Annotated in this window: 50 protein-coding genes and 2 tRNA genes (2 of these 52 cut by a window edge); 29 read left to right on the forward strand and 23 right to left on the reverse strand. The window is 67.3% G+C overall.

The window, feature by feature from the left end; genetic code table 11:
* Both xseA and queG read right to left on the reverse strand, forming a co-directional pair.
* On the reverse strand, positions 1–1,252 hold the 5' portion of the coding sequence (gene xseA, locus AC5P6X_RS09150; RefSeq protein ID WP_108270392.1) for an exodeoxyribonuclease VII large subunit. Its footprint begins 80 nt before the window's first position; only the first 1,252 of its 1,332 coding nucleotides appear in the window; it begins with the start codon at positions 1,250–1,252; its stop codon lies beyond the left edge, outside the window.
* A gap of 44 nt (positions 1,253–1,296) precedes the next feature.
* The gene (gene queG / locus AC5P6X_RS09155) at positions 1,297–2,367 is read right to left on the reverse strand and encodes a tRNA epoxyqueuosine(34) reductase QueG (protein WP_108270391.1); all 1,071 of its coding nucleotides are present in this window, start codon (positions 2,365–2,367) and stop codon (positions 1,297–1,299) included.
* 23 nt (positions 2,368–2,390) lie between these two features.
* Between queG and AC5P6X_RS09160 the strand changes: the two genes are divergently transcribed.
* From AC5P6X_RS09160 to AC5P6X_RS09185, 6 genes are all read left to right on the forward strand, one after another.
* Positions 2,391–3,875 (forward strand): NAD(P)H-hydrate dehydratase, encoded by a 1,485-nt coding sequence (locus AC5P6X_RS09160; RefSeq protein ID WP_108270390.1) that lies wholly within the window; start codon positions 2,391–2,393, stop codon positions 3,873–3,875.
* Positions 3,872–4,354, forward strand: coding sequence for a tRNA (adenosine(37)-N6)-threonylcarbamoyltransferase complex ATPase subunit type 1 TsaE (gene tsaE, locus AC5P6X_RS09165; protein WP_088435934.1), 483 nt, complete (start codon positions 3,872–3,874; stop codon positions 4,352–4,354). Before AC5P6X_RS09160 ends, tsaE begins: the two co-directional genes overlap by 4 nt.
* An 82-nt stretch (positions 4,355–4,436) precedes the next feature.
* Positions 4,437–5,999 (forward strand): N-acetylmuramoyl-L-alanine amidase, encoded by a 1,563-nt coding sequence (locus tag AC5P6X_RS09170; RefSeq protein WP_099606064.1) that lies wholly within the window; start codon positions 4,437–4,439, stop codon positions 5,997–5,999.
* 165 nt (positions 6,000–6,164) lie between these two features.
* Positions 6,165–8,069: a DNA mismatch repair endonuclease MutL gene (gene mutL, locus AC5P6X_RS09175; protein ID WP_024958297.1), complete on the forward strand. Its 1,905-nt coding sequence runs from the start codon at positions 6,165–6,167 to the stop codon at positions 8,067–8,069.
* 11 nt (positions 8,070–8,080) lie between these two features.
* On the forward strand, positions 8,081–9,010 hold the full coding sequence (locus tag AC5P6X_RS09180; RefSeq protein WP_005410393.1) for a DUF1684 domain-containing protein: 930 nt from the start codon (positions 8,081–8,083) through the stop codon (positions 9,008–9,010).
* Between the two features lies 1 nt (position 9,011).
* The gene (locus AC5P6X_RS09185) at positions 9,012–9,968 is read left to right on the forward strand and encodes a TraB/GumN family protein (protein WP_108270388.1); all 957 of its coding nucleotides are present in this window, start codon (positions 9,012–9,014) and stop codon (positions 9,966–9,968) included.
* 72 nt (positions 9,969–10,040) lie between these two features.
* Here the strand turns inward: AC5P6X_RS09185 and phaR are convergent, their stop codons facing one another.
* The 3 genes from phaR to gluQRS all read right to left on the reverse strand — a co-directional run bounded on the left by phaR (position 10,041) and on the right by gluQRS (position 12,438).
* Positions 10,041–10,574, reverse strand: a complete 534-nt coding sequence (gene phaR, locus AC5P6X_RS09190; protein ID WP_049451648.1) for a polyhydroxyalkanoate synthesis repressor PhaR — start codon at positions 10,572–10,574, stop codon at positions 10,041–10,043.
* A 185-nt stretch (positions 10,575–10,759) separates the two neighbouring features.
* Positions 10,760–11,500 (reverse strand): acetoacetyl-CoA reductase, encoded by a 741-nt coding sequence (phbB, locus tag AC5P6X_RS09195; RefSeq protein ID WP_108270387.1) that lies wholly within the window; start codon positions 11,498–11,500, stop codon positions 10,760–10,762.
* A gap of 17 nt (positions 11,501–11,517) precedes the next feature.
* On the reverse strand, positions 11,518–12,438 hold the full coding sequence (gluQRS, locus tag AC5P6X_RS09200; RefSeq protein WP_108270386.1) for a tRNA glutamyl-Q(34) synthetase GluQRS: 921 nt from the start codon (positions 12,436–12,438) through the stop codon (positions 11,518–11,520).
* A gap of 93 nt (positions 12,439–12,531) precedes the next feature.
* Between gluQRS and htpX the strand changes: the two genes are divergently transcribed.
* A complete protein-coding gene (htpX, locus tag AC5P6X_RS09205; RefSeq protein WP_019336842.1) occupies positions 12,532–13,398 on the forward strand; it encodes a protease HtpX in 867 nt (288 codons plus the stop codon).
* A gap of 645 nt (positions 13,399–14,043) precedes the next feature.
* Here htpX and AC5P6X_RS09210 read toward each other — a convergent pair.
* A complete protein-coding gene (locus tag AC5P6X_RS09210; protein ID WP_005410386.1) occupies positions 14,044–14,871 on the reverse strand; it encodes an inositol monophosphatase family protein in 828 nt (275 codons plus the stop codon).
* Positions 14,872–14,991: 120 nt separating this feature from the next.
* Between AC5P6X_RS09210 and AC5P6X_RS09215 the strand changes: the two genes are divergently transcribed.
* From AC5P6X_RS09215 to AC5P6X_RS09225, 3 genes are read left to right on the forward strand one after another with little or no spacing between them, the layout of a single operon-like run.
* Positions 14,992–15,762, forward strand: coding sequence for an RNA methyltransferase (locus tag AC5P6X_RS09215; RefSeq protein ID WP_099606072.1), 771 nt, complete (start codon positions 14,992–14,994; stop codon positions 15,760–15,762).
* 47 nt (positions 15,763–15,809) lie between these two features.
* The gene (locus tag AC5P6X_RS09220; RefSeq protein ID WP_049451653.1) at positions 15,810–16,742 is read left to right on the forward strand and encodes a phosphate/phosphite/phosphonate ABC transporter substrate-binding protein; all 933 of its coding nucleotides are present in this window, start codon (positions 15,810–15,812) and stop codon (positions 16,740–16,742) included.
* Positions 16,739–18,865 carry a putative bifunctional diguanylate cyclase/phosphodiesterase gene (locus AC5P6X_RS09225; protein WP_088435930.1) on the forward strand — a complete coding sequence of 709 codons (2,127 nt, stop codon included), beginning with the start codon at positions 16,739–16,741 and terminating at the stop codon, positions 18,863–18,865. The genes AC5P6X_RS09220 and AC5P6X_RS09225 overlap by 4 nt, the downstream gene beginning before the upstream one ends.
* Positions 18,866–18,938: 73 nt before the next feature.
* On the opposite strand, the gene epmB is transcribed toward AC5P6X_RS09225, so the two are convergent.
* Positions 18,939–19,955, reverse strand: coding sequence for an EF-P beta-lysylation protein EpmB (gene epmB, locus AC5P6X_RS09230; RefSeq protein WP_171039722.1), 1,017 nt, complete (start codon positions 19,953–19,955; stop codon positions 18,939–18,941).
* A 120-nt stretch (positions 19,956–20,075) separates the two neighbouring features.
* Between epmB and efp the strand changes: the two genes are divergently transcribed.
* From efp to AC5P6X_RS09255, 5 genes are all read left to right on the forward strand, one after another.
* Entirely contained in the window at positions 20,076–20,642 is a 567-nt protein-coding gene (gene efp, locus AC5P6X_RS09235; RefSeq protein WP_005410381.1) for an elongation factor P, read from the forward strand.
* A 200-nt stretch (positions 20,643–20,842) separates the two neighbouring features.
* Positions 20,843–22,186, forward strand: coding sequence for a TRZ/ATZ family hydrolase (locus tag AC5P6X_RS09240; protein ID WP_005410380.1), 1,344 nt, complete (start codon positions 20,843–20,845; stop codon positions 22,184–22,186).
* 25 nt (positions 22,187–22,211) lie between these two features.
* Positions 22,212–22,928 (forward strand): bifunctional 2-polyprenyl-6-hydroxyphenol methylase/3-demethylubiquinol 3-O-methyltransferase UbiG, encoded by a 717-nt coding sequence (gene ubiG / locus AC5P6X_RS09245; protein WP_049451657.1) that lies wholly within the window; start codon positions 22,212–22,214, stop codon positions 22,926–22,928.
* Positions 22,925–23,620 (forward strand): phosphoglycolate phosphatase, encoded by a 696-nt coding sequence (locus AC5P6X_RS09250; protein WP_049451659.1) that lies wholly within the window; start codon positions 22,925–22,927, stop codon positions 23,618–23,620. The genes ubiG and AC5P6X_RS09250 overlap by 4 nt, the downstream gene beginning before the upstream one ends.
* Before the next feature lie 11 nt (positions 23,621–23,631).
* On the forward strand, positions 23,632–24,336 hold the full coding sequence (locus tag AC5P6X_RS09255) for a squalene/phytoene synthase family protein (RefSeq protein WP_099484821.1): 705 nt from the start codon (positions 23,632–23,634) through the stop codon (positions 24,334–24,336).
* A gap of 105 nt (positions 24,337–24,441) precedes the next feature.
* Here AC5P6X_RS09255 and AC5P6X_RS09260 read toward each other — a convergent pair whose 3' ends face one another.
* Genes AC5P6X_RS09260 through yidD form a run of 3 tightly spaced genes read right to left on the reverse strand, consistent with a single transcriptional unit; the run spans position 24,442 to position 26,892 of the window.
* Entirely contained in the window at positions 24,442–25,290 is an 849-nt protein-coding gene (locus AC5P6X_RS09260) for a M23 family metallopeptidase (RefSeq protein ID WP_164222840.1), read from the reverse strand.
* Positions 25,290–26,636 (reverse strand): dihydroorotase, encoded by a 1,347-nt coding sequence (locus AC5P6X_RS09265; protein ID WP_049451665.1) that lies wholly within the window; start codon positions 26,634–26,636, stop codon positions 25,290–25,292. The genes AC5P6X_RS09260 and AC5P6X_RS09265 overlap by 1 nt, the downstream gene beginning before the upstream one ends.
* Before the next feature lies 1 nt (position 26,637).
* Complete coding sequence (yidD, locus tag AC5P6X_RS09270; RefSeq protein WP_005414016.1) at positions 26,638–26,892, reverse strand: membrane protein insertion efficiency factor YidD; 255 nt, start codon at positions 26,890–26,892, stop codon at positions 26,638–26,640.
* Positions 26,893–27,164: 272 nt separating this feature from the next.
* Between yidD and dksA the strand changes: the two genes are divergently transcribed.
* The gene (dksA, locus tag AC5P6X_RS09275) at positions 27,165–28,394 is read left to right on the forward strand and encodes an RNA polymerase-binding protein DksA (protein WP_005410374.1); all 1,230 of its coding nucleotides are present in this window, start codon (positions 27,165–27,167) and stop codon (positions 28,392–28,394) included.
* Positions 28,395–28,765: 371 nt separating this feature from the next.
* Here the strand turns inward: dksA and AC5P6X_RS09280 are convergent, their stop codons facing one another.
* Genes AC5P6X_RS09280 through cysS form a run of 3 tightly spaced genes read right to left on the reverse strand, consistent with a single transcriptional unit; the run spans position 28,766 to position 31,893 of the window.
* Complete coding sequence (locus tag AC5P6X_RS09280) at positions 28,766–30,013, reverse strand: MFS transporter (protein WP_088435928.1); 1,248 nt, start codon at positions 30,011–30,013, stop codon at positions 28,766–28,768.
* Positions 30,010–30,462, reverse strand: a complete 453-nt coding sequence (locus AC5P6X_RS09285) for a SufE family protein (protein WP_005410372.1) — start codon at positions 30,460–30,462, stop codon at positions 30,010–30,012. Before AC5P6X_RS09285 ends, AC5P6X_RS09280 begins: the two co-directional genes overlap by 4 nt.
* A 54-nt stretch (positions 30,463–30,516) precedes the next feature.
* Positions 30,517–31,893, reverse strand: coding sequence for a cysteine--tRNA ligase (gene cysS / locus AC5P6X_RS09290; protein WP_005410371.1), 1,377 nt, complete (start codon positions 31,891–31,893; stop codon positions 30,517–30,519).
* Positions 31,894–32,080: 187 nt separating this feature from the next.
* On the opposite strand from cysS, the gene AC5P6X_RS09295 reads away from it, so the two are divergent.
* The 11 genes from AC5P6X_RS09295 to AC5P6X_RS09345 all read left to right on the forward strand — a co-directional run bounded on the left by AC5P6X_RS09295 (position 32,081) and on the right by AC5P6X_RS09345 (position 43,471).
* Positions 32,081–32,644, forward strand: coding sequence for a glycine zipper 2TM domain-containing protein (locus AC5P6X_RS09295; protein WP_171039723.1), 564 nt, complete (start codon positions 32,081–32,083; stop codon positions 32,642–32,644).
* A 334-nt stretch (positions 32,645–32,978) separates the two neighbouring features.
* Positions 32,979–33,989 (forward strand): N-acetylornithine carbamoyltransferase, encoded by a 1,011-nt coding sequence (locus tag AC5P6X_RS09300; RefSeq protein ID WP_005410369.1) that lies wholly within the window; start codon positions 32,979–32,981, stop codon positions 33,987–33,989.
* A gap of 119 nt (positions 33,990–34,108) precedes the next feature.
* Complete coding sequence (locus tag AC5P6X_RS09305) at positions 34,109–35,305, forward strand: argininosuccinate synthase (protein WP_108270383.1); 1,197 nt, start codon at positions 34,109–34,111, stop codon at positions 35,303–35,305.
* Positions 35,306–35,456: 151 nt separating this feature from the next.
* Entirely contained in the window at positions 35,457–36,545 is a 1,089-nt protein-coding gene (locus AC5P6X_RS09310) for an acetylornithine deacetylase (RefSeq protein WP_005410367.1), read from the forward strand.
* A gap of 25 nt (positions 36,546–36,570) precedes the next feature.
* Positions 36,571–37,899, forward strand: a complete 1,329-nt coding sequence (locus AC5P6X_RS09315; RefSeq protein WP_099606076.1) for an acetylglutamate kinase — start codon at positions 36,571–36,573, stop codon at positions 37,897–37,899.
* A gap of 3 nt (positions 37,900–37,902) precedes the next feature.
* Complete coding sequence (locus AC5P6X_RS09320; RefSeq protein WP_108270382.1) at positions 37,903–38,505, forward strand: GNAT family N-acetyltransferase; 603 nt, start codon at positions 37,903–37,905, stop codon at positions 38,503–38,505.
* Complete coding sequence (argC, locus tag AC5P6X_RS09325) at positions 38,502–39,455, forward strand: N-acetyl-gamma-glutamyl-phosphate reductase (RefSeq protein WP_005414005.1); 954 nt, start codon at positions 38,502–38,504, stop codon at positions 39,453–39,455. The genes AC5P6X_RS09320 and argC overlap by 4 nt, the downstream gene beginning before the upstream one ends.
* A gap of 20 nt (positions 39,456–39,475) precedes the next feature.
* Entirely contained in the window at positions 39,476–40,771 is a 1,296-nt protein-coding gene (argH, locus tag AC5P6X_RS09330; RefSeq protein WP_099606078.1) for an argininosuccinate lyase, read from the forward strand.
* Positions 40,771–41,034, forward strand: a complete 264-nt coding sequence (locus tag AC5P6X_RS09335) for a YciI family protein (RefSeq protein WP_005414003.1) — start codon at positions 40,771–40,773, stop codon at positions 41,032–41,034. Before argH ends, AC5P6X_RS09335 begins: the two co-directional genes overlap by 1 nt.
* A gap of 11 nt (positions 41,035–41,045) precedes the next feature.
* Complete coding sequence (proB, locus tag AC5P6X_RS09340) at positions 41,046–42,203, forward strand: glutamate 5-kinase (RefSeq protein WP_099606079.1); 1,158 nt, start codon at positions 41,046–41,048, stop codon at positions 42,201–42,203.
* Positions 42,200–43,471, forward strand: coding sequence for a glutamate-5-semialdehyde dehydrogenase (locus tag AC5P6X_RS09345; protein WP_043035347.1), 1,272 nt, complete (start codon positions 42,200–42,202; stop codon positions 43,469–43,471). The genes proB and AC5P6X_RS09345 overlap by 4 nt, the downstream gene beginning before the upstream one ends.
* 135 nt (positions 43,472–43,606) lie before the next feature.
* On the opposite strand, the gene pgaD is transcribed toward AC5P6X_RS09345, so the two are convergent.
* The 10 genes from pgaD to AC5P6X_RS09395 form a co-directional block, all read right to left on the reverse strand.
* Positions 43,607–44,077 (reverse strand): poly-beta-1,6-N-acetyl-D-glucosamine biosynthesis protein PgaD, encoded by a 471-nt coding sequence (gene pgaD / locus AC5P6X_RS09350; protein WP_005410359.1) that lies wholly within the window; start codon positions 44,075–44,077, stop codon positions 43,607–43,609.
* The gene (gene pgaC, locus AC5P6X_RS09355) at positions 44,074–45,330 is read right to left on the reverse strand and encodes a poly-beta-1,6-N-acetyl-D-glucosamine synthase (RefSeq protein ID WP_005414000.1); all 1,257 of its coding nucleotides are present in this window, start codon (positions 45,328–45,330) and stop codon (positions 44,074–44,076) included. Before pgaC ends, pgaD begins: the two co-directional genes overlap by 4 nt.
* A 1-nt stretch (position 45,331) precedes the next feature.
* The gene (gene pgaB / locus AC5P6X_RS09360) at positions 45,332–47,218 is read right to left on the reverse strand and encodes a poly-beta-1,6-N-acetyl-D-glucosamine N-deacetylase PgaB (protein ID WP_005413999.1); all 1,887 of its coding nucleotides are present in this window, start codon (positions 47,216–47,218) and stop codon (positions 45,332–45,334) included.
* Position 47,219: 1 nt separating this feature from the next.
* Positions 47,220–49,247, reverse strand: coding sequence for a poly-beta-1,6 N-acetyl-D-glucosamine export porin PgaA (pgaA, locus tag AC5P6X_RS09365; RefSeq protein WP_108270381.1), 2,028 nt, complete (start codon positions 49,245–49,247; stop codon positions 47,220–47,222).
* Between the two features lie 332 nt (positions 49,248–49,579).
* Positions 49,580–50,785 (reverse strand): CynX/NimT family MFS transporter, encoded by a 1,206-nt coding sequence (locus tag AC5P6X_RS09370; RefSeq protein WP_005413997.1) that lies wholly within the window; start codon positions 50,783–50,785, stop codon positions 49,580–49,582.
* A 222-nt stretch (positions 50,786–51,007) separates the two neighbouring features.
* A tRNA-Pro gene (locus AC5P6X_RS09375) sits at positions 51,008–51,084 on the reverse strand.
* A 140-nt stretch (positions 51,085–51,224) separates the two neighbouring features.
* Positions 51,225–51,301, reverse strand: a tRNA-Pro gene (locus AC5P6X_RS09380).
* Positions 51,302–51,356: 55 nt separating this feature from the next.
* Entirely contained in the window at positions 51,357–51,473 is a 117-nt protein-coding gene (cydX, locus tag AC5P6X_RS09385; protein ID WP_005410354.1) for a cytochrome bd-I oxidase subunit CydX, read from the reverse strand.
* Positions 51,474–51,531: 58 nt separating this feature from the next.
* Positions 51,532–52,683, reverse strand: a complete 1,152-nt coding sequence (gene cydB, locus AC5P6X_RS09390) for a cytochrome d ubiquinol oxidase subunit II (RefSeq protein ID WP_005410353.1) — start codon at positions 52,681–52,683, stop codon at positions 51,532–51,534.
* Between the two features lie 15 nt (positions 52,684–52,698).
* Entirely contained in the window at positions 52,699–54,288 is a 1,590-nt protein-coding gene (locus AC5P6X_RS09395) for a cytochrome ubiquinol oxidase subunit I (RefSeq protein WP_005410352.1), read from the reverse strand.
* A gap of 228 nt (positions 54,289–54,516) precedes the next feature.
* Between AC5P6X_RS09395 and cydD the strand changes: the two genes are divergently transcribed.
* Both cydD and cydC read left to right on the forward strand, forming a co-directional pair.
* Positions 54,517–56,262 (forward strand): thiol reductant ABC exporter subunit CydD, encoded by a 1,746-nt coding sequence (gene cydD, locus AC5P6X_RS09400; RefSeq protein WP_108270380.1) that lies wholly within the window; start codon positions 54,517–54,519, stop codon positions 56,260–56,262.
* Positions 56,259–56,761, forward strand: the 5' end (the start) of a protein-coding gene (gene cydC, locus AC5P6X_RS09405) for a thiol reductant ABC exporter subunit CydC (protein ID WP_099606082.1). It continues 1,171 nt past the right edge of the window; only the first 503 of its 1,674 coding nucleotides appear in the window; it begins with the start codon at positions 56,259–56,261; its stop codon lies off the right edge, out of view. Before cydD ends, cydC begins: the two co-directional genes overlap by 4 nt.

Below are 56,761 nucleotides of genomic sequence, written 5' to 3' on the forward strand. Positions count from 1 at the left end.
GTACCAGCGTGCCATCGTCAGTGCGGGTCAGGATGCTGTAGCCACGGGCCACGGTGGCCAACGGGCTCACCGCTTCCAATGAACGCGCCAGTCCGCGCAGTCGCAGTGCATCGCGCTCCTGCAGGCGCTGCATCGCTGCCTGCGGCCGCCCGCGCAGGGCGGCGAGGCGGCGCTGCATCGCGTCGAGCTGGCGTTGCGGATGGTGCCCGCGCAGTACCGCGGCCGCATGGCGCAGGCGTGCGGCACGGCGCTCCTGCTGCTGGTTGAAGACCGCATGCAGGCGCCGGCCCAGATCGAGCTGGCGGCGGCGCAATAGGTCCAGCCGCGCCTGCGGGCTCTGTGCGTTCAGGCGCAGCAGGGCGCGGTCGGCACGCTGCATCGCCTGCTGCATCGCATGCCGTTGCAGCTGCACCATGCGCGCGGCCGTGCGGCGCAGGCGCAGGGCCAGTTCGCGCTGGTCCGGTACCAGCAGCTCGGCTGCCACCGACGGCGTTGGTGCGCGCAGGTCGGCGGCAAAATCGCTGAGGCTGAAGTCGGTTTCATGGCCCACCGCCGATACCACCGGCGTGCGGCTGGCGGCGATCGCACGGGCCAGGGCTTCGTCATTGAACGCCCACAGGTCTTCCAGTGAACCGCCGCCACGGGTCAGCAGGATCACGTCGTAGCGGCCACTGGCATCGGCGGCCTGCAGCAGCCGGGTGATCTGCGCCGCGGCGCTGCTGCCCTGCACCAGGGTCGGCAGCAGGTCGACCTCCAACAGCGGGAAGCGGCGGCCGAGCACGCTCAGCACGTCGCGCACGGCGGCGCCGGTGGGCGAGGTGATCACCGCCAGGCGCTGCACGTGCGCCGGCAGCGGCCGTTTGCGTGCCGGGTCGAACAGGCCTTCGGCCTCCAGGCGTGCCTTCAGCTCTTCGAACGCGCGGCGCAGCGCGCCTTCGCCGGCTTCCTCCATGTGGTCCAGCACCATCTGGTACTCGCCACGGGCGTCGTACAGCGTCACCTTGCCGCGCACCAGCACGCGCATGCCTTCGCGCGGCACGAACTTCAGGTACTGCGCCTTCATCCGGAACATTGCCGCGCGCAGCTGCGCACGCGCATCCTTCAGGGTCAAATACAGATGCCCGGAGGCGGGACGCGCCACGCTGCCCAGTTCGGCCTCGACCCAGATCGCCGGGAAGCTGCCTTCCAGCAGGTCGCGGGCCAGGGTGTTGAGCTGGCTGGGGGTGAGGATGTCGTTGTTGCGTGGCTGCATGGGAACGGCGTGCTGCGGGCGGAACGGGGGCTCAGGATCGCACGTCAGCGCACCGTGTGCTGGCCCAGCGCCCACTGCACGTGTTCACGCACCAGCGGCGAGGGATCATCGACGCGGGTCTGCAACGCGGCCAACGCTTCGGCCGAGGACGGTGCATTGCCCAGTGCCACGGCGATGTTGCGCAGCCAGCGTTCATGGCCGCTGCGCCGGATCGGGCTGCCTTCGGTACGGCGCTGGAATTCGGCTTCGTCCCAGGCAAACAGCTGGTCCAGACGGGCAGTGTCGAGGTTGTTGCGCGCGCGGAAATCGGCTTCGTCGGTACGCTTGGCGAACTTGTTCCAGGGGCAGACCAGCTGGCAGTCGTCACAGCCGTAGATGCGGTTGCCGATCAACGGCCGCATGTCTTCGGGGATGGCACCGTCGTGCTCGATGGTCAGGTAGGAAATACAGCGCCGCGCGTCCAGCCGCTGCGGGCCGGTGATGGCCTGGGTCGGGCAGACATCGATGCAGCGCGTGCAGGTGCCGCAGTGTGCCGTGGCCGGTGCATCGATCGGCAGCGGGATATCGATGTAGATCTCGCCGATGAAGAACCAGGAGCCGCCATGGCGATCGATCAGGCAGGTGTGCTTGCCGATCCAGCCCAGGCCGGCATTGCGCGCCAGTGCGCGTTCCAGCACCGGCGCCGAATCGACGAACACGCGGTAGCCCAGCGGTGCCACTTCATCGTTGATCTGCGTGGCCAGCTTCTGCAGGCGGTTGCGCATCAGCTTGTGGTAGTCGCGGCCCAAGGCGTAACGGGCCACGTAGGCGCGGCCCGGGTCGGCCAGGGTTGCCCAGGCTTCGGTGTCGTCCTTGTGGCTGTAGTCCATGCCCACCGAGATCACCCGTACGGTGCCGGGCAGCAGCTCGGCCGGGCGCGCACGCAGGGTGCCGTGGCGCGCCATCCAGTCCATCGTGCCGTACAGGCCCTGGCCCAGCCAGTCGGCCAGGTGCGCCTCGTCCTCGCCCAGCTCGATGCCGGCGATACCGCAGCGCTGGAAGCCATGCGCACGCGCCATTTCGCGGATGCGCTGCACGGCCTGGGCCGGATCGACAGGGACGGGGGCGGGGGACATGTGCACCAGTATAAAATCCCTGCATGGCCAACCTTGCCGATCTTTTCGATTCCGCTGCCGCGCGTGCGCTTGATGCGCAGGCCTCGGCGCTGGCCGCCGAGGGTGGTTGGGGCCTGATGGCGCAGGCCGGCCAGGCCGCCTGGCAGTGCCTGTTGCAGCATTGGCCGGAGGCGCAGCGGATCGGCGTGGTGGTCGGAGCAGGCAACAACGGTGGCGACGGCCTGGTGCTGGCCCGCCATGCACGGAAGGCCGGGCGCGCGGTGACGGTGATCGCCTTGCCGGGCAAGCCACCGGCGACGTCGCTGGCACAGCGTGCAGCATCGGAATTCACGTCCGACGGCGGCACCATCACCGATTTCGACGGCGCGCTGCCCGAGGCCGATATCTGGGTGGATGCGTTGTTCGGCCTTGGTTTTGACCGCGCGCCGGAGGGTGCGGCGCAGGCACTGATTGCCGCGCTCAACGCGCAGACTGCGCCGGTGCTGGCGCTGGATGTTCCCAGTGGCGTCGATGCCGACCGTGGGGCGGTGCCGGGCGTAGCAGTGCGCGCTGCACTGACCCTGCAGTTCATCGTGGCGCATCGCGGGCTGTATTCCGGCGATGCGCTGGATCATTGCGGGCAGAAGGTCCTGGCGCCCCTGCAGTTGCCTGCCGCGGCCTGGCAGGGCGTGGTACCCGCTGCGGAGCACTGGACGCAGGTGCGGTTGCGGGCCCTGTTGCCATCGCGCCGCGCCAATACCCACAAGGGTGAATCCGGCCACGTGCTGTGCGTCGGCGGCAACCATGGCAGCGGTGGGGCCATCGCGATGGCGGCCGAAGCGGCACTGCGTGCCGGCGCGGGACTGTTGAGCCTGGCCACCCGGCGCGATCACGTCGGCCCGTTGCTGGCTCGGCTTCCCGAGGCGATGACCCATGCGCTTGAAGATGGCGATGTGCTGCCGGCGCTGCTGGACAAGGCCAGGGTGGTGGCGATCGGCCCCGGCCTGGGCCAGGACGAATGGGCACGCGCAATGTTTGCGCAGGTGCTGGACAGCGACAAACCGCTGGTGGTTGATGCCGATGCGCTGAATCTGCTGGCGCAGGATCCGCGCGCGCTGCCGGAGGCGATCCTTACGCCACATCCGGGCGAGGCCGCGCGCCTGCTCGGCTGCAGTACCGCTGACATCCAGGCTGATCGCTACCGCTGTGCGCGGGCGTTGGCCGAACGCTTCCACGCCGTGGTGGTGCTGAAGGGCGCGGGCAGCATCGTGACGGCGCCCGGGCAGGTGCCACGGCTGATTGCTGCAGGCAACCCCGGCATGGCCGTGGGGGGCATGGGCGACCTGCTCACCGGCATCATTGCCAGCCTGCGCGCGCAGGGCCTGGCCGCCTTCGACGCTGCCGCCGCTGGCGCACTGCTGCACGCGCTCGCCGGCGACGCTGCGGCCGCCGACGGCGCGCGCGGCATGCTTCCCACTGATCTGCTGGTGCCGCTGCGGCAACTGGCCAACCCGGAACGCTCTTCATGACTGAATTCTTCCTTGCCGACAGCGATGCCACCGAACTGCTCGGGCAGTGGCTGGCGGCGACCCGACCGCCGCAGGCGCTGATCGAACTGCGCGGCGACCTGGGCGCCGGCAAATCCACCACCGCACGCGCACTGCTGCGCGCGCTGGGCGTGCAGGGCGCGATCCGCAGCCCGACCTACACCCTGGTCGAGCGCTATCCGCTGGCCACCGGTGGCGAGGCCTGGCACCTGGACCTGTACCGGATCGGCCAGGCCGGCGAACTCGATTTCCTGGGCCTGGACGAGGGCAGCGCGGTGTTGTGGCTGGTGGAATGGCCGGAACGCGGCGCTGGCGCGCTGCCGCCGACCGACCTGGTGGTGGCGTTGGAGATCGAGGGGCAGGGGCGCCGCGTCCGTCTCACCGGAGCCAGCGACGTCGGACATGAGTGGCTGAAGCGGCTTCCCCAAGGGGGCGACTTGCAGGCCATTTCTGTCGGCTGACGAGAACAAAGACCGGCAGGTTACGGATTATTAAGGAAAAAGGTGTTGCATTCCGTTCAGCGCGGTGATTGAATCCTGAGCCATGCGCCCGGGGAACCGTCTCATCGCTATCTGTGCCGCCGTCGGACTGGGTCTGGCGAGCGTCAGTGCGTGGGCCGGTGAAGTCCGCCAGGTCCTGCTGAATACCGGCGCCACCGGCACCCGTGCCGAGATCTCGCTGGTCGGCAGTGGCGGCTACAAGACGCTTTCTCTGGCCGGTCCGAACCGTCTGGTGGTCGACTTCCCTGACTCCAGCGCCATACGCAACCTGAAGATGCCGGCTGCGCAGGGCGTGGTTACGGCGGTGCGTACCGGACAGCCGGTGCCGGGCACCTTCCGTGTCGTTTTCGATCTCGCTGAATCGGTGGCGCCGTTCCGCCCGCAGATGCAGCGGGAGGGCAATGAATCCAAGCTGGTGATCGAATGGCCGGGCGATGGCCCGGCCGTGGCCGCCAGCCGTCCGGCAGCGACACCGGCGGTGCAGCCGCAGGCACCGGTGGCGACGCCCGGGCCGACCCCGGCTGAAAGCGCACAGTCGCGTTCCGATGCCGCACGTGCGACCGCACTGCTGACCGCGCAGGTGCGGCAGCAGGCCAGTGCCACTGCCGCCACACCGGCCACGCCGACCCCGGCGCCGTCCACCGCGCCGGCCCAGGTTGCGGCGGCCGGTACCGTGGCCAGCAGCTCACCTTCTTCCTCGCCGGCCGCGATCCTGGCCGGCCAGCGCACCGCCGCCGTGGTGACCACGCCGCCGGCTACCGTGCCTGCACCGGCGCCGACGCCGGTGGAACCGCCGCGCCCGGCCATGCCCAGCGATGCCTCGCGCATCCGCATGCAGGCCGGCATGCGTCATCTGGTGGTCGCCATCGATCCGGGCCATGGCGGCCAGGATCCGGGCGCGATCGGCCCGACCGGCAAACGCGAAAAGGATGTCACCCTGGCGGTGGCGCGTGAGCTGGCCCGCCAGGTCAATGCGACGCCGGGCCTGAAGGCCTATCTGACCCGCGACAGCGACGTGTTCATCCCGCTGCCGATGCGTGCGCAGAAGGCACGTGCAAACAAGGCCGACATCTTCATTTCGATCCATGCCGACGCGGCCGAAAACCGTTCGGCCACTGGTTCGTCGGTATACGTGCTGTCGACCAAGGGCGCCTCTTCGCAGCGCGCCCGCTGGCTGGCGGACAAGGAAAACGCGGCCGACCTGGTGGGTGGCGTGCGCCTGCAGCAGACCGAAGGCACGCTTGCCAACGTGCTGCTGGACCTCGCCCAGAGCGGTTACATGAAGGCGTCTGAAGATGCCGCCGGCCACGTGCTGGGCGGCCTGAAGCGGATCGGCAACAACCACAAGCCGAACATCGAACGTGCGAACTTCGCCGTGCTGCGCACCTCGGACATGCCGGCGATGCTGGTGGAAACCGCGTTCATCTCCAACCCGGACGAAGAGCGCCGCCTGATCGACCCGGCCTACCAGCGCAAGATCGCCGGTGCCGTGCTCGACGGCGTGCACACCTTCTTCAGCCGCCAGCCACCGCCGGGCACGCTGTACGCAGCCCGTGCCCAGGCCGAGATCGACGCTGCCGGGACCATGGCCGGCGGCAGCAAATAACCCGCCGAAGGCAGGTTACTGCTTTCTGTAGCGTCGACTGTCAGTCGACTACGCGCGCAACGCGGGGTTTTCGGCGCCCGGCGGAGGGCAGTCGACTGACAGTCGACTCTACACGGGGCGGCTCCGCTATCATCAACCCATGAAGTCTGCTGCCCATCCTCTCCCATGAGCGCGCCCGGACCGCGCCCGATCCGGCCGTTGCCGGAAATCCTGATCAACCAGATCGCCGCCGGCGAAGTGGTCGAACGTCCTGCGTCGGTGGTCAAGGAGCTGGTCGAGAACGCGATCGATGCCGGTGCCAGCCGCGTTGATATCGATCTTGAAGAGGGTGGTGTCCGCCTGATCCGCATCCGCGACAATGGCAGTGGCATCGCGCCGGAACAGCTGCCGCTGGCGGTCTCGCGCCACGCCACCAGCAAGATCGCCGATCTGGACGACCTCGAATCGGTGGCCACGCTCGGGTTCCGTGGCGAAGCGCTGCCGTCGATCGCCTCGGTCAGCCGCTTTACCCTGTCCTCGCGTCGCGCGCATGACGAACACGGTTCGGCACTGCAGATCGAAGGCGGCAAGATCGGCGAAGTGACGCCCCGTGCGCATGCACCGGGCACCACGGTGGAAGTGCGCGAGCTGTTCTACAACGTACCGGCGCGGCGCAAGTTCCTGCGCGCCGAGCGTACCGAACTGGGCCATATCGAAGAGTGGTTGCGTTCGCTGGCGCTTGCGCGACCGGATGTCGAGCTGCGCGTGTCGCACAACGGCAAGGCCTCGCGCCGCTATAAGCCGGGCGATCTGTATTCCGATGCGCGCCTGGCCGAAACGCTGGGCGAGGATTTCGCCAACCAGGCCGTGCGCGTTGACCACAGTGGTGCCGGCCTGCGCCTGCACGGCTGGATCGCGCAGCCGCATTATTCGCGCGCCAGCGCCGACCAGCAGTACCTGTACGTCAACGGCCGCTCGGTGCGCGACCGCAGCGTCGCCCATGCGGTGAAGATGGCTTACGGCGATGTGCTGTACCACGGCCGCCAGCCAGCCTATGTGCTGTTCCTCGAGCTCGACCCGACCCGCGTTGACGTCAACGTGCACCCGGCCAAGCACGAGGTTCGCTTCCGTGATTCGCGGCTGGTGCACGATTTCGTCTACCGCACGCTGAAGGACGCGCTGGCTGATACCCGCGCCGGCATGTCGGCGCAGGAGATCGGTGCGGGTCCGGTGCATCCGGTGGACGCCGCTGCTGCACCGATGGCATCGAGCGCGGGCGCATCGGGTTTCGGGCTGGCGCGTGGACCTGCGCCCGGTGCCGGCTCGGGTGGCGGTGGTGGTGGTTTTTCCGGCTGGCGCCCGCAGCAGCCCCTTGGACTGCAGGTGGCCGATGCACCGGCGGCCTATGCCGCGCTGTATGCCGCGCCGGCCGGTGCCGAACGCGGTGCTGCGCTGCCGCCGATGCCGACCGAGAACGGACTGCCGGTGACCAGTGCCGACGCCGGCGTACCGCCGCTGGGCTACGCGATCGCGCAGCTGCACGGCATCTACATCCTGGCCGAGAACGCAGAAGGCCTGATCGTGGTCGACATGCATGCCGCGCACGAGCGCATCGGCTACGAGCGCCTGAAGAACGCGCACGACGGTATCGGCCTGCAGTCGCAGCCGCTGCTGGTGCCGATCACACTCGCCGTGGGCGAGCGCGAAGCCGACACCGCCGAAAGTGAAGCCGAAACGTTGGCGGCGCTCGGCTTCGAGGTGACCCGTGCCGGTCCCGGATCGCTGCACGTGCGCAGTATTCCAGCGCTGTTGGCGCATGCCGAACCGGAGGGGCTGCTGCGCGATGTGCTGACCGACCTGCGCGAGCACGGCCAAAGCCGCCGCGTGGCCAGCGCGCGTGACGAACTGCTGTCGACCATGGCCTGTCACGGTGCGGTGCGTGCCAACCGGCGCCTGACCGTGCCGGAAATGAACGCGCTGCTGCGCGACATGGAAATCACCGAACGGTCTGGCCAGTGCAACCACGGCCGGCCGACCTGGGCCCGTTTTTCGCTGGCGGAGATCGACCGCTGGTTCCTGCGCGGACGTTGAGGGGAGCATCGATGCGTTATCGGGGAATGGGCGGCCTGCTGGCCGCCTTGCTGTTGGCCGCGTGCAGTCCGGCAACACCGCCGGCGCCGAAGGTTACCGAAGATCCGGCCTATGCGGCCGCGCAGCAGCAATGGCGGGTGGCCCGCTACCAGGACCTGACCCGGCCCGATGGCTGGACGGCCTTGGTCGGCCTGCACTGGCTGCAGAACAAATCGCACTTCGTCGGCAGTGGTGCCACCAATGGCATCCGCCTGACGGTCGGCCCGGACAAGCTGGGCCTGCTGCGTCGCGAGGGCAGCCAGTGGTGGTTCACGCCCGAAGCCGGTGTGGATGTCAGCCATGATGGCCAGCCGGTGCGCGGCCGTATCCGCATCGACACCGACAAGGATCCGCAGCCAACCCTGTTGGCCTTCGACGGTGGCAAGGGCCAGCTCAGCATCATCCGGCGCGGGCCGCGCGATGCGCTGCGGGTCAAGCATGCCGATGCGCCGGCGCGCCGTGATTTCGCCGGGTTGGAGTACTGGCCGGGTGGCCCGGACTGGCAGGTGCAGGCACGTTTCATCCCGCATCCGGCGGGCAAGACCCTGCCCATTGTCGACATCACCGGCCTGACCACCGAGATGCCCAATGCGGGTGCGGTCGAATTCGAACGCGACGGCCGCACATGGCGGCTGGAGGCGATCGGAGCCACCGGGCAGCCGCTGTTCCTGATCTTTGCCGACCGCACCAGTGGCCGCGGCAGTTATCCGGCCGGGCGCTACCTGGATACCGATGCGCCGGCAGCCGACGGCACGCTACGCATCGATTTCAATCATGCCTACAACCCGCCGTGTGCATTCACCGCCTATGCCACGTGCCCGCTGGCGCCGCCGGAAAACCGGCTGGACCTGCGCATGGAAGCGGGCGAGAAGGCCTACCACCTGTCTGAAGGAGAGGGCTGAGATGCCGTTGAAGGGACTGTTCCGTGCAACGCTGCTGATGGCAGCGTTTGCAATCGCACCGCTGGCACCGGCGCGCAATGCACCGGCCACCGACGCCGCTGCCACGGCGGCGGCCAAGCCGCCGGTGCCGCTGCTGTGGAAGGTGACCGGCCCGGGTGATTCACGCGTATACCTGCTTGGATCATTCCATCTGTTGAAACCGCAGGACTACCCGCTGTCGCCCGATGTCGAGCAGGCCTTCGAGGCCTCGCAGCGGGTCGTGTTCGAACTGTCGCCGGAAGACATGCAGTCGCCGCAGCTGGCCAGCCGCATGGTGCAGGCTGCAGTGCGCACCGATGGCAGCGAGCTCAAGCGCGATCTTGACGCGGCCACCTGGCAGAAGCTGCAGGCGTTCGCATCCGAGAACAAGCTACCGTTGGCACAGATGCAGGGCATGAAGCCCTGGTTCGTCGGCCTGAGCATTTCGGTCGGGCAGATGCAGAAGATGGGCCTGGACCCGGCGTTGGGCCTGGACCGTCATTTCATGGAGCGCGCGCAGAAGACCGGCCGCAGGACCGCTGGGTTGGAAGACATCGATACCCAGATCGGCATGCTCGACGGCATGACCGTGCAGGAGCAGCGACAGATGCTGTCCGAGGCGCTGGATCAGGCGGGCAAGGGCGATGAGCAGGCGCGCCAGCTGCATGATGCCTGGCGGCGAGGCGATGAGCGCGTGTTGTGGACGAAGATGGCCGCGGAAATGCGCCAGCAGTATCCGCAGCTTTACCAGCGCATCAACACCGGGCGCAACGATGCGTGGATACCGAAGCTGCTGCCGTACCTGCAGGCTGGGCAGGGTGGCACGCTGGTGGTGGTCGGTACGCTGCACCTTCTGGGCGGTGACGGCGTGGTCGAGAAGCTGAAGGCGAAGGGCTACAAGGTCGAACGCGTATGCACGGGGTGCAAAGCTAAACGTTGATGCTCCCCCGGGGCACAAAACAAAGCGGCGCGCCATTGGGCGCGCCGTTTTCGTATCCGCCGGTACATCGGCTCAGCGGCGGGTCTTGCCGCCGGTGCCGGTACCGGGTTCGTTGGGCTTGTTGCCGGTACCGGTGCCGGTACCCGTGCCACCCGGTCGCGGACCACCGAAACCGGTGCCCATGCTGCGCTGGAATTCCTGCCACAGCTCCAGGTTGCGCTCGGTCAACTGGTTCATCATCGCCCACGGGGTCTGGCCCAGCAGGTTGCCCATCTGCTGGCGGAACTGCTGCTGCTGGTCGAGGAAGACCTGCATGCTGCGCTCCAGGTAGTTGCCCATGAAGCCCTGCAGGGAATCGCCGTAGAAGCGGATCAGCTGGCTCAGCAGCTGGGTGGACAGCATCGGTTCGCCGTCCTGTTCCTGGTCGGCGATGATCTGCAGCAGGACCGAACGGGTGAGGTCGTCGCCGCTCTTGGCGTCACGGACTTCGAAGTCTTCACCGTCCAGGATCAGCTGGCGCACGTCCTCGATGGTGATGTAGCTGGAGATCTCGGTGTCGTAGAGACGGCGGTTCGGATACTTCTTGATGATGCGGGTCGCAGCCATTGAAGCGGTCACTCGTCACAGTAGATGCGAAGCATGGCGCAGTGCAGCAGCCGTTGCAACCGCCTCAGCCCCCGCCAGGCTTGGCTTTCACAGGGGATCATGTTGCGCAACAAGGGTTTGCGTGCTGCGCAGCATGACCATTGGCAGGGGCGGCGGGTGTGCGCCGCCGCGGCCGCCGGCGCGGCTTACCAACCCATATGGTGGCCGCCATTGATGTCCAGGTTGCTGCCGGTGATCCACGAGGCTTCCTCCGCCACCAGGAAGGACACGCCGTAAGCGATTTCCTCCGGCTTGCCGAGGCGCCCGGTGGGAATGTCGGCGACGATCTTGGCGCGCACTTCTTCCGGCACCGCCATCACCATGTCGGTCGCGACGTAGCCGGGCGAAATGGTGTTGACGGTAATGCCGAAGCCGGCGTTCTCGCGCGCCAGCGAGATGGTGAAGCCGTGCATGCCGGCCTTGGCCGCCGCGTAGTTGGCCTGGCCGTACTGGCCCTTCAGGCCGTTGATCGAGCTGATCTGGATGACCCGGCCCCAGCCGCGGCGGCGCATGCCCTCGATGACCGGGCGGGTGACGTTGAACACCGAATTGAGGTTGGTGTTGATCACATCGTGCCACTGGTCCGCGCGCATGCGATGGAACGTGGTATCGCGGGTGATGCCGGCGTTGTTGACCAGGATCTCGACCGGGCCCAGCGCGGCTTCGACCGCCCGCACCAGCGCTTCGGCGCTGCCCGGATCGGAGACATCGCCCGGGAAGATCGACACGCTGTAGCCGCGTTCGGTCATCGCCTGCTGCCAAGCGCGGGCCTTGGCCTCGTCGCGGTAGTTGGTGGCGACCCGGTGGCCCTGGTCGGCCAGGCGTTGGCAGATGGCGGTACCGATGCCGCCGGTTCCGCCGGTGACCAGTGCGACGCGAGATGTCATGGAGTGCTGTCCGGGTATCAGGTGGGGGAAGGGTGATTCTGCAACATCGGCGCGGAAAGTGCGCCGGCTGGCAGCAGGATGTCGGTACGTGGCAGCCGCGCTGGGTCGAAGGCATTCCGAGCGGCCGCCAGCAGCGTGTCCAGATCGTGCGCAGGTTCCAGCGCTTCAGGTGCCTGGCCGAGCAGTTGCCATAGCTGGCGCAGCACGGGCAGCGGGCGCGAACTGTCCACCGGCAGCGCCGCCAGCGACTTGGACAGCTTGTGGCCCGGGGCATCGAGCAGCAGCGGCAGGTGCCAGTAGCGCGGTACCGCCAGCCCCAAGGCCTGCTGCAGCAGGATCTGCCGTGCCGTGGAGTCGAGCAGGTCGGCACCGCGCACCACTTCGGTCACCCCCTGCGCGGCGTCATCGACCACCACCGCCAGCTGGTAGGCCCAGCAGCCATCGGCGCGGCGCAGCACGAAGTCGCCGACCTCGGCATGCACGTCCTGCTGCTGCGGGCCGCGCAGGCCATCGTCGAAGTGCACGATGCTGCCCGGTGGCACGCGGAAACGGACGGCGGGGTCCGGTCGCGGTTGCCGGGTGACGCAGTGATGGTGGATGCCGCCGCTGGCGGCCAGGTCGCCGCGGCTGCAGTGGCAGACAAAGGCCTGGTCGCTGGCGAGCAGTACGTCCAGCGCAGCCTGGTAGGCCTCACCGCGCGCGCTCTGCCAGAAGATCGGGCCATCGTGGGCCAGACCGAACGCCGTCAGTGCCTGCAGTTGTGACTCGGCGGCACCGGGCACGGTGCGCGGCGGGTCGACGTCTTCGATGCGCAGCCGCCACAGGCCGCCGTGATGGCGCGCGAGCAGCCAGCTGCCGAAGGCGGCGAGCAGGGATCCGGGGTGGAGCAGGCCGGTCGGCGAGGGCGCGAAGCGGCCGCAGGGAACATTGGCGGTCATGCAGGCTGAATCGTCGGTCAGGTTGGCGCTTGAATTCAAGCTGACCACACCGCAAATTGACCGGTATCGACCCCTTCCGAGCCGGATTTTCCCATGTTTACCCGCATTGCCCTGTTCCTGGCGACCAATTTCGCGGTCCTGATCCTCGCCAGCATCGTGATGTCGCTGACGGGAACCGACCCCAGCAAGATGAGCGGCCTGCTGATCATGGCCGGCATCTTCGGTTTCGGTGGCTCCTTCATCTCGCTGCTGCTGTCCAAGTGGATGGCCAAGCGCTCCACCGGTGCGGTGGTGATCACCGAGCCGCGCAACCAGACCGAGCGCTGGCTGCTGGCCACGGTCGAGCGCCAGGCCAAGGCGGCGGGCATCGGCATGCCCGAAGTGGCCGTGTACGAAGGCCCGGAGATCAACGCCTTCGCCACCGGCGCCAACCGCAACAATGCGCTGGTGGCGGTGTCCACCGGCCTGCTGCACAACATGAGCGAAGATGAAGCCGAAGCGGTGCTGGGCCACGAGATCGCCCACGTCGCCAACGGTGACATGATCACCATGGCGCTGCTGCAGGGCGTGCTGAACACCTTCGTGATCGTGCTGGCCCGCGTGGTCGGCGGCATCATCGACAGCGCGCTGTCGGGCAACCGCGAAGGTGGCGGCCGCGGCTTCGCCTACTACATCATCGTGTTCGTGCTGGAGATGGTGTTCGGCCTGTTCGCCACGATGATCGCGATGTGGTTCTCGCGCCACCGCGAGTTCCGCGCCGATGCGGGTGGTGCCTCGCTGGCCGGTCGTCAGAAGATGATCGCCGCGCTGGAGCGCCTGCAGCTCAACCACGGCCAGAGCACGCTGCCGACCCAGATCGCGGCGTTCGGTATTGCCGGTTCGACGGCGAAGAAGCTGTTCATGAGCCACCCGCCGCTGGAAGAGCGCATCGCCGCGCTGCGGGCTTCGACGGTGGCGTAAGCTTCTGCTTTCAAGGTAGTGCAGGAACGCCTGGCCTCGCGCCGGGCGTTTTTGTATGCGCGGTGCATTGCTGACGCCGGATCGTGCCCGGCGGATCGTTTCCGCGCCTGCGGGGAGGTGTCACTTTCTTTGCTCGTGCAAAGAAAGTAACCAAAGAAACACGCCGCCGGGGCGCGAGCCGATGCTGCGCATCGGTGCCCTGCGCTCCTCGGCCCGTCGAGGGACGGTGCGGGAACTCGCTGCGCTCAGACACCCGCACCTCTCCGCCCTCGCCGGACCTGCGGTGCTCGGCTCGCTCAAGGCGGACTGGAAGGTCAAGATCAAGAGTAACAGCATCCACGCATGGCGTGGATCTACTGGGTGCAGCTGTGGCATTTGACCTTGGGTCCGCCTTGAGCGAGCCGAGCATCGCAGGGAAATCAGGGGCGAAGAGGCGCCGGTGTCTGAGCGCAGCGAGTTCGGCGCCGTCCCCTGATTTTCCGAGAAGCGCAGGGAACCGTCGCGTAGCGACGGCTCGCGCCCTGGCGGCGTGTTTCTTTGGTTACTTTCTTTGCACGAGCAAAGAAAGTGACAAGCACGATCACCGCGGATACGGAAACGGCACCTTCGCAGGTGCCGTCTCCATGAACCGCTTTACACGGAACCTCAGAACTTCGCGTCGAACTCGGCGGCGTAACCGGTGTTCACCAGCACCTTCTGCAGCGACTCGGCCACCTTCAGGTTGCCGGCAACGATCTGGTGGGTCTCCGGGCCACGGTTGTCCATCCGGCCCAGGGTCGCGCCCTTGAAGTCGCAGACCTTGCCACCCGCCTCGCGGACCAGCAGCAGGCCGGCAGCGATGTCCCACGCCTTCACGCCGGCTTCGAAATAGGCGTCGGCGCGGCCGCAGGCCACGTAGGCCAGGTCCAGCGCGGCCGAACCGGTGCGGCGGATGTCCTCAGCCTGGACCAGCAGGGTGTCGACCGACTTCAGCTGCGCGCTGGCGCGGCTGCGTTCGCGCGGGGCGAAGCCGGTGTGGATCATCGTGCCTTCCAGATCCTTGCGGTCGGCCACGCGGATGCGGCGGTCGTTCAGCACGGCGCCGGCGCCACGGCTGGCGGTGAACAGTTCATTGCGCAGCGGATCGAAGATGACGGCATCGGTCGGCTCGCCGTTCTCGACCAGGGCGATCGACACGCAGTAGTGCGGCACGCCGCGCAGGTAGTTGCTGGTGCCATCCAGCGGGTCGATGACCCACATCTGGCGGCGCTCGCCCTGCACGCCACCTTCTTCACCGAAGATGCCGTAATCCGGGTAGGCGCGCTTGAGTTCCTTGACGATGACCTTTTCCGCGTCCGCATCCACTTCGCTGGCGTAGTCCATCCGGCCCTTCTGCACCACGTTCAGTGCCTCGAGCTTGTTGATGTTGCGCAACAGGACGTTGCCGGCGAGGCGGGCGGCCTTGACCATGACGGTGACGGCGGGTTTCTGCATGGCGTGGGCTCCCGGAAAGGCAGAAGAGATGGACTGGCGGGGGAAAAGAGCGGGTCCGGCGCAGTGGCCGGCCGCACAGTTTACCATTGGTCATCGTCCAGCTCGACCTTTTCCCTGTTCATGTCCCAGTTTCCCGCCGCCACCCGCCTCCGATTCGTCCTGGTCGGTACCCAGCACCCCGGCAACATGGGGGCTGCCGCCCGCGCCCTGAAGACCATGGGCCTGGCCCGCCTGGTGCTGGTCGCCCCCGAAAAGCCGCTGGACGAGGAGGCCTTCCGCCGCTCGGCCGGTGCCGAAGACGTGCTGGGGGACGCTCCGGTGGTGGCCACCCTGGCCGAGGCCGTGGCTGACTGCCGCCTGGTACTGGGTTGCACGGCCCGTGCCCGCCGCGTCCAGCTGGAGGAATACCTGCCGGCCGACGCTGCCGCCCGTGCGGTGGCCAAGGCGAGCGAAGGTGCCGAGGTCGCACTGGTATTCGGCCGCGAGCGCACCGGCCTGACCAATGAGGAGCTGCAGCTCTGCCACGCCGCAGTGCACATCCCGTCAGACCCGGAGTTCAGCTCGCTCAACCTGGCCGCCGCCGTGCAGGTGCTGGCGTACGAAACGCGCATGCAGCTGCTGGGCGCGCAGCCGGCCGCCGACGCCGAGCCGGGCTTCCGCGAACAGGCCGCCAGCCATGAGCAGATGGAGAGCTTCTTCGCCCAGCTCGGCGACACCCTGGGCGAGATCGATTTCCACAAGGGCCGCGCGCCGGAATCGGCGATGCGCAAGCTGCGCCGCCTGTTCCTGCGCAGCGAGCCGAGCGAGCAGGAAGTGCGCCTGTTGCGCGGCATCCTCGCCGACACCCAGCGCATGGCGCGTCTGGCCCAGGCCGGCAGCAAGGACAGCTGACGACGTTCTCATTTTTTCGGGTAGTCTGTCTGGATACCCAGGGGGGGATGACGTCTGTGTCGGGTCTGCGAAAGGCAATGCAGGGGGGACTGCTGAGCCTGGCCATGGTCCTGCTGGCCGGAGCCGTGCATGCAGCACCGGATCCGGTGCTGGTGCTGGGCCGGATCAGCGATGACCCCCGGGCTCACTACGAGCAGCTGCAACCCCTGCTGGACTACGTGGTGGCGCGCATGCATGACGTCGGCATCCAGGAGGGGCGGGTACTGATGGCCCGCGACCCGCAGCAGATGGCCAGCTATCTGCGGCGGGGACGGGTCGACTGGGTCACGGAAACCTCCGGTACGGCGGTGGCACTGGGCCAGCGCAGTGGTGCGCGGCCGCTGCTGTTGACCGAGCGCAACGGGGTGCGCGAATACCAGACGGTGTTCTTCGTGCGCAGCGACAGTCCCATCCAGCGGGTGCAGGATCTGCGCGGCCATCGCCTGGCCCTGCAGAACACGGCATCCACCAGCGCCTACCTGGTACCAGTGATGACCCTGCTGGACCATGGCCTGTCGCCGCAGATCCTGGCCGGGGTCTGGGACGTGCCAGGGCGTGACAGCGTGGGGTATGTGTTCGCGCGCAGCGAGTTGAACATCGCGACGTACGTGCACAAGGGGATGGCGGATGTGGGGGCGGTGAGCAGCGTGGACTGGAACGACGAGCGGCGGGTGCCGGCTGCATTCCGGCGCGATTTCCGCGAACTGCTGCGCACCGAACCCTATCCGCGTGCGGTGGAGATGGTCCGCGCCGACCTCGATGCCCGGGTGCGCGACCGCCTGCAGGAAGTCCTGCTGCAGGCAGCCAGCGACCCGCAGGCACAGGGCGCGTTGCATCGGTTTTTTGGCACTTCCGGTTTCCACCGTGTCGATGCGCATGCGCAGCAGCGGTTGGATGAATTGAAACAAGGATTGACGCGCGTGCGGATGGAAGTGGAATGAAGTGGCTCGGCTCGGGGATGCAGGCCCGGTTCCTGCTGGCGATGGGCGGAGCGATGGTCGTGGTGGTCGCCATCCTGGCGGTGCTGCTGGGGCGCCAGACGGCGATGCAGAGCGAGGTGCGCACCCTCAGCGGTGGCGTCATCCATGAATTGTTCGACCGCAGCGTGCGCAGCCGCGGCGAGGCGATGGCACGCGAGTTGTCCGATGCGCTGGCCAACCCGCTGTATTACCGCGACCTGGACCAGGTCGGCGTGCTGGTGCGCAGCACGGCGCGACAGCCGGTGGTGCGCTATGTACTGGTGTTCGACGAGCGCGGCCGGCTGGTGCACGACGGCTCGGTCGAGGTCCCGGGATTCGGCCAGCCGATGGCCGATCCCCTGGCACCCAAGGCTGCGGCGGCGCAGACCTTGCTGGTGCAGGAATCGCCGAAGGTGCTGGACAACACGATGCCGATCATGGTTGGCAACCAGCGCATCGGCGGCGTCCGCGTCGGCATGGCGCTGGACGAAGTGCAGCAACGCGAACAGGCGGCCAACGCCACCCTTGGCGAGCGCCTGCAACTGGTCGGCAGCCGCCACCTGGGTTGGTTGCTGCTGATGCTGGGGTTGCTGGTGGTGATCGGCGTGGTGGTGATCCTGTACGTGCAGCGCACCCTGGTCGCGCCGATCCGTGATCTTGCCGTCGCTGCCCGTCGCATCGAGGCCGGTGACTACCAGACGCCCCTGGCCGAGAACACCCGTGACGACGAAGTGGGTGAGCTGGTGCGCGGCTTCGCCCGCATGCGTGATGCGATCGCCCGCCATGACCGCGAAGTGCGGCGCATGGCCTATACCGACGCGCTGACCGGGCTGACCAACCGGCTGGCATTCCGCGAGGCGCTTGATCATCGGTTGATGGCTGCCCGTGCCGCCAATCACCGGTTGGGGCTGCTGTTCGCCGATATCGACGACTTCAAGCGGGTCAATGACACCCTTGGCCATGAAGCCGGCGATGAGGCATTGCTGCAGTTCGCCCAGCGTATCGGCCGCGCGGTCACCGAGGCCGGGGGCGATGAGGCCCTGCTGGCGCGCTTCGGCGGCGACGAGTTCGTGATCCTGGTGGGCGACGGTGATGTGGCCGCCAACGCGCGGGTGCTGGCCGAAGTGCTGGTGCGCGAGCTGGGCAAGCCGCTGGTGGTGCAGGGTAGGGAACTGTTCCTGGGTACCTCGATCGGCGTGACCCTGTTCCCCGACGATGCGGCCGATGCGACCACCCTGTTGAAGAACGGCGACATCGCCATGTACCAGGCGAAGATGGCCGGCAAGAACTGCTATCGCTATTACAGCCGGGCGATGGACCATGCGGTCGAGCGTCGCGTGCATATGGAACAGGAGCTGCGCGGGGCCTGGGAGCGCGGCGAACTGCGCCTGGCCTACCAGCCGATCTTCCGCATGCGCGACCGCCGCATGGTCGGCGTCGAAGTTCTACTGCGCTGGCAGCATCCGACACTGGGCACGATCCCGCCCTCGGTGTTCATCGAAGTGGCCGAGCAGAGTGGGCTGATCGAGATCATCGGCCCGAAGGTGCTGCGCGCGGCCTGCATGGAAGCCTCGCAGTGGCCGCGCGGGGCGGCCGGGGACGACCTGTTCGTGTCGGTGAACGTGTCGCCACGGCAGTTGCGCGGCGGTGAACTGCCGGCGCTGGTCGCGCAGTGCCTGCATGAGTCCGGGCTGCCGGCGTCGCGCCTGCACCTGGAGCTGACCGAAACCGCCGTGATCGGCGACGAGATGGTTGCCGCGCAGCTGCTGGACAAGCTGCACCGCACCGGTGTGAAGGTCTGGCTGGATGATTTCGGGACCGGCTTCTCCGGGCTCAGTCATCTGCGCCAGGTGCCCGTGGACGGCGTGAAGATCGACAAGAGCTTCGTGGCCGACATGCAGCGTGATCCCGACGACCTCGCATTGACCACGGCGATCATCGCCATGGCCCACGCGCTGGGCATCACGGTGGTGGCCGAGGGCATCGAGCAGCAGGCGCAGTTCGAACTGCTGGCACAGCGCGGCTGCGACCTTGGCCAGGGCTACTGGCTGAGCCATCCGGTGACCGCCACCGAAGTGGTTCGGATGATCGAATCGGGCGTCTGACCCCAAAAAAGGGGACGGAGGGAATTAAGTCGCAAATGCATAAGCGACTTAATTCCCTCCGTCCCCTTTTTTGTTACACCGGGCGCTTGCTCGGGTCGCCGGGCAGTTCGCGCACCAGTTTCGGGATCAGATAACCGGACAGGCGCGCGGTCAACCCGGCAATCAATGCCTTGGCCCGGGTGTCGTCCACTTCGAAGTGGGCCACACCTTCGACCCGGTCCAGCTGGTGCAGGTAGTAGGGCAGCACGCCGGCGGCGAAGCTGCGCTCGCTCAGGTCCTGCAGGGCCTGCACGCTGTCGTTGACCCCGCGCAGCAATACCGCCTGGTTCAGCAGCTGGGCGCCGATGCCGCGCAGGCGGGCCATCGCCGCGTCCACGCTGGCATCGAATTCATTGGCATGGTTGGCGTGGACCACGACCGCCAGCGGCCACGGCAGGCTGCCCAGCCAGGAGACCAGTTCATCGTCCACGCGCTCGGGCAGCACGATCGGCAGCCGGGTATGGATGCGCAGGCGGCGGATATGCGGGATCGCGCGCAGGGCGTCGGTCAGCTCGACCAGCTTGTGCGTGGCCAGCGACAGCGGGTCACCGCCGGACAGGATCACCTCGTCGATGTCCGGGTCGGCGGCGATGGCGGCTACGGCTTCCTGCCAGCCACCCTTGGCGGCGTTCTCCGCGCCATAGTCGAAGTGGCGGCGGAAGCAGTAGCGGCAGTTGATCGCACAGCTGCCCGTCGCCACCAGCAGGGCGCGGCCACGGTACTTCTGGATGACGCCGGTGGCCTTCTTGGCCGCACCATCACCCACCGCATCGAAGCTGAACCCGGGCGCCGGGCGCATTTCCTCGTCGATCGGCAGCACCTGCCGCAGCAGCGGATCGGCCGGATCGCCCTTGCGCATGCGGGCCACGAACCCCTCCGGCACGCGCAGCGCGAACTGGGCCATGGCCGCTTCGGAGACGCCCAGTGCCGCCGGGTCCAGCTGCAGCCGGGCCAGCAGCGCCTGCGGGTCGCGCAGTGCCTGGCGCCAGAGCTGCTGCCAGCGCGCGGGCGCGCCTGGCGACTGGGGCCGGGGGAAGGCGGAAAGCTGCATGGAGAGGGGGCCTGCGGTTATCATGGGGGCAGAAAAACAGTCGCCCACCGGCACCCGGTGGGCTTTCCATTCTAACGGCTCGCCGCACCCGCGGCGTTTTTGCCACTCAGGAGTTTACGCATGGCCAGCTACGGCATGAACGACGTCAAGAACGGGATGAAGATCCTGGTCAACAACCAACCGGCCGTCATCATCGACACCGAATACGTCAAGCCGGGCAAGGGCCAGGCCTTCACCCGCGTGAAGTACCGCCTGATCAAGGACGGCCGTACCCAGGAAGTGACCATGAAGTCGACCGACTCGCTGGATGCAGCCGACGTCGTCGATACCGACATGAACTTCATGTACAGCGACGGCGAGTACTGGCACTTCATGGACCCGGAATCCTTCGAGCAGGTCCAGGCCACCAAGGCCGGCATGGGCGGCGCCGAGAAGTGGCTGAAGGGCGAGGAGTCCTGCGTGGTCACCCTGTGGAACGGTGAGCCGATCTTCGTGCAGCCGCCGAACTTCGTCGAGCTGAAGATCACCGAAACCGATCCGGGCGTCCGTGGCGACACCTCGGGCGGCGGCGGCAAGCCGGCCACCCTGGAAACCGGCGCCGTGGTCCGCGTGCCGCTGTTCGTGAACCAGGACGAAGTGATCCGCGTCGACACCCGTTCGGGCGAATACTCCGCACGCGTCAAGTAATCCGGCGCAGCCGGATTACGGTAGTGCCGGCCGCTGGCCGGATACGCGCCATCGCGTTCGCGCTGGCGCTCCCATGATCTGCTTCGGCAGATCATGGGCTCCGCTTCACGGGTCTCCAGACCCCGCCGCTTCGCGGCAGCCCCTGACTCAGGGGCGTGTCCCCCAGAAGTATCTCGCCGCCCCCCAGCCAGTGAGCCCGCATGAGCGATAGCCCGCACCTCCCCGAAGCCTGCGACCTGCTCATCGAAGCCGGTTACGTCGTTCCGATCGAGCCGCATGCGGTGGTGCTGGAAGACCATGCCGTTGCCGTGCGTGGCAGCGAGATCGTGGCCATCCTGCCGCGTGCCGAGGCGCGCGCACGGTTCCGCGCCACCCAGGTGGTCAGCCGCCCCGAGGCGGCGCTGATGCCGGGCCTGGTCAATGCGCACACGCACAACCCGATGACCCTGCTGCGCGGCGTCGCCGACGACCTGCCGCTGATGACCTGGCTGCAGCAGCACATCTGGCCGGTGGAAGCGGCGGTGATCGGCCCCGAATTCGTCGCCGACGGCACCACCCTGGCCATCGCCGAGATGCTGCGCGGCGGCACCACCTGCGCCAACGAGAACTACTTCTTCGGCGATGTGCAGGCCGCCGTCTACAAGAAGCATGGTTTCCGCGCGCTGGTCGGCGCGGTCATCATCGATTTCCCCACCGCCTGGGCCAAGACCGACGACGAGTACTTCGCCAAGGCCGGTGAACTGCACGACCAGTGGCGCACCGATCCGCTGATCGGCACCGCGTTCGCGCCGCATGCGCCCTATACGGTCAACGATGCCAACTTCGAGCGGGTGCGGATGCTGTCCGACCAGCTCGACATGCAGGTGCACCTGCACACCCACGAGACCGCGCAGGAGATCAACGATTCGATCAAGCTGCACGGCCAGCGCCCGCTGGCGCGGCTGGATCGCCTCGGCCTGGTCAACGACCGCCTGATCGCGGTGCACATGACCCAGCTGACCGATGCGGAAATCCACCTGTGCGCCGAGCGTGGCGTCAGCGTGGTGCATTGCCCGGAATCGAACCTGAAGCTCGCCTCCGGTTTCTGCCCGGCCTGCGCCCTGCAGCGCGCCGGCGTGAACCTGGCGATCGGCACCGATGGCTGCGCCAGCAACAACGACCTGGACATGTTCAGCGAGAACCGCACCGCGGCGATCCTGGCCAAGGCCGTGGCCGATGACGCCACCGCGCTGGACGCGGCGACCACGCTGCGCGCGTCCACCCTGGGCGGTGCCCGCGCGCTGGGCTTCGGCGAGCGCATCGGTTCGATCGAAGTCGGCAAGCAGGCCGACCTGGTCTGCGTCGACCTGTCCGCACTGGAAACCCAGCCGCTGCACAACGTGCTGTCGCAGCTGGTGTACGCCACCGGCCGCCAGCAGGTCAGCGACGTCTGGATCGCCGGCAAGCCGAAGCTGGTGCAGCGCGAGCTGGTCGGCATGGACCTGCCGGGCATCATCGCCAACGCGCGCCAGTGGCGCGAGCGCATCCGTCATATCCGCGCCTGAACCCCGGCGCCGCAAGGACTCCCTCATGACTGCCCCCCACGCTTCCTCCAATTTCGATCAGGCCGAGCTGGACAAGTTCGCCGCGCTGGCCAACCGCTGGTGGGACGCTGACGGCCCGCAGAAGCCGCTGCATGCGCTGAACCCGGTGCGCCTGAAATACGTGGCCGACCGCGTTCCGCTGCGCGGCGCACGCGTACTCGACATCGGTTGCGGTGGCGGCCTGTTGAGCGAAGCGCTGGCCCAGGCCGGCGCCGACGTCACCGCCATCGACCTGGCCCCGGAGCTGGTCAAGGTCGCGCGCCTGCATGCGCTGGAAAGCGGCGCCAAGGTCGATTACCGGGTGCAGGCCGCCGAGGACCTGGCCGCCGAGCAGCCGGGCAGCTTCGATGTGGTGACCTGCATGGAAATGCTGGAGCACGTGCCAGACCCGGGCGCGATCATCGAGGCCTGCAAGCGCCTGCTGAAGCCGGGCGGCCACCTGTTCCTGTCGACCATCAACCGCACCGCTGCCGCCTTCGCAGTGGCGATTGTCGGTGCCGAGTACGTGGCGCGGCTGCTGCCCAAGGGCACGCACCACTACCAGGAATTCATCAGGCCGGCCGAGCTGGCGCGCTGGCTGCGCGAGGCCGACATGCAGCTGGTGGACGTCAGCGGCATGGCCTACGAGCCGTGGCGCAACCACGCCCGCCTGAGCAGCCGCACCGACATCAACTACCTGGCCTACGCGGTCAAGCCGGCATGACCTCCGCCCGCTTCCCGCGTGCGGTGCTGTTCGACCTGGATGGCACGTTGCTGGACAGCGCGCCGGACTTCGTCGCCACCTGCAACGCGATGCTGGCCGAACGTGGTCGTGCACCCATCGATTCGGCCGCACTGCGCCCGGTGGTGTCGAAGGGCTCGCGGGCGATGGTCTCGGCCGCGTTCCCGGACCTGGATGCCGCTGCGCGCGATGCACTGATCCCGGAATTCCTGCAGCGCTATGAAGCATTGATCGGCCAGCACGCAGTGCTGTTCGACGGCGTGGCCGGCATGCTCGCCGCGCTGGATGAGGCCGGTACGGTGTGGGGCATCGTCACCAACAAACCCGAGTACCTGGCGCGCCTGATCCTGCCGCAGCATGGCTGGCAGCAGCGCTGTGCGGTACTGGTCGGTGGTGACAGCCTGGCCGAACGCAAGCCGCACCCGCTGCCGCTGCTGCACGCTGCGCAGGCCATTGGCATTGCCGCCGAAGACTGCGTGTACGTGGGTGACGACGAGCGCGACATCATCGCCGCACGCGCTGCCGCCATGCCGTCGGTGGCGGCGCTGTGGGGCTACCGCCTGCACAGCGACGACCCGCTGGCCTGGCAGGCCGACGTGCTGGTCGAGAACGCCGAACTTCTGCAACTGGCCAGTCTCTGGCCGACCCGGCCGGCAGCCCCGGCCCAGCCGTAAGGAATCACGTAGTGAGCAGTACCGCGCTGGACAGTTTCCTCGACAAGTGGCGCAGCCGTTGGCCGGAATGGTCGGTGGCCGCCCCGTTCGTGGCCGAATCACAACGCGAGCTTGCCGTGGCGTGGTTCGCGCTGCTGCAGGAGTTCGACGACATGCTCAATACCGGCGGCGATCCGCTGCCGGCCGATGCCAAGCTGGCATGGTGGGGCGAGGAGCTGCGCAGCTGGGCCGGGCATCGTTCGCGCCATCCACTGGGCCGTCTGCTGGAGCCCGTGCGCGCGCCATGGGCGCAGCTGGCCGAGGCGCTGCCGGATCTGGTTGAAGCGCGCACCGTCGCACTGGATGCGGCCGGTGCCGAGCGTGCGCTGGCCAACTACGCCGAGGCCGTAGCTGCGGTGGAGGCGGCCTTGTTCGCGGACAAGCCGCGCACCGGTGCCGGCCGTGCGGTGCAGCTGCAGACCCTGGCCCAGCGCCTGCAGGATGCCGGCGTGGCCGGTGTGCCGCGCAGCCTGCTGGACGGTGATGCCAGTACGGCTGCACAGCGCTGGGCGCAGCATCTGTTGAAGGGCTGGGGCACGCGCGTGCCCGGCCCGCGACCGCGCCGTGTGTGGTCCAGCCTGGCGCGCGCCCGCGTTGCCGCGCAGGCCGCAGGCAAGCCGATTGAAGCGACCCCGGTGCGCACCTTGTTGCGCGTGTGGTGGGCTGCGCGCGGTTGATCGATCTTCGCTGTTGACTGCTTCTGGTGGGTGCGGGCCTTGGTCCGCACGCTCTGTGAGGTTGTGCCGACCAAGGTTGGCACCCACCAAAGCGCATTGCGCGCGTTACTTGCGTTCCAGTACCAGCAGCGGATCGATACGGGTATCGAACCAGTTCATGCCCCAGTGCAGGTGCGGGCCGGTGGCACGGCCGGTGGCGCCGACCGCGGCGATCACCTGGCCTTGTTCCACACGGTCGCCAACTTTTACGTCGATGCGCGACAGGTGCAGGAAGTTGGAACTGACCCCGAAACCGTGGTCGAGCAGCAGCGTACCGCCGGTCAGGTACAGGTCCGGCCCGGCGAAGGTGACGATGCCGGCGGCCGGTGCCTTCACCGGCGTGCCGGTCGGTACCGCGATGTCCATGCCGGAATGACCGGCACCGGGCTGCCCGTTGTACACGCGCGCATTGCCGAAGCGACCGCTGATGCGGCCCTGCACCGGCCAGATGAAGGTCTGGGTGAAGTCGGTGCGGTCGTCATCGCGGGCACGCGCGGCGGTCACCTGCGCCTGTTCGCGCTTGATCCGCTCGGCAATCGCCGGCGGCGGGTTGACCGTCTTCGGCGGCACGCCGTTGACCCGCTCGGTGGGCCAGTCGCGCGGCGTCACCACAATGGTCGCGGTCTCGCTGCCACCATCGGGGCGCTGCACCTGCACGCGCAATGGTCCCTTCTCGTCGCGGCCGATGCCGAACACCACGCTGCCGTAGCCGCTCACCCGCAGCTGGCGGCCGGCGTACTGCACGCGGCTGCCGGCGGGCACCTTGCCGATCACCAGTGCGCCCTGCGACGCACTGGCCGGGAACACCACGCGGCTGTCGATCAGGCTGCCGATGGCATCCTGCGCGTGAGCCGACGGTACGCTGAGCAGGGGCGCCGCCAGCAGCAGCGCCCCGGTAAATAGGGCCGCGCGCATCAGCGGTCGTAGGTCATGCGCTGGCCGGCGGGTTCGCCCACCAGTTTGCTGCCATCCCACACCAGCTGGCCGTTGACCCAGGTGGAGGCCACGCGCGAACGGAAGGTCGTGCCTTCGAACGGCGACCAGCCGCACTTGGACAGCACGTCCTCGCGCTTGACGGTGAACGGCACGTCTTCCACAAGCACCAGGTCGGCGAAGTAGCCTTCGCGCAGGAAGCCGCGTTCTTCCACGTCGAACAACTGTGCCGGCGCGTGGGCGAATTTCTGCACCACCTGTTCGCGGGTCAGCTTGCCTTCGTGCACGCGCTCCAGCGCGGCCACCAGCGCGTACTGCACCAGCGGCAGGCCCGACGGTGCCTGCGCGTACGGCTTCTGCTTCTCTTCCCAGGTGTGCGGCGCGTGGTCGGTGGCCAGCACGTCCAGCACGTCGTCGGCCAGCGCAGCGGTGATCGCCTCGCGGTCGGACACTTCCTTGATGGCCGGGTTGCACTTGATCAGGTTGCCCTTGGTCGCATAGTCCGGGCGCGCGAAGTGCAGGAAGTGCACGCAGGTCTCGGCGGTGATCTGCTTGCGGCTGCCGTCGGCGCGGATCAGCGGGCCCTTCTCGAACAGCGCCAGCTCGTCGGCGGTGGAGATGTGCAGCACATGCAGGCGGGTGCCGTGCTTGCGCGCCAGCGACATCGCCAGGCGGGTCGACTTGATGCAGGCCTCGCGCGAACGGATGTCCGGATGCATGTCCGGAGTCAGCGCATCGCCGTACCTTTCCTGGAAGGCCTTCAGGTTGGCATCGATCATCGGCGTGTCTTCGCAGTGCGTGATGATCGGGGTCGGGCATTCGCGGAAGATCGCATCCAGCGTTTCCGGGTTGTCCACCAGCATGTTGCCGGTCGAAGCACCCATGAACACCTTCACGCCCGGGGCCTTCTTCGGATCCAGGGCACGGATCGCGTCGAGGTTGTCATTGCTGGCGCCGTGGTAGAAGCCATAGTTGGCCCAGGCGCGGCCGCGCGCGAGCTCGTACTTGGCTTCCAGGATGGTCGAATCCAGCGTCGGCGGGTTGGTGTTGGGCATGTCCATGAAGCTGGTCAGGCCACCGGCCACGGCCGCGGCCGATTCGCTGGCGATGTCGCCCTTGTGGGTCAGGCCTGGTTCGCGGAAGTGCACCTGGTCATCGATCATGCCGGGCAGCAGCCAGCGTCCGGCCGCATCCACCACCTGTTCGCCGTCGCGCGGCGCCAGCCCGCTGCCGATCTGCGCGATGCGGCCGTTCTCGATGCGCAGGTCGCCGTCGAAGGTGCGGCCTTCGTTGACCATCCGGGCGTTGGTGATGAGGGTGGAGGACATGTCAGTGTTTTCCTGTGCAACGGCAAGAGGGGGCGTTGGGAGACTCGGGCACGGGGTCGAAGCCGCCGGGATGGAACGGGTGGCAGCGACCGAGCCGGCGTGCAGCCAGCCAGCTGCCGCGCAGCGGGCCGTGCCGCGAGATGGCTTCCATCGCGTATTCAGAACAGCTCGGCACGAAACGGCAGCGTGGCCCCAGCAAGGGGCTGATGAAGCGCTTGTAGAAGCGCAGCAGGGCAATGAGCAGGCGCGAGATCACCCAGTCATCTTATGCCAGTTGGCATGAAGGCCGCATTTGTGCAGGATGGGCCGTTGGTCGCATGTCGCCGATGGCCTGCGACCGGTACCAGCACCTGCGGGTGCTGGCCAGGTTCCGTACCGCGCAAGGCGGTCCGTGTTCGTCGGACTGCCTCCAAGGGCGCCTTGACTCCAGGACTGAATGGAGCAGGGTGCCGAGGTTGCTGCTGCGGGTCGGGTAGGCTATAAAGGCCCGCTTTCCCGGGCCCCGGGGAATCCAAGGAAGAGCGTTTCGTGGCTGCTAAAAAAACTGCAAAGAAGGCCGCAACGGCCGCCAAGAAAACCGCCAAGCCTGTTGTGAAGAAGTTGGCGGCAAAGCCCGTTGCCAGGAAACCGGCCAGCAAGCCGGCGACCAAGGCAGCGTCCTCGCAACCGGCGGCCAGGAAGGCCACCGCAAAGAAAACGCCGGTCAAGGCAACCAAGCCGGTGGCGAAGAAGGCTGCTGCGCCCGCCAAGGCCAAGCCTGCCGCTGCCAGCAAGAAGGCGCCGGTGGTGAAGAAGGCCGCCAGCAAGGCCGCGCCGGTGAAGAAGGCTGCCGCCAAGCCAGTGGCGAAGAAGGCAGCAACCAAGCCGGCGCCGAAGGCGGTGGTGAAGAAGGCTGCAGCCAAGCCGGTCGCCAAGCCCGCAGCAAAGAAGGTCGCTGCGGCCAAACCGGTCGCCACGCCTGCCGCTGTAAAGAAGGTTGCCAAGAATGTTGCCGCGCCGGCCGTAAAGCCGACCCCGGCCCCAGTAGTGAAGTCCGCACCGAAGCCTGCTGCCAAGCCGGCTCCGGCCAAGCCTGTCCCGGCCAAGACCGTGGCAGTGGCAGCAGCCCAACCGGCCTCCAAGCCGGCCCCGGCCGCCGCTCCTGCCGCCTCGAAGGCCCCGCAATCCAAGAATCCCGTGCCCGTTTCGAAATCGCCTGCCAAAACCGCCGTGAAATCCGATTCCGCCCCGAAGACCGTGTCGCGCCCTGTCGGCAAGGTTGCCGTGGCCGTCGCCGCCCGCTCGGCGGCACCGGCCCCGCGCAGCAAGTACAAGGTGGTCGAGTACAAGACCGACGAGGCCACCGGCCGCCCGATCCTGCCGGCTGGCTACAAGCCGTCCTCGGAAGAGGAATACATGAGCCCGCTGCAGCAGGAGTACTTCCGCCAGCGCCTGCAGAACTGGCGCGCGGACCTGGTGGAAGAGTCCAAGCAGACCATCGAGAACCTGCGCGAGGAAGTGCGTGACATCGGCGACGAAGCCGAGCGTGCGACCCGCGAGACCGAGAACTCGCTGGAACTGCGTACCCGCGACCGCTATCGCAAGCTGATCGGCAAGATCGACAGCACCCTGAAGCGCCTGGAAGCGGGCGACTACGGTTACTGCGTCGACACCGGCGAGGAAATCGGCCTGGAGCGCCTGGAAGCGCGCCTCACCGCCGAACGCACCATCGACGCCCAGGAGCGTTGGGAGCACTTGCAGAAGCAGCAGGGCGACTGATTCCCGCTCGTTGTATGGTCATGCAGAAAACCCGGCTTCGGCTGGGTTTTTTGTTGGGGGATCGTTGGTAAGCGACCGTGGCTGGCACGGGCAGTTGTGGCCGTTGACTTGGGTCCGCCTTGTAGCGAGCCGAGCACCGCAGGGGAATCGGGGGCGAAGAGGCGCCGCTGTTTGAGCGCAGCGAGTTCGGCGCCGTCCCCTGATTCACCGAGGAGCGCAGGGCACCGGTGCGCAGCACCGGCTCGCGGATGGCGGCGCGTTTCTTTGGTTACTTTCTTTGCGCGCGCAAAGAAAGTGACAAACCCATTCATCGAGGGAAAGTGACGTGGCCAGTCAAACGCCCGGCGCCGCCGAACGCGCTCTCCGCAGGGTCACTGCAGGTCGCGCAGATTCAACTTCCGCAGCGTCGGGTTCTTCCACGCGGTGATCCCGGCCACGCTCAGCACCGCAAACCCACCCAGCACCACTGCAGGCACCAGCCCCAGCAGACGGGCCATCGTGCCGGCATAGAACGCGCCCAGCTCGTTGGACGAACTGATGAAGATGCCGTTGATCGACGACACACGTCCACGCATTTCTTCCGGCGTGGCCAACTGCAGGATGGTCGAGCGGATCACCACCGAGACGCCATCGAAGGCCCCATAGAACAGCAGGATCAGCGCCGACAGCCAGAAGTGCTGCGACAGCCCGAAGCCGATCACGCACAGGCCGAACCCGCCCACCGCGAACAGCAACACGCGGCCGGCATTGCGGTGCAGCGGGTGGCGGGCCAGCCACAGGCCCACGCACACCGAACCGAGCGCCGGCATCGCGCGCAGGATGCCCAGGCCTTCGGGGCCGTGGTGCAGGATTTCGTGCAGGAAGGCCGGCAGCATCGCCACCACGCCGCCCAGCAGCACCGAGAACATGTCCAGCGCCATCGCGCCGACCATGATCCGGTTGCCGACCACGAATCGCGCGCCTTCGGCGATGCTCTTGAAGATCGGCGCGGCCGGACCGGTGTGCACCGGCTCCTCCACTTTCAGCGTGGCCAGGCAGGCCATCGCCACCAGCGCAAAGGCCGTAGCCACCGCGTAGGACAGGCCCTTGCCGCCGAAGCCGACCAGCACGCCGCCCAGCGCCGGGCCGGCCACCATGCCGGCCTGGAACACCACCGCGCCGAGGCCAGCGCCACGTGCGAACTGGTCACGGGCCAGCACGCGGGCGAACAGTGCGTTGTAGATTGGCGACAGGAAGGCGCGGACCATGCCGGTCAGGGCGATGGCCGCATAGATCGGCCACACGCCCTCGAACGGCAGCCAACCCGTCGCAACGCCGGTCAGCACCAGCGCCGTGGCGATCAGCCCGGAACAGGCGACCATGCCCAGCCGACGGCGCGGCAGGTGGTCGACCAGATAGCCGGCGAACGGCGCCACGCAGAAGAACGGCAGCACCTCGGCCAGGCCGACCAGGCCCAGCGAGAACGGATTGCGGGTGACTTCGTAGATGTGCCAGCCGACGGTGACCGCCACCACCTGGTAGGACAGCATTGCGAAGATGCGGTAGGCCAGCAGCTTGGCGAAACCGGGCCGGGACAGCAGGCCCAGCGCGGTGTCTTCGGCTGTGGCAGGCTCGCTCACGACGGGTCGCGCTGCAGCTGGGCCTGCGCGGTCTCGCGGATGAAGGCCAGCATCGCCGCCACGCCGTTGCTGCGGGTGGGGGAGAGGTGACGGGCCAGGCCGATGTCCTGGATGTAGCTGGGCTCGGTGTCCAGGATTTCCTGTGCCGAGCGCCCGGAGTACACGCGCAGGGCCAGGAAGATCAGGCCGGAAACGATGGCCGAATCACTGATGGCATGGAAGCGCAGCGACTGCGCGTTGCCTTCCGGCACGATCCAGACCATCGACTGGCAGCCGAGGAGGCGGTGCTCTTCGGTCTTCCATTCGTCCGGGAAGGCGGGCAGCTTGCGGCCGAGGTCGATCAGGTACTGGTAGCGCTCGGACCAGTCGCCGAAGAAGCCGAATTCCTCGGCGATGGCGGTCTGGGCCTCGGCGGCGGTAGGTTCAAGCGGGAACGGGGAGTCGGTCACAACAGTCTCTACAGTGGGGGCGTGGCCGGCGGGCCGGCCACGGGGCAGGGCAGGTCAGCCGCGCTTGCGCGACCAGCGCACGCCCTGCGGGGTGTCTTCCAGCACGATGCCTTCGGCGGCCAGCTGGTCGCGGATGGCATCGGAACGCGCGAAATCACGCGCTTTCTTGGCCGCAGCACGCTCGTCGATCAGGCCCTGGATGCGGGCATCGTCGCCGTCATCGCCCGCAGCGGTACCGAACCACTGCGCCGGATCGGCCTGCAGCAGGCCCAGCGCCAGGCCGGCGCCGAGCAGCTCGCCCTTCAGCCGTGCCTGTTCGGCCGGGTCGGTGGCGCGGCGTGCATCGGCGGCGATGCGGGCCACTTCGGCCAGCGCCTGCGGGGTGTTCAGGTCGTCATCCAGGGTCGCCTCGACGCTGGCCGGGATCACCGCGCTGGCTTCGATCGACGCCAGCTCGCGCAGCGTGCCGTACAGGCGGTCCAGGGTGCGCACCGACTGCTCGATCAGGCCATCGGACCAGTCCAGCGGCTGCCGGTAATGGGCCGACAGCAGGGCCAGGCGCAGCGCTTCCGGCGGATGCTGGCGCACCAGGTCGTGTACGCGCTCGATGTTGCCCAGCGACTTGCTCATCTTGGCGCCGCCGAAGTTGAGCATGCCGTTGTGCAGCCAGTAGCGGGCAAAGATCCTGCCGCCATGCGCGCATTCGCTCTGCGCGATCTCGTTCTCGTGGTGCGGGAACTGCAGGTCGACACCGCCGGCATGGATGTCGATGGTCTCGCCCAGATGGGCGGCCGCCATCGCCGAGCATTCGATGTGCCAGCCCGGGCGGCCACGGCCCCAGGGCGATTCCCAGCCGGGCAGGTCGTCGCTGGAGGGCTTCCACAGCACGAAATCGCCCGGATCACGCTTGTAGGGGGCGACATCGACGCGGGCGCCGGCCAGCATCTCTTCCGGATCGCGTCGCGAGAGCTTGCCGTAGCCGTCGAAGCTGGCCACCGCGAACAGCACATGGCCTTCGGCGGCATAGGCATGACCATTGGCGATCAGCTGCTCGATCATGGTGATGATCTGCGGCATGTGCGCAGTCACTTCCGGCTCGATGTCCGGCGGCACCACGCCCAGCGCGGCCATGTCTTCACGGTAGGCGGCGGCGAACCTGTCGGTGATGGTGCTGATCGGCACCCCCTGCTCGCGCGCAGCGGTGTTGATCTTGTCGTCCACGTCGGTGATGTTGCGCGCGTAGCGCAGGCCACCGAAACGCCGCCGCAGCAGATCGGCCAGCACCCCGAACACCACCGGGCCGCGGGCGTTGCCGATGTGCACGTAGTTGTAGACCGTGGGGCCGCACACATACAGGGTCGGACAGGCCGGATCGAGCGGGGTGAACGGTTCGAGCTGGCGAGTCAGGTTGTTGTGCAGGCGCAGGGTCATGGGGCTGTGGCTGGGGGACAAGCCTGTGATTTTAGAACGTGTCGGCCCGCTTTGGGGCGCCGATTGCCACCGGTGGACGCCGGCTCCACCCAAGGTGGGGTGGGCAGGAACGGCGTGGACGGGTAATGTTCAGCCCCTTGCGCTCGTCACTGCCTACACTATTGCCGTGTCCTTGCTCCCGTCGCCACTGAAATCCATCGCGTTGCTGACCCTGGCCTGCCTGTCGGCGACGGCCGCCGTGGCCCAGGCGCAGGAGGCCGAGCCGCGCAACCGGGTGGTGATCGTCGAGAACGTGAAGTTCGACTATGCGCAGGTGCTGAACGTCGAGCCGGTGTTCCAGACCCTGCGCGCGACCCGCACCGAGGAGCATTGCGAGCCGATCTCGACCCGCACCCTGGCCCCGGTCAACGTCACCGGTGAAGAGCCGGTCGAGGACAAGGGCCGGATCGGCCGCTTCTGGGACTCGGTGCGCTCGATGTTCAAGCGCAGCGATGAAGAGGTCTCCGAGGAGACCGCCGCCGAGACGCCTGCCCCGGCACCGGCCAACAACGGCCCGATGCTGACCCGCGACTGCCGCATCGTGCCGGTCGGGCGTGAATTCCGCCGGCCGATCGCCTATGACGTGGATTACGTCTACAAGGGCACCAAGTACCGGTCGCGCCTGCCGGAGGACCCCGGCAACCGGCTGAAGATCCGGGTTTCGATCACCCCTTGGGTCGGCCCCGAGCAGGGCGCCGCCGGTAATCCCTGATTCTGCGACCCCGGCCCCTTGCGTCGGCCCCGGCCGCATGCAAAGATTGGCGGCCATGAAGCTCACCGACTTCCAGCACGACAGCAGCGCAGCCCGACAGGCGTCGGGCATGACCTCGCGTGCGCGTCGACCGGAACCCCACATCCTCGCTGGGTAACCGGAGCTTTCTGCTGTTCGTCCGAAAAAAACCCAGCCCGCCGGCTGGGTTTTTTCGTTTCCGCGCTTCAAAAATGCATGTGCTGAAAGCTGCAACTGCAACCTTTTCGATCCACCTTTGCTTCCTGCTTTTCCCTTCCACCGCGTCGAACCCGGCGCCGCCACGCAAGGAAAGATGATGTCCCCCAAGCACTTCCTGAACACCCAGGACTGGAGCCGCAGCGATCTTGACGCGCTGCTGACCCAGGCCGCGCTGTTCAAGCGCAACAAGCTCGGCGACCAGCTCAAGGGCAAGTCGATCGCGCTGGTGTTCTTCAACCCCTCCATGCGCACCCGCACCAGCTTCGAACTGGGCGCGTTCCAGCTCGGCGCCCACGCGGTGGTGCTGCAGCCGGGCAAGGATGCGTGGCCGATCGAGTTCAACCTCGGCACGGTGATGGACGGCGATACCGAAGAACACATTGCGGAAGTGGCCAAGGTGCTGGGCCGTTACTGTGACATCATCGCCGTGCGTGCGTTCCCCAAGTTCATCGACTGGGCCTACGATCGCCAGGACATCGTCCTCAACAGCTTCGCCAAGTATTCGCCGGTGCCGGTCATCAACATGGAGACCATCACCCACCCGTGCCAGGAACTGGCCCACGTCATGGCCCTGCAGGAGCACTTCGGCACCCAGGACCTGCGTGGCAAGAAGTATGTGCTGACCTGGACCTACCACCCCAAGCCGCTGAACACCGCCGTGGCCAACTCGGCACTGACCATCGCCACCCGCATGGGCATGGACGTGACCCTGCTGTGCCCGACCGCCGACTACATCCTCGACGATCGCTACATGGGCTGGGCCGAGCAGAACGTGGCCGAGAGCGGCGGTTCGCTGAAGATCAGCCATGACATCGACAGCGCCTACGCCGGCGCCGACGTGGTCTACGCCAAGAGCTGGGGCGCGCTGCCGTTCTTCGGCAACTGGGAGCCGGAGAAGCCGATCCGCGACCAGTTCAAGCACTTCATCGTGGACGAGCGGAAGATGGCACTGACCAACAACGGTGTGTTCAGCCACTGCCTGCCGCTGCGCCGGAACGTGAAGGCCACCGACGCGGTGATGGATTCGCCGCAGTGCATCGCCATCAACGAAGCCGAGAACCGCCTGCACGTGCAGAAGGCGATCATGGCGGCGGTTGCCGGGCGCTAGATCGAACAAGGGGTAGCGCCGACCGTTGGTCGGCTGCTCCCGCAGCGGCGCATCCATCATTCCAGCCGACCAACGGTCGGCTCTACCGAATTCCCATCCCCCAAGTGGACCTGACTCCCATGAGCAACAAAGACGTCGTTCTCGCCTTCTCCGGCGGCCTGGATACCAGCTTCTGCGTGCCGTACCTGCAGGAGCGCGGCTACAACGTGCACACCGTGTTCGCCGACACCGGCGGCGTGGATGATGAAGAGCGCGATTTCATCGAAAAGCGTGCCGCCGAACTGGGCGTGACCAGCCACGTCACCGTCAACGGTGGCCCGGCCATCTGGGAAGGCTTCGTCAAGCCGTTCGTGTGGGCCGGCGAAGGCTACCAGGGCCAGTACCCGCTGCTGGTCTCGGACCGCTACCTGATCGTCGATGCCGCGCTGAAGCGTGCCGCCGAACTGGGCACCAACATCATCGCCCACGGCTGCACCGGCATGGGCAACGACCAGGTCCGCTTCGACCTGGCCGTGAAGGCGCTGGGTGACTACCAGATCATCGCGCCGATCCGCGAGATCCAGAAGGAACACACCCAGACCCGCGCCTACGAGCAGAAGTACCTGGAAGAGCGCGGCTTCGGCGTGCGCGCCAAGCAGCAGGCCTACACCATCAACGAGAACCTGCTGGGCCTGACCATGTCCGGCGGCGAGATCGACCGTTGGGAAGCCCCGGGCGAGGGCGCTCGTGGCTGGTGCGCACCGCGCAGCGAGTGGCCGGAACAGGCGCTGACCGTCACCCTGAAGTTCGTTGAAGGCGAAGCCGTTGAACTGAACGGCAAGGCGCTGCCGGGCGACCAGATCCTGGCCCAGCTCAACAAGCTGTTCGCCCCGTACGGCGTCGGTCGCGGCGTGTACACCGGCGACACCGTGATCGGCCTGAAGGGCCGCATCGTGTTCGAGGCCCCGGGCCTGGTCTCGCTGCTGGCCGGACACCGCGCGCTGGAAGATGCGGTGCTGACCAAGCAGCAGAACCGCTTCAAGCCGGACGTGGCGCGCAAGTGGGTGGAGCTGGTGTACGAAGGCTTCTACCACGATCCGCTGAAGACCGACATCGAAGCCTTCCTGAAGTCCTCGCAGGCCAAGGTGAACGGTGAAGTGGTGCTGGAAACCCGCGGTGGCCGCGTCGATGCAGTGGCGGTGAAGTCGCCGCACCTGCTCAACACCAAGGGTGCCACCTACGCGCAGTCGGCCGACTGGGGCGTGGAGGAGGCCGAAGGCTTCATCAAGCTGTTCGGGATGAGCTCCACTGTCTATGCGCAGGTCAATCGTGGTTGACCTGTGACGGGGTGCCGGCCGCTGGCCGGCGCCTCGCAACATCGATGGAGGGTAGTGCCGGCCGCTGGCCGGCTCGTGGCACGGCTGGATCATTGCGGAGCCGGCCAGCGGCCGGCACTACCGATTTCGAACCCTACGGATATTCAGACACATGCTTGAACAGACGCTCGATCACCTGCAGGCCCTGGTGTCTTTCGACACCCGCAACCCGCCGCGTGCGATCACCACCGGTGGCATCTTCGATTACCTGCGCGCGAACCTGCCCGGCTTCAACGTCGAGGTGATCGACCATGGCGCGGGCGCGGTCAGCCTGTACGCCGTGCGTGGTACGCCGAAGTACCTGTTCAACGTGCACCTGGATACGGTGCCGGACTCGCCGCACTGGAGTGCCGACCCGCATGTGATGCGGCGCCTGGACGACCGCGTGGTCGGCCTGGGCGTGTGTGATATCAAGGGCGCGGCCGCTGCACTGGTGGCTGCGGCCAATGCCAGCGATGGTGATGCCGCGTTCCTGTTCTCCAGCGATGAAGAAGCCAACGATCCGCGCTGCATCGCCGCGTTCCTGGCCCGCGGCATTCCGTACGAAGCGGTGCTGGTGGCCGAGCCGACCATGAGCGAAGCGGTGCTGGCGCATCGCGGCATCAGCTCGGTGCTGATGCAGTTCGCCGGTCGTGCAGGGCACGCCTCGGGCAAGCAGGATGCGGCTGCCAGCGCGCTGCACCAGGCGATGCGCTGGGGCAACCGCGCGCTGGACCATGTGGAATCGCTGGCTTCGGCGCGCTTCGGTGGGCTGACGGGCCTGCGCTTCAACATCGGCCGCGTCGAAGGCGGGATCAAGGCCAACATGATCGCACCCGCTGCCGAAGTGCGCTTCGGCTTCCGTCCGCTGCCGTCGATGAACATCGACGCGTTGCTGGCCACCTTCGCCGGTTTCGCCGAGCCGGAAGCGGCGGTATTCACCGAAACCTTCCGTGGCCCCAGCCTGCCGGCCGGCGACATCGCCGAAGCCGAGAACCGCCGCCTGCTGGCACGTGACGTGGCCGATGCGCTGGAACTGCCGATCGGCAACGCGGTGGACTTCTGGACCGAAGCCTCGCTGTTCTCGGCCGGTGGTTACACCACGCTGGTGTTCGGCCCGGGTGACATCGCCCAGGCCCACACCGCCGATGAGTTCGTGACGCTGGAGCAGTTGCAGCGCTACACCGACGCCGTGCACCGCATCATCGCCGCCGGCGCCTGATTCTTCCCTTTCCGACGAAACCGAAATGTCTCCTGCCCTCCAGCCCCATCGCCAGACCCGCCAGACCATCGTGCGCCTGCTTTCCAGCATGGCCAGCGCGAAGGAGATCAGCCAGTACCTCAAGCGCTTCTCGCAGCTGGATGCCAAGCGCTTCGCCGTGGTCAAGGTCGGCGGCGCGGTGCTGCGCGACGACCTCGACGCGCTGACCTCTTCGCTGTCGTTCCTGCAGGAAGTCGGGCTGACCCCGATCGTGCTGCACGGCGCCGGCCCGCAGCTGGATGCCGAACTGTCGGCCGCCGGCATCGAGAAGCAGACCGTGAACGGCCTGCGCGTGACCTCGCCGGAAGCGCTGGCGATCGTGCGCCGGGTATTCCAGCAGTCCAACCTGCGGCTGGTCGAGGCGCTGCAGCAGAACGGCGCGCGCGCCACCTCGATCACCGGCGGCGTGTTCGAGGCCGAGTACCTGGATGTGGATACCTACGGCCTGGTCGGCGAGGTGAAGAAGGTCAACCTGGCACCGATCGAGGCCAGCCTGCGCGCCGGCTCGATCCCGGTCATCACCAGCCTGGGCGAGACCGCCGGCGGCCAGATCCTCAACGTCAACGCCGACTTCGCCGCCAACGAGCTGGTACAGGAACTGCAGCCGTACAAGATCATCTTCCTGACCGGCACGGGCGGCCTGCTGGACGAGGCGGGCAACGTGATCGATTCGATCAACCTGTCCACCGAGTACGACCACCTGATCGCGCAGCCGTGGATCCACGGCGGCATGAAGGTGAAGATCGAACAGATAAAGGATCTGCTCGACCGCCTGCCGCTGGAATCGTCGGTGTCGATCACGCGCCCGGCCGACCTGGCCAAGGAACTGTTCACCCACAAGGGTTCGGGCACGCTGGTGCGCAAGGGTGAAAAGGTGCTGCGCGCCACCGCCTGGAACGAACTGGACCTGCCGCGCCTGAAGGGCCTGATCGAATCCAGCTTCGGCCGCGCGCTGGTGCCGGACTATTTCGAGAAGACCAAGCTGTTGCGTGCCTACGTCAGCGAGAACTACCGCACCGCGGTCATCCTCACCGACGAGGCAGAGGGCGTGTACCTGGACAAGTTCGCCGTGCTCGACGACGCGCAGGGCGAGGGCCTGGGCCGTGCGGTCTGGAACGTGATGCTGGAAGAGACGCCGCAGCTGTTCTGGCGCTCGCGCCATGGCAACCCGATCAATCACTTCTACTACGCCGAATCCGACGGCTGCTACAAGCAGGACCACTGGAAGGTATTCTGGTTCGGTGCCGATTCCATCGACCGTATCAAGACCTATGTCGATCATTGCGCGCAGCGCACCCCGAGCCTGCAGGGCTGAGCAATGAGCAATCACGATGCCTGGAACTCGGTTCCCACCCTGCGCGGCCAGCACGTAACCCTGCAGCCGCTGCAGATGGAACACGTGCCCGGCCTGCGCGATGCGCTTGAAGGCAGCGGCCTGGACCAGCTCTGGTACACCCAGGTGCCGTCGCCGGAACAGGCCGAGACCTATGTGCGGGCCGCGCTGCAGGCGCAGAGCGAAGGCAAGGTGCTGCCGTTCGTGATCCGTGATGCGGTGGGTGACATCATCGGCAGCACGCGCTTCTACGACATGGATGCCGGTGTGCCCAAGCTCAGCCTCGGCTACACCTGGTACACACCACGCGTGCAGCGCACCGGTGCCAACACCGAAGCCAAGCTGTTGCTGCTGCAGCACGCCTTCGAAACGCTGGGCTGTATCAGCGTGGTGCTGGAAACCAGCTGGTTCAACGCCACCTCGCGCACTGCCATCGCCCGCCTCGGCGCCAAGCAGGACGGCGTGCTGCGCAACCACAAGCGGCATGCCGACGGCACGCCGCGCGACACCGTCATCTTCTCCATCATCGATGCGGAATGGCAGGGCGTGAAGCGCCACCTGCAGTTCCGCCTGGACAGTCACGCATGAACGATTCGACCTTTACCCTTGGCATCGTCGGTGCCCGCGGCCATACCGGCGCCGAGCTGATCAAGCTGGTGGCCGCCCATCCGCGGCTGGAACTGGCTTTCGTCTCCTCGCGCGAGCGCGCCGGGCAGCGCCTGTCCGACCATCACCCGGAATTCCAGGGCGATCTGCAGTACGAGAACCTGGACGCCGACGCGGTGGCGGCCAAGGGTGTGGACGCAGTGATCCTGGCCCTGCCCAATGGCCTGGCCGCACCGTTCGTGGCTGCGCTGGAAGCGGCGAAGCCGGACACCGTCATCGTCGATCTCTCGGCCGACTATCGCTTCGACAACAGCTGGTACTACGGCCTGCCGGAGCTGACCCGCGGCCGCTACAACGGCCAGAAGCACATCAGCAACCCGGGCTGCTATGCCACGGCGATGCAGCTGGCGGTGCATCCGCTGCTGGACCTGCTGGCCGGTCCGCCGCAGTGCTTCGGTGTCTCCGGCTACTCCGGCGCCGGTACCACGCCGTCGGACAAGAACAACGTCGAACTGCTGGCCGACAACCTGATGCCCTACGCGCTGACCAACCACGTGCACGAGCGCGAGGTGTCGGTGCAGCTGGGCGTGGCTGTTGAATTCATGCCACATGTCGCGCCGCATTTCCGGGGCATCACGCTTACCGCCAACCTGTGGCTGAACCGCGTGCAGACCCGCGAACAGATCGTCGAGCGCTTCCAGCAGGCCTATGCCGGCGAACCCCTGATCGACGTGGTGGATGAAGCGCCGTGGGTCAGCCGCATCGCCGGCCGACACGGTGCCCAGGTCGGTGGCTTCACGCTCGCGCCGGGCGGCAAGCGGGTCGTCGTGGTGGCGACCCTGGACAACCTGCTCAAGGGCGCGGCCACCCAGGCCATGCAGAACCTCAACCTCGCGCTGGGCATCGATGAACTGATGTCCATCCCGCACTGAACACGCCTTCCGGAGCCCCCATGGCAGACCTTCTTTGGCAGAAGCCCGGCGTCGCTGTCGACGCCCAGATCCAGACCTTCCTCGCCGGCGACGACGTGATCCTCGACCGCGAGTTCTTCCTGCATGACATCGCCGCCAGCGCCGCACATGCACAAGGCCTGCAGCACATCGGCATCCTCAGTGCCGACGAGCTGGACGGCCTGCTGCGCGAACTGGAGGTGCTGGCGCAGGACTTCCGCGAAGGCCGCTTCGTGCTCGATACCCAGTATGAGGATGGCCACTCGGCGATCGAAGCGCGCCTGACCGGACGCCTCGGCGATGCCGGCCGCAAGATCCACACCGGCCGCAGCCGCAACGACCAGATCCTGGTCGCCACCCGCCTGTGGCTGAAGGAGAAGCTGCAGCGCGTGGCACAGCTCAGTGCCGAAGTGGCCAAGGTCGCGCTGGACCGCGCACAGGCCGAGAAGGACCTGCCGATTCCCGGCTACACCCACATCCAGCGCGCCGTAGTGTCCTCGGCCGGCATGTGGTGGGCGGGCTGGGCCGAGGCCTTCATCGACAATGCCATCCGCGCGCGTGACACCCATGCGCTGGTCGATGCCAATCCGCTCGGCACGGCTGCCGGCTACGGCGTGAACCTGCCGCTGGACCGCGAGCACACCACGGCCGCGCTCGGTTTCGCGCGCATGCAGATCTCGCCGATCTACGCACAGCTGTCGCGCGGCAAGTTCGAGCTGGCCGCGCTGGAAGCGCTCGGTGGTGCCACGCTGGACCTGCGCCGCATCGCCTGGGACCTGTCGCTGTTCACCAGCGCCGAGTTCGGCTTCGTCGCGCTGCCGGCGCAGTACACCACCGGCAGTTCGATCATGCCCAACAAGCGCAACCCGGACGTGATCGAGCTGATGCGTGCGACCCACGCCAGCGTCGCCGCAGCGCGCACCGAGATCGAGCAGCTGCTGTCGCTGCCGTCGGGCTACCACCGCGACCTGCAGTCGTCCAAGGGTGCCATCTTCCACGGCTTCGGCCGTGGCCTGGCCGCGCTGGAGCTGTTGCCGGCGCTGCTGGCCAACCTGGAATGGCGTGACGACAAGCTGCGTGCGGCCATCGATTCGGGCATGTATGCCACCGACGTGGCGGTGGAAGCGGCCGTGGCCGGCGTGCCGTTCCGTGAGGCCTACAAGGCCGCTGCGGCCGGTGCCGACAGTGCAGGGCAGGGGCGTACCCCGGAAGGCAGCCTCGCCGCGCGCGTGTCGCCGGGTTCGGCCGCCGACCTGCGCCTGGACGAACTGCGCGAGCGCTGGCAGGCGCTGTCCTGATGGCGGGCACTGTCTACCTGGTGATGGCGATGCGCCGGCCGGACTTCAACGATGCAGCGGTGCAGCCGCACCGCGATTTCCTCGATGCGTTGCAGGCGCAGGGCAAGCTGCAGCTGACTGGTGGTTTCGCCGACGGCAGTGGTGGCGCTTATGTGCTGTGCAACGTGGACAGCCTGGCGCAGGCGCAGGCCATCGTCGCCACCGATCCGCTGGTGACGATGCAGGCCTCCGAGCTGACCGTGCACGAATGGAACACCCGCTGAGACACTGACCGATGATCCCGCTCGCTGCCAACGTCGCCTCGCCGTTCCCCGAACAAGCGCTGCCGCCATGGCGGCGTGCGGTGCTGAAGGTCGGCAGCAGCCTGCTGGCAGCCGATGGCGGCGGCCTGTCACCACGCCACGCGCTGGGCCTGGCGCAGTTCGTCTCGGCCAATGTCCTGGCCGGGCGCGAGGTGGTGATCGTGTCTTCCGGCGCGGTCGCTGCCGGGCGCGCGATCCTGCCGCGGGCCGATGAGCCTGGCGCGGCGATGGCGGCGCGGCAGGCGCTGGCTGCGCTCGGCCAGGCCCAGCTGATCGGGCTCTGGCAGCGCTTCTTCGAGCGCCCGGTGGCGCAGGTGCTGCTGACCCATGACGACCTGCGCAACCGCCGCCGCTACCTCAACGCCCGCGCCACGCTCAACGAACTGCTGCGGCTGGGAGCATTGCCGGTGGTCAACGAGAACGACACCGTGTCGGTGGACGAGCTCAAGCTTGGCGACAACGACAACCTGGCGGCGACGGTGGCGGCGCTGGTCGATGCCGATGCGCTGTTCATCGCCACCGATATCGATGGCCTGTACAGCGCCGACCCGCGCACCGTGGCCGACGCGCGGCCGCTGCACGACGTGCCGGAACTGAGTGACGAGGTGCTGGCGATGGCCGGCGGCGCCGGCTCGCGCGCCGGTACCGGCGGCATGCGCACCAAGCTGGAAGCGGCAGCGAAGGCGGGTCGTCTCGGCATCGAAACCTATTTGTTCAATGGCCGCAGCGGTGACGTGGTACGCGCGCTGGCCCAGGACCGCCTGTTCGGTACCCGTATCCACGCCGCGCGCAGCCGTGAGGCGGCCCGCAAGCACTGGCTGCGGCACGCGCCGCTGGTCGAGGGTGCGATCGTGATCGATGCCGGCGCGGCGCAGGCGATGCGCGAGAAGGGCGCCTCGCTGCTGCCCGGCGGCATCACCGGCGCGGAGGGCATGTTCCGCCGTGGCGACATGGTGCAGGTGTGCTGGAACGCGCCACAGGGCCGCGTCTGCGTGGCGCGCGGCGTCAGCCAGTATGCGGCCGATGATGTGCGCCGGATCGCTGGCCGCCATTCGCGCGACATCGAGGCCGTGCTGGGCTACAACTACGGTGGCAGTGTCGTCCATCGCGACGATCTGGTGCTGCCATGACCGGTTTGAAGGACTCCCCGATGAGCGAAATCGAAGCGCAGGCGCGTGCCTGCCGTGACGCGGCCCAGATCGTTGCCGGCCTCGACAGTGCGGCGCGCCGCACGCTGCTGCTGGCAATGGCCCAGGCGCTGGAAGTGAATGCCGGGCTGATCCTGGCCGGTAATGCGCGCGACCTTGCCGCTGCGCGCGAGAAAGGCATTGGCAGTGCCATGCTCGACCGCCTAGCGCTGGACCCGGCACGCCTGTTCGCGATGGCCGAAGCCGTGCGAGAGGTCGCCGCGCTGCCCGATCCCGTCGGCCAGATCACCCGCGACGATGTGCGTCCAAACGGTATCCGCGTGCAGAAGGTGCGCGTGCCGCTGGGCGTGATCGCGATGATCTACGAGGCGCGCCCTAACGTGACCGCCGAAGCGGCCGCGCTGTGCCTGAAGGCCGGCAATGGCGTGATCCTGCGCGGTGGTTCCGAAGCGATCCACTCCAACACCGCCATCGCCCTGGCGCTGGCCGGCGCCCTGCAGGCCAATGGCGTACCGGCGGCGGCAGTGACCGTGCTGACCGACCTGCGCCGCGAAGCAATGCTGGAGCTGCTGCAGCTGCATGAACTGATCGATCTGGCGATTCCGCGCGGCGGCGAAGGCCTGATCCGCTTCGTTTCCGAGCATGCGCGGGTGCCGGTGATCAAGCACTACAAGGGTGTCTGCCACCTGTTCGTGGATGCCAGCGCCGACCTCGGCAAAGCCATCGACCTTCTGGTGGACGGCAAGTGCAGCCGTCCGTCGGCCTGCAACTCGCTGGAAACCCTGCTGGTGCATCGTGATGTGGCCGAAGCCTTCCTGCCGCGCGTGGCGCAGGCGCTCGGTGAGCGTGGCGTGGAGCTGCGCGCCGACACGAACGCGCAGCCGCTGCTGCCGGGCAGCACCGCCGCCAGCGAAGACGACTACGCTGCCGAGTTCCTCGACCTGGTGCTGGCCGTGCGCGTGGTTGATGACCTCGAGGCGGCCATCGCGCACATCCGTGCCTATACCTCCGACCATACCGAAGTGATCGCCACCGAAGACGCCGGCCATGCCGAGCGCTTCGTCAACGCACTGCGCTCGGCGGTGGTGATGGTCAATGCCTCGTCGCGCTTCTCCGACGGTGGACAGCTGGGCCTGGGCAGCGAGATCGGCATTTCCACCACGCGCCTGCATGCGTACGGCCCAATGGGCCTGGAAGCACTCACCGTCGAACGATTTGTCGTGCGCGGTGAAGGGCAGACGCGCAAGTAGATCCACGCGATGCGCGGATGCCCTTCGCGGTAGACCCCGGTGCCGACCAAGGTCGGCGCCCACCAGGCCCAAGCGCCGACCAGGGTCGGCAGCTACCCAAGCAAGCGCCGACCAGGGTCGGCGACTACCGGGGCGTCACACCACCTCGCGGCGGATACCGATCGGCCGCGCGTGATCGTCCATGTGCAGCGTGGCGGCCTTGCAGCCCAGCAGACGCTCGGCAAGGCCGGTGCTGGCACCCAGATCGGCCGCGACTTCATTGAGGCTGGCCAGCGGTCGCGGCAGGCGTCGCTCGTGGCCACGGAAGCGCGCGCGGTTGTACTCGGCCCAGCCGATCAGCAGCACGCTTGCACACAGCAGCATCAGCGGCAGTGCCACCAGCACATAGGGGTCGAACTGGCTTTGCCGTTCGTACAGCTGCTGCCAGGCCAGCTGGCCGCCGATCAGCCACGAGAACAGGGTCACCAACGGTGCCCACAGGTAGAAGTAGAACCCCCAGAACGCGAGGGTGACGAAGCCCCAGGCGGTGCGCTGGAAGCGTGGTTGGCGATGCGGCTTGCGGATCATCCGTGAGTCGAAGCGGTTGGACGGGCGTTGTGCGTTCATCGGATCCCCCGATCGGGACTGGTCCAGGTGGCGCGCTTGCTGCGACGGCGCAGCAGGGTCTTCGGCAACGCCACCAGGGTGGTGGAAAGACTGATCAGCCAGTACGCCATCGGGTACCAGATGACCCAGAAGTAGTTGCGTCCAATCTGTGTTTCGTAACGACGGTCGATGATCAGGCTGCTGGCGAACTGCATCAGGCAGACCAGGGCCAGGATCACGCCATGCCATTGCGGCAGCAGGCTGGCGATGTACAGCTGCGGCGGCATGTCGATGAGCTTGCCCAGCACCCACAGCACCACGATGAACAACATGGTGTAGGCCCAGATCACGCTCAGCACGTACTCCAGCAGTACGCCCCACATGCGCCGTTCCTTCCAGTGCAGCAGTGAACGCGCATGCCGCAGCATCACTTCCACGCCACCCTGCGCCCAGCGCAGCCGTTGCCGCCACAGACCCTTCAGCGTTTCCGGCATCAGGATGAAGCACAGCGCGTTGGGTTCGTAGCGGATGTCCCAATGCGCACGCTGCAGGCGCCAGCTGATGTCGATGTCTTCGGTCACCATGTCGTCCGACCACCAGCCGACCTGGTGCAGGGCGGTGCGGCGAAAGCCGGCGATCACTCCGGAGATGGTGAAGATGCGCCCGTACACGCGCTGCGCGCGCTTGATCATGCCGATGATCGAGGAGAATTCGGCCACCTGCAGGCGTCCAAGCAGGGTGGAACGGTTGCGGATGCGCGGGTTGCCGGTGACCGCACCGACGCGGTTGCCGCTGACCAGGTGCCAGACCATCCAGTGCAGGGCGTGTTCCTCCAGCATGGCATCGCCATCGATGCACACCAGGTACTCCGAGCGGGCCGCCAGCGCACCCATGCGCAGCGCGTTGGCCTTGCCGAGGTTGCGGTCCAGGTGCAGCACGCGCAGCCGCGGATGCTTCGCCGCCAGCACGTCGAGCCGGGCGCCGGTGTCATCACTGCTGCCATCGTCGATGGCGATCACCTCGTAGTCGGCCGGATAGCGCTGTGCCAGCGCCGCGCCGAGTGTGTCGTCGAGGTTCGCGGACTCGTTGTGGCAGGGAATCAACAGGCTCGCGAACGGTGGATCGACCATCAGCGGCGGGTCGTTGCGTGGGCGCGAATGGCGTTCGCGCCGGAAGTAGTAATACAGGCCGCCCGACATCCAGAAGAACGCCATCACCATCGGGTAGTAGAAGGCGAACTGGAACAGGACCTGCAGCAGCGGGTGCATGTCCATGTCACTTCTCCGGGTACGGGAAGTTGCCGGCGGACATCGCCGCGCGGGCATCATGGGTGGAAGGCTGGCCGGCGATGAAGTCATCCGGGTACCAGGCGAAGTGGTGCACGCCCTGCGCCTGCAGCTGGCGGATCTGCGCGCGCAGCCGCTCGGCGGGAATCGGTTGCCCGCTGCGCCAATCGACGGTCTGCAGTTCGAACAGGGTGTGCTGCAACTGGGGATCGTGCGCACGCACCGCGGCCAGCAGCTGGTCGAGCCAGCGTTCCGGATGCCTGCTGCCTTCCATCCACGGCATCGCCATCAGTGCGGTCTGGTCGTAGGCCTTGTTGAACAGGTCCAGGCGCTGCGCGAACCAGGCTTCGCTCTGCGGACGCAGCACCGGCTCCGCGTACAGGTTGCGCACCGTGGCCAGCTTCGGCCGCCAACGCTGCGCACTGTCGCGCAGGGCCAGGGTGAAGTCGATCAGCGCCCGGGTGCGAGCGCTGCCATCGTCGCCGGCCGCCAGCGTCGGCAGTTCTGTGTCGCGCAGGTAGCCATCATCATGGAAGAGCAGGCCTTCGAAGTACGAGTTGACGGCCAGATCCTCGTAGATGTCGAGCATGATCTGGCGTGCCTTCGGATTGGTGAAGTCCAGCCGGTACATGCCGTCGGCATCGCCGTTGTGGATCGCCAGTGCCTTGCGCTGCACGGGGTCGGGCAGCTCGAAGCCGAGCACCGGCAGCCATGCGTAGACCTTCACCCCCGCGCGCGACTTCAGCTGCCAGGCGACCCGGCTGAACAGGTCCGCGCGCATCGGCATGTGCCGGTTGGGGAAGTACAGTGCATCGGCGGTGTTGTTGCCGTCCGGATCGGCGAACGCCTGCAGGTAGACGTGGGTGGGCGAAATGCGCTTGACCCGCTCGATCAGCGCATCGAGGTTGCGCCCCTGCTGCGCCGGGTCCGGGTCGTACACATCATCCAGGTCGACCTGCAACGCGCGGATGCCGTCGAGCGCAACGTCGCGCCGCAGCTCGTAGGCCAGGCCCTCCACGGTCGGGTTGTCGCTGACCAGGAAGCGCGCCAGCCCATGCAGGTCGCTGGCCACTGGTGTGCTGCGGCCTTCCAGATCGAAGGACACCGGCATGCCCAGCTGTTCGGCGATGTCGTTGCTCAACTGGTTGTAGGCCGCGTACGGCCAGACAATGGCGCGCGGGCGCACGCCCAGGTGCTGCTGGATGCGCTGCACGCTGCGGCCGAGATCGGCGCGCAGGCGCTGCTCGTACTGCGCCTCGCTCTCGTAGCTGCGCGTGGCCGGCCGGTAGATGCGGGTGACCACCGCTGGCGTCGAATTGCCCTGCGGATTGGCAAGCACTCCGTGGTGCAGGTCGTCGGTATGGCTGGCCACTTCGATCAGGCCGCTGTCGTGCATCTGCTTCAGCTGCGCCCAGGTAACGAAGTCATCGTGGCCGAACGGCCGGTAGCCATAGTCGATCGTGCGCCCGGGCGCCATGTCCACGTAATCGGTGATCACTGCCACCAGCGCCGGGTAGCGGTACGCCTGCAGCAGCGGGAACGCCTTGTCGTAGACGCTGCGCAGGCCATCATCGAAGGTCAGCAGTACCGGTTTCGGTGGCAGCGTGGCGCGTCCCTGGGAGGCGTCGATTACCTGCGACAGCGACACCGGGTGGTAGCCGTGTGCCCCCAGCCAATCCAGGTGCGCAGCGAAGTTCTGCGTGCTCACCGCGTAGGTATCGGCGTCGCCCTTGGCCGCGACCCGGTCGCGGATGTCGTGGTAGCTGAGGATCAGCAGGCCGTTGTCAGTGGCATCGAGATGCAGCGCCTGCTGCGCGAACGCCGGCGGCGTGGCGGCCAGCAGCAGGAGCACGATCAGTCGCAGGATGCGGGCCATGTCACTCTCCCCAGCGCAGTGCGGCTTCGAAGCCGATATGACGCTCGCGGTGGCCGTCGTAGACCGGCCGCGACCAGCGCACGCCGTACTCGAACACGCGGCCCTGGCCCAGCTGCCATTCGTGCATGTAGGACACCGAAGGGACCAGCGCGCTGCCGAAGCCGTCCTGCCAGTAGTCACCCAGCGAGACCGTCAGGCGGTGCCGGAAGTGGCGCTCGTAGTGGCGCCACAGCTGCTGGTCGATGCGCAGCCCGATCTCGACCATGCGGTCGCGCTTCGGGTTGAAGTAGGGCGCGTCGTCGCGGCTGCCCCGGCTGGTGTAGGCACTGGCCAGGCCGTCGATCAACCAGCGCGGGCGGGTCAGCAGGCGCTGTTCGATGCTGGTGCTGAACAGCTCGCGGTGGTTGCCGTCGTCATAGCGGAAGCGGCTGGCGCCGAACATCCAGTGGGTCAGCTCGCTGCGCCGGTAGTCGACCTGCGCGCTCACGCTGTCAGCGGTGATGCCCGCCACGCGCGCCTGCATCGAGGCTTCCGGGTCATTGCGTGCGGCCACCAGCCCGGCATGCCAGTAATCGTTGAACTGCCAACCCACGCCGATGCGCAGGCCGGTATCGCCAATGTGGTCGTTGGCGCGCAGTACCGCCGCTTCCGCATCCAGCTGGCCAAAGCGGTAGCGTACGCCCGCGCCCAGCCACAGCGGGTCGATGCGCTGGTCCTGGAAGTCGACCGAGCGCCTGTCGGCGAAGGCGAACAACCGCCAGCGGTCGTCGAGCACCGGTGTCTGCACTTCCATGCCGTAGTGACGGTCGTTGTTGCCCAGCGGCGAGGTGCCGCCACCGCCGGAGCTGCGACCAATGTCGGTCCATGCCTTCAGCTGCCAACCGCGATGCGCGCGCCAGGCCTGGTCCATGCGTTCGACGGCGGGTTGGGTCGGGTAGCGTGCGACAAGATCGTCGTGCAGTGGCCTTGCCAGGTCATCGCGCTGCAGGGCGACGTAGGCCTCCTCCATGCCCAGCCGCGGCTCGACGTCGCGAGGGTCCAGCGCATGTGCCATCTGCTGGCGCTGCAGTGCCATGCGTGGCCATCCGCGCATCATGTACACGCTGCCCAGCGCGCTCTGCAGGCCGCCGTTGCCCGGTGCGATGTCGACCATCGATTCCAGGTCGTGCTGTGCGGTGCGCAGGTCGCCGCTGTAGGCGCGTACCATCGCCAGATTCAGGTCGGCCTCGTAACGTGACCAGTTCGCGTACGGTGACTTGCCGTTGCTCCAGCGCCACGCCGGCTCCTTGTCACGCCAGGCCTGCAGCAGGTCGATCGCCTTTTCCTGCTGCTCGCTCTCAAGGTAGGCATAGGCCAGTTCCGAATGCGAGGCATCGCGTGTCGGGTCGCCGGCCACTGCCGCCTGCAGCACCGGTATGGCTTCTTCCGGATGCAGGGTGCCCATCAGCGAATCGCCGACCGCAGGCAGCACATAGTCGGGCAGGGCATGGCCTTCGGCCTGCAGTGCGCGGGCTTCCTCGCGCACCTGCGCATGGCGGCCCAGCCGGTTGAGCAGGATCAGCCGGTCCATGCGGACGCGAAGCGGCGCCTGCGCGGGCGGGGTGCCCTCGCTGCCCAGGTAGCGCTGCATGCGCGCCAGGGTCGATTCGGCTTCTTCCAGGCGGCTGTCTTCGCTGCTGCTGTAGGCCAGGCTCCAGACCACAAGCTTGGCCAGGTAGTCGCCTTCGATGCGTTGCTTCTGTGCAGCGTCGAACAGTTGCGGGCGCTGCTGGTACAGCTCCCAGGCGCGCCAGGCGTTGCCGATGTCGCCCAGGGTCAGTACGCGCAGCTTGAACAGCAGGTCGTCGTTGGGTTGCTCTTGGCTGGCGCGCTCGATCGCGCCGAGGGCATCCAGCCAGCGGGCCTGGTCGCGGTAGCGGCCGATCTCGGCCAGGGCCGCCTCGCGGTCAGGCGGGGCAGCGCTGCTGGCCCAGGCCAGGGCGGTACAGGCAAGGCCGACGCAGAGCGCCAGCCGGCGGTGGACAACCATTGGGGACCCCCTTGGCTTCCGAACCAGACAACCTAAGAAATGTGACGCACATCACATGCCAGCTTTTGGCGTGGCCGTGGCCCGCGTCACTCCCTTCGTGCATTCCCGTCCAGCAAGGACGGATACAAACCCGGACAGCGACCTGCAATGTCTTGTCTGAAACGAGAGTCCCCCGCACACCGAATGGCGGCCTGGGCGGCGCTGCCGCCCCCATGCCCGATGCCGGCACGCGGCAAGGATGGGCATTCGTGGGCACTATCCGCCCGGAATTGTCAGCCCGGTGTCAAAATGCGCAGACGGGCTGACGAGCGGTAGGTAGGGCCGGTTGCGGCTTACCAGAGGTCTTCCAGCTTGCGCGGCTTGCAGGCCACCCAGGAGGCGCACAGCATCAGGGTGGCGCAGCCGAACAGGAAGCTGAACGGGAGCGTCCAGCCGTTGCTGACCGTATGCAGCCAGCCGACCAGGAACGGCCCCAGACAGCTGAAGCTGTAACCCACGCCCTGCATGAAGCCGGACAGTGCCGCCGAGCCGGTGGGGGTGCGCGTGCGCAGGTTGATCAGGGTCAGCGCCAGCGGGAAGGTGGATGGACCGACGCCGAGCAGGCACGCCCACAGCAGGGGGGCCTTCATCGGTGCCAGCAGCAGGCCGGTGAAGGCGATCACGAACGAGAAGAAGCCGATCAGCACCAGCGGGAACGGGTTCTGCATGCGAACTGCCATGGATGGAATGACCAGCGACGGCAGCAGCCCGAGCGCCGAGAACACCGCCACCATCACGCCACCAAAGGCCGGTGTGCCGCCGGCCTCGACCACGATGCGTGGCAGCCAGGTGAACATCGAATAGGTCATCAGCGAAGTCATGCCGAACATCAGCGTCATGCTCCAGCCCAGTGAGGTGCGCCAGACTTTCCCATGCGGCTGTGCGGCCGGGTCGGTGGCATCTGCCTGCGGCTTCGGTGCGCGCCTGGCCAGAACCAGCCACGGCAGTGCGGCAGCCAGTGCCAGCAGTGCCCACATGCCCAGCGACACGCGCCAGCCAGCGGCGTTGGCCATCGGTACCGCGAGCAATGCGGGCAGCATGGTGCCCAGCTGCAGCACGCTGATGTAGAGCGTGCTCATGGTGCCGACCTTGTTGGCGAAGTAGCGCTTTACCAGCGGCGGCACCACCACGTTGCCGATGCCCATGCCGGCCAGTGCCAGCACCGAACCGAGCAGCAGCGTGCCGACGTTGCCGGCACTGGAGCGCAGCAGCAGGCCGGCCATCGCCATCACCATCGCCAGCAGCGTGGTGCGCTCCAGGCCCAGGCGCCGCGCCAGCGCCGGCGTGGCCACACCGAACAGCGCGAACGAGGCGGTCGGCAGCATGCCCAGCACGCCGGTCATGGTGGTGCCGAAGCCGAACTGCTGGCCGAGTACGTCGAGCAGCGGGGTGATCGAGGTGACCGCCGTGCGCAGGTTGACCGCTGCCAGCAGGATCGCGGCAAACGCGAGGACACGACCGTGCAGCAGCGACGGCGAATCGGAAGTGGAGGAACTCATCGGTGGTCCTTGCAGGTGTCGCATGCCGCGGAAATGGCATGCAGCGCCGGCATCGGTCTACGCCGAAGCGGCAGGTGGAGGTGGGGGCTGCTGGCGGGCCGGCAGCGCGGCCATTGTACGTGCGGGCTCCGGCAAGGTCCCGTCATGCGGGCGGCCAGGTGCCTGATACAAAAAAACCCGGAGGACAGTGATGTCTTCCAGGCTTCTTGGTGACCACCGAAGTGGTCGGGGAGACAGGATTCGAACCTGCGACCTCTACGTCCCGAACGTAGCGCTCTACCAGACTGAGCTACACCCCGAAGGGAGCCGCCTATTCTAGCGATTCACCCCGATGGCGGCAAGGGGTGAATGCTGTTTTCTTCACACTGCCGAAGCAGTGCCACTTCAGGGAACAAAAAAGCCTGGACGACTTCACCAGGCTTCAATGCGACCACCGAAGTGGTCGGGGAGACAGGATTCGAACCTGCGACCTCTACGTCCCGAACGTAGCGCTCTACCAGACTGAGCTACACCCCGAAGGAGCCGCCTAAGATACCGTGTGAAGGCCAAGGCGGCAAGGCTTTTTTACAGCTCAGCGACGATTTTCCTTCTCGATGCGGTTCTGCTCGCGGGCTTCGAACCACATGCCGTTGAGGATGGCCACCGTCGAGGCGAGGCCGGCACCGAGAATCCAGGCGAAATACCACATGATCAGTCTCCTTCATTCCGGGTAGGTGCCGACCGTTGGTCGGCACACGTGCAAGCAATCAATACGCGTTCGGGTTGTTGCCCATCTCTTCGGTGGTGGTCTTGCCCTTCAGCACGCGGTACACCCAGGTGGTGTAGGCGAGGATGATCGGCAGGAACACCGCCGTGGCCAGCAGCATGATCCACAGGGTCAGGTGGCTGGACGAGGCGTCCCACACGGTCAGGCTGGAGGTGGGCTGGCTCGAGGACGGCAGCAGGAACGGGAAGATCGCAAAGCCGACGGTCAGGATGATGCCGGCGATGGCGGCCCCGGAGGCGATGAAGGCCAAGCCGCCGCGACGGGCCCGCAGCAGTACCGCACTGGCCAGCAGTCCGGCCAGGCCCAGCAGCGGCGCCAGGATCGTGGCCGGCATGGCGCTGTAGTTGCGCATCCAGCCACCGGCGGCGCCGAGTTCGGCGGTCTTCAGCAGCGGATTGGTGGCGCCGTCGGTGACCACCTGCGAGGTGATCTGGTAACCCGGCAGGCCGAAGGCCACCCAGGCACCGCCCACCGCGAACAGCACGAAGGCGATGATCGCGGCGATGCTGCCGAAACGGGCCGCACGTTCGGCCACCGGGCCGTCGGTCTTCAGCACCAGCATGGCGGCACCGTGGGCGACCAGCATCGACACGCTGAGCAGGCCGGCCAGCAGCGCGAAGGGCATCAGCAGGCCGAAGAACGAGCCGGTGTAGAAGATGCGCATGCTGTCATCGAAGTGGAACGGCACGCCCAGCACCACGTTGCCCACCGCCACGCCCATGATCAGCGCCGGGATGAAGCCACCGATGAACAGCGCCCAGTCCCAGGTGTTGCGCCAGCGCTCGCTGGGCATCTTGCTGCGGAACTTGAAGCCGACCGGTCGCAGGATCAGCGCGAACAGGATCACGAACATCGCCAGGTAGAACCCGGAGAAGCTGACCGCGTAGAGCGGCGGCCATGCGGCGAAGATCGCGCCGCCGCCCAGGATCAGCCACACCTGGTTGCCTTCCCATACCGGACCGATGGTATTGATCACCAGCCGGCGCTCAGCGTCGTTGCGGGCGACGAAGGGCAGCAGGGTGCCCACGCCCAGGTCGAAACCATCCATCACGGCGAAACCGATCAGCAGGATGCCGAGCAGCAGCCACCAGATCACGCGCAGCGTGGTGTAGTCCAGAAGAATGAAATCCATCTTGGTTCTCCTGCCTCAGGCCTGGCCGGCGGCCGGCGCCGAGGCATTGTGGGAAGCATGCGGCTGGGGCGACTGCAGTGACGGCAGCACCTCGTCCGGACCCTTGCGGATCGCCTTGAGCATCAGCTTGATCTCGACCACGATCAGCGCGGTGTAGATGGCAGTGAAGCCGGCCAGGGTCAGCACGATTTCATGCAGGGCCAGCCCCGATGCTGCATAGAAGGTCGGCAGCACGCCATCGACCGCCCACGGCTGGCGACCATACTCGGCCACGAACCAGCCGCACTCGATCGCGATCCACGGTGCCGGCAGCGTCCACAGGGCCAGCTTGAGGAACCAGCGCTTGTCCTGGAAATTGTTGCGGCAGGAGTAGTAGAAGGCCAGGGCGAAGAAAGCGATGAGGTAGAAGCCGAGGCCGGCCATCACGCGGAAGGTCCAGAACAACGGCATCACGCGAGGCACCGTGTCCATCGCCGCCTGCGAGATTTCCTGCGGGGTGGCGTTGAGGATGTCATCGCGATAGCGCTTGAGCAGCAGGCCGTGGCCCAGGTCCTGCCAGTGACGGTCGAACATCTCGCGCGCTTCAACGTCGTTCTTGTTGGCGCGCAGGCGTTCCAATGCACCGTAGGCCAGCTGGCCGCCACGCACGCGGTGTTCGGCGCGCTCGACCAGTTCCAGGATGCCGGGAATCGGCTGGTTCAACGAGCGGGTGGCGATCAGGCCCATCAGGTAGGGGATCTTCACCGCGTAGTCGTTCTGGTGGGTCTCCTGGTTGGGGATGCCGAAGGCGGTGAAGTCGGCCGGTGCACGCTCGGTCTCCCACATCGCTTCGATCGCGGCCAGCTTCATCTTCTGGTGTTCGCTGGCGGCGTAACCGCTCTCGTCACCCAGCACGACCACCGACAGCGATGACAGCAGGCCGAACGCCGCGGCCACCGCAAACGAACGGCGGGCCAGGTCCTTGTGCTTGTTGCGCAGCAGGAACAACGCGCTGATCGCCATCACGAACACCGCACCGGTCACGTAGCCGGCGCTGACGGTGTGCACGAACTTGGCCTGCGCCACCGGGTTGAACACCACCGCCATGAAGTCGACCACTTCCATGCGCATGGTTTCCGGGTTGAACACCGCACCGGTCGGGTTCTGCATCCAGCCATTGGCCACCAGGATCCAGATCGCCGACAGGTTGGTCCCCAGCGCCATCAGCCAGGTCACCATCAGGTGCTTGACCTTGCTCAGGCGGTTCCAGCCGAAGAAGAACAGGCCGACGAAGGTGGCTTCCAGGAAGAACGCCATCAGGCCTTCGATCGCCAGTGGCGCACCGAAGATGTCACCCACGTAGTGGCTGTAGTAGGACCAGTTCATGCCGAACTGGAATTCCATGACGATGCCGGTGGCAACGCCCATGGCGAAGTTGATGCCGAACAGGACGCCCCAGAACAGGGTCATCCTGCGCCAGATCTCCTTGCCGGTCATCACATACACGCTCTCCATGATGGCCACCATGAAGGACAGGCCGAGGGTGAGCGGTACGAATAGGAAGTGGTACATCGCGGTCAGCGCGAATTGCAGCCGCGACAGTTCTACGACTGTCTGATCAATCATGGCCTGGCTACCTCGTTGGATAGTGCCGTTGCAGGTGGCGGGAAGGGTGGTCTACGACGTGAATGATGTGACCGACTACTTCAAACAGCCTTGATCCAGATCAATGTATGAACAGGTGCCCCGGTTGATCGTATGCCAACCTGATGAAGACTGCGACCGCCGGCCGCAGGGGCGGGCTATTGCCTGCGCCTACAATGCCGTGTCTCCCCCGTTGCCCGTGAAGACCTCTTGAGCGCTGCCGAAACGACCCCTGACGGCCTGTCCCCGGAAGCTGAAACCGCCCGCCAGCGGCGTGTGCGCACGGCCTGGCTGGCCGACCTGGCACGCTCCGCCCGGGGCCGCCAGCGCCTGGCCGCGCTGTGCATCAGCCTGTCCGGCGCACTGTTGATCGGCCAGGCTGCCGCCATCGCCTGGCTGGTGCAGCAGGTGCTGGTGGAGCGCGTGCCGCTGGCCTCTGGCCTGCCGGTGCTGGCGGGATTGGCGGTGATCCTGGTGCTGCGCACCCTGCTGGGCAGCGCCACCCAGGCCGCCGCCGGTGACGTGGCCGACGCCGCGCGCCTGGCATTGCGCGAACGCGTGTTCGCACGCCTGCTGGGCCACGGCCCACTGTGGCTGCGGCAGCGCCGCACCGGCGAACTGGGCGAACTGATGCTGCATCACGGTGATGCGATCGAGAGCTATTACAGCGGCTTCCTGCCGGTGCGCACTGAAGTGGTGGTGGTGCCGCTGCTGATCCTGGCCGCGGTGGCCTGGGTGGACTGGGTGGTGGCGCTGATCCTGCTGTTCACCGCGCCACTGGTGCCGTTTTTCATGATGCTGGTGGGCTGGGGCGCCGAAGCGGCCGGCCGTGCGCAGCTGGGTGAGCTGGCACGCATGAGCGGCCATTTCGCCGACCGCATCAAGGGCCTGGGCCTGCTACGCCTCTATGGCCGCGGTGACGCCGAGCTGGAGGGTATCGAGGCTGCCGCTGAAGGCGTGCGCGTGCGCACGCTGAAGGTGCTGCGGATTGCCTTCCTGTCGTCCACGGTGCTGGAATTCTTCGCCTCGGTGAGCGTGGCGATGGTGGCGCTGTACCTGGGCCTGAGCTATCTGGGCATGATGTCGCTGCATGCAGCGGTGCCGACGCTGGGTGCGGGGCTGTTCTGCCTGCTGCTGGCACCGGAATTCTATGCGCCGCTGCGACGGCTGGCCGCGCACTACCATGATCGCGCCAATGCACTGGCCGCCGCCGCCGAAGTGGAGCGCCTGCTGCAGTCGCTGCCCGATGAGCAGGGCCTGGTCGAGAACGAGGTTGCACCGCTGGCGGTGGAGCCGGCCGAGGCCGCGTTGCCGCCGCTGCAGGCACAAGGGCTGGTGCTGCGCCCGCTGGGCGCGCCGCAGGATGTGCTGCGGGATCTGGACCTGCGGCTGGAGCCGGGCCAGCGCCTGGCCCTGGTTGGTCCCAGCGGTTCCGGTAAAAGCACCCTGCTGGAAGCGCTGGCCGGCTGGCTGCCGCCGCGCGCCGGCAAGCTGCAGCTGCGTCCCGGTGTGCAGGTGGCCTATGCCAGCCAGCGCCCCTACCTGTTCCACGGCAGCATCGCCGACAACCTGCGGCTGGCCGATCCGGGTGCCAGCGATGCGCGTCTTCGTGCGGTGGCCGAGGCCGCGCAGGTGCTGCAGTTCGCACAGCGCCTGCCACAGGGCCTGGACACGGTGATCGGCGAACGTGGCTTCGGCCTGTCCGGCGGCGAAGCCCGTCGTATCGGCCTGGCCCGGTTGTTGCTGCGCGACCCGCAGGTCCTGTTGCTGGACGAACCCACCGCGTTTCTCGACGCCGATACCGAGGCCGCACTGCTGCGCAGCCTGGCTGCCTATGCGCGGGGCCGCAGTGTGGTGGTCGCCACCCACAGCCCGGCGGTGATCGCCTGGGCCGACCGCTGCCTGCTGCTGCCGGAAGGGCGCCTGGTCGAACCGGCACAGGCGGTGGGCGCATGAGCCGTTCGCCTGATTCGCTGCGCGCGGTGTTCCTGCGCCATCGGCCGCGCCTGCTGCTGACCGTGCTGCTGCTGTGGACCACCATGCTGGCCGGCACCGCATTGCTTGGCCTGTCCGGTGGCTTCCTCACCGCCGCCGCGTTGGCTGGCGCGGCCGGCCTCGGCCAAGGCTTCAACTTCTTCTCACCGTCCGCGGGTATACGCGGGCTGACGATGGCGCGCATCGTGTCGCGCTATTTCGAGAAGCTGGTCGGCCACGACGCCACGCTGCGCATCGCCCGCGACCTGCGCGTGTGGTTCTTCCGCCGCGCGTTGCCGCTGGCACCCGCACGATTGGGGGCTACGCGCACCGGCGACCTTCTGGCGCGCCTGCTCGGCGACATCGGTGAAGTGGACGGCCTGCTGGTGCGTGCGATCGGGCCGCTGGTGGCGTTGGGCGGATTGTCGCTGGTCGCGATCGTTTCGGCGGCACTGATCCTGCCGTCGGCTGCGGTGCTGCT

The sequence above is a fragment of the Stenotrophomonas sp. YJH_SMC_40 genome (assembly GCF_059368615.1).

Coding starts and splice junctions, on each gene's coding strand:
- gluQRS (WP_108270386.1), bottom strand. CDS start 12,438: ATGACCGCCAATGTTCCCTGCGGCCGCTTCGCGCCCTCGCCGACCGGC.
- AC5P6X_RS09345 (WP_043035347.1), top strand. CDS start 42,200: ATGACCGGTTTGAAGGACTCCCCGATGAGCGAAATCGAAGCGCAGGCG.
- queG (WP_108270391.1), bottom strand. CDS start 2,367: ATGTCCCCCGCCCCCGTCCCTGTCGATCCGGCCCAGGCCGTGCAGCGC.
- argC (WP_005414005.1), top strand. CDS start 38,502: ATGAACGATTCGACCTTTACCCTTGGCATCGTCGGTGCCCGCGGCCAT.
- tsaE (WP_088435934.1), top strand. CDS start 3,872: ATGACTGAATTCTTCCTTGCCGACAGCGATGCCACCGAACTGCTCGGG.
- phbB (WP_108270387.1), bottom strand. CDS start 11,500: ATGACATCTCGCGTCGCACTGGTCACCGGCGGAACCGGCGGCATCGGT.
- pgaD (WP_005410359.1), bottom strand. CDS start 44,077: ATGAACGCACAACGCCCGTCCAACCGCTTCGACTCACGGATGATCCGC.
- AC5P6X_RS09395 (WP_005410352.1), bottom strand. CDS start 54,288: ATGATTGATCAGACAGTCGTAGAACTGTCGCGGCTGCAATTCGCGCTG.
- AC5P6X_RS09370 (WP_005413997.1), bottom strand. CDS start 50,785: ATGAGTTCCTCCACTTCCGATTCGCCGTCGCTGCTGCACGGTCGTGTC.
- htpX (WP_019336842.1), top strand. CDS start 12,532: ATGTTTACCCGCATTGCCCTGTTCCTGGCGACCAATTTCGCGGTCCTG.
- argH (WP_099606078.1), top strand. CDS start 39,476: ATGGCAGACCTTCTTTGGCAGAAGCCCGGCGTCGCTGTCGACGCCCAG.
- AC5P6X_RS09185 (WP_108270388.1), top strand. CDS start 9,012: ATGCCGTTGAAGGGACTGTTCCGTGCAACGCTGCTGATGGCAGCGTTT.
- AC5P6X_RS09225 (WP_088435930.1), top strand. CDS start 16,739: ATGAAGTGGCTCGGCTCGGGGATGCAGGCCCGGTTCCTGCTGGCGATG.
- AC5P6X_RS09250 (WP_049451659.1), top strand. CDS start 22,925: ATGACCTCCGCCCGCTTCCCGCGTGCGGTGCTGTTCGACCTGGATGGC.
- AC5P6X_RS09210 (WP_005410386.1), bottom strand. CDS start 14,871: ATGCAGAAACCCGCCGTCACCGTCATGGTCAAGGCCGCCCGCCTCGCC.
- AC5P6X_RS09260 (WP_164222840.1), bottom strand. CDS start 25,290: ATGCGCGCGGCCCTATTTACCGGGGCGCTGCTGCTGGCGGCGCCCCTG.
- cysS (WP_005410371.1), bottom strand. CDS start 31,893: ATGACCCTGCGCCTGCACAACAACCTGACTCGCCAGCTCGAACCGTTC.
- AC5P6X_RS09320 (WP_108270382.1), top strand. CDS start 37,903: ATGAGCAATCACGATGCCTGGAACTCGGTTCCCACCCTGCGCGGCCAG.
- AC5P6X_RS09335 (WP_005414003.1), top strand. CDS start 40,771: ATGGCGGGCACTGTCTACCTGGTGATGGCGATGCGCCGGCCGGACTTC.
- AC5P6X_RS09300 (WP_005410369.1), top strand. CDS start 32,979: ATGTCCCCCAAGCACTTCCTGAACACCCAGGACTGGAGCCGCAGCGAT.
- AC5P6X_RS09215 (WP_099606072.1), top strand. CDS start 14,992: ATGTCCCAGTTTCCCGCCGCCACCCGCCTCCGATTCGTCCTGGTCGGT.
- AC5P6X_RS09160 (WP_108270390.1), top strand. CDS start 2,391: ATGGCCAACCTTGCCGATCTTTTCGATTCCGCTGCCGCGCGTGCGCTT.
- AC5P6X_RS09240 (WP_005410380.1), top strand. CDS start 20,843: ATGAGCGATAGCCCGCACCTCCCCGAAGCCTGCGACCTGCTCATCGAA.
- AC5P6X_RS09315 (WP_099606076.1), top strand. CDS start 36,571: ATGTCTCCTGCCCTCCAGCCCCATCGCCAGACCCGCCAGACCATCGTG.
- AC5P6X_RS09265 (WP_049451665.1), bottom strand. CDS start 26,636: ATGTCCTCCACCCTCATCACCAACGCCCGGATGGTCAACGAAGGCCGC.
- mutL (WP_024958297.1), top strand. CDS start 6,165: ATGAGCGCGCCCGGACCGCGCCCGATCCGGCCGTTGCCGGAAATCCTG.
- ubiG (WP_049451657.1), top strand. CDS start 22,212: ATGACTGCCCCCCACGCTTCCTCCAATTTCGATCAGGCCGAGCTGGAC.
- cydB (WP_005410353.1), bottom strand. CDS start 52,683: ATGGATTTCATTCTTCTGGACTACACCACGCTGCGCGTGATCTGGTGG.
- cydX (WP_005410354.1), bottom strand. CDS start 51,473: ATGTGGTATTTCGCCTGGATTCTCGGTGCCGGCCTCGCCTCGACGGTG.
- pgaA (WP_108270381.1), bottom strand. CDS start 49,247: ATGGTTGTCCACCGCCGGCTGGCGCTCTGCGTCGGCCTTGCCTGTACC.
- proB (WP_099606079.1), top strand. CDS start 41,046: ATGATCCCGCTCGCTGCCAACGTCGCCTCGCCGTTCCCCGAACAAGCG.
- AC5P6X_RS09305 (WP_108270383.1), top strand. CDS start 34,109: ATGAGCAACAAAGACGTCGTTCTCGCCTTCTCCGGCGGCCTGGATACC.
- AC5P6X_RS09310 (WP_005410367.1), top strand. CDS start 35,457: ATGCTTGAACAGACGCTCGATCACCTGCAGGCCCTGGTGTCTTTCGAC.
- AC5P6X_RS09220 (WP_049451653.1), top strand. CDS start 15,810: ATGACGTCTGTGTCGGGTCTGCGAAAGGCAATGCAGGGGGGACTGCTG.
- efp (WP_005410381.1), top strand. CDS start 20,076: ATGGCCAGCTACGGCATGAACGACGTCAAGAACGGGATGAAGATCCTG.
- epmB (WP_171039722.1), bottom strand. CDS start 19,955: ATGCAGCTTTCCGCCTTCCCCCGGCCCCAGTCGCCAGGCGCGCCCGCG.
- AC5P6X_RS09180 (WP_005410393.1), top strand. CDS start 8,081: ATGCGTTATCGGGGAATGGGCGGCCTGCTGGCCGCCTTGCTGTTGGCC.
- AC5P6X_RS09170 (WP_099606064.1), top strand. CDS start 4,437: ATGCGCCCGGGGAACCGTCTCATCGCTATCTGTGCCGCCGTCGGACTG.
- pgaC (WP_005414000.1), bottom strand. CDS start 45,330: ATGGACATGCACCCGCTGCTGCAGGTCCTGTTCCAGTTCGCCTTCTAC.
- pgaB (WP_005413999.1), bottom strand. CDS start 47,218: ATGGCCCGCATCCTGCGACTGATCGTGCTCCTGCTGCTGGCCGCCACG.
- phaR (WP_049451648.1), bottom strand. CDS start 10,574: ATGGCTGCGACCCGCATCATCAAGAAGTATCCGAACCGCCGTCTCTAC.